The 53,455-nt window shown below is 58.2% G+C and carries 57 protein-coding genes, 1 tRNA gene and 2 pseudogenes (1 of these 60 cut by a window edge); 24 read left to right on the top strand and 36 right to left on the bottom strand.

Going from position 1 to position 53,455, the window contains the following annotated elements:
- The 3 genes and pseudogenes from A7Q00_RS13065 to hemA form a co-directional block, all read right to left on the bottom strand.
- Positions 1 to 203, bottom strand: a pseudogene (locus tag A7Q00_RS13065) (IS1595 family transposase); the annotation flags it as partial.
- 195 nt (positions 204 to 398) lie between these two features.
- Positions 399 to 665, bottom strand: coding sequence for a DUF4926 domain-containing protein (locus tag A7Q00_RS10880; RefSeq protein ID WP_064090562.1), 267 nt, complete (start codon positions 663 to 665; stop codon positions 399 to 401).
- Positions 666 to 855: 190 nt separating this feature from the next.
- A complete protein-coding gene (gene hemA / locus A7Q00_RS10885; RefSeq protein WP_064090563.1) occupies positions 856 to 2,112 on the bottom strand; it encodes a glutamyl-tRNA reductase in 1,257 nt (418 codons plus the stop codon).
- A gap of 126 nt (positions 2,113 to 2,238) precedes the next feature.
- Between hemA and pdxH the strand changes: the two genes are divergently transcribed.
- Entirely contained in the window at positions 2,239 to 2,871 is a 633-nt protein-coding gene (pdxH, locus tag A7Q00_RS10890; RefSeq protein WP_064090564.1) for a pyridoxamine 5'-phosphate oxidase, read from the top strand.
- A 78-nt stretch (positions 2,872 to 2,949) separates the two neighbouring features.
- On the opposite strand, the gene A7Q00_RS10895 is transcribed toward pdxH, so the two are convergent.
- Together A7Q00_RS10895 and A7Q00_RS10900 are read right to left on the bottom strand one after the other, a co-directional pair.
- Positions 2,950 to 3,630, bottom strand: coding sequence for a type 1 glutamine amidotransferase domain-containing protein (locus A7Q00_RS10895; RefSeq protein WP_003778834.1), 681 nt, complete (start codon positions 3,628 to 3,630; stop codon positions 2,950 to 2,952).
- A gap of 192 nt (positions 3,631 to 3,822) precedes the next feature.
- The gene (locus A7Q00_RS10900; RefSeq protein WP_003784226.1) at positions 3,823 to 4,053 is read right to left on the bottom strand and encodes a DUF2798 domain-containing protein; all 231 of its coding nucleotides are present in this window, start codon (positions 4,051 to 4,053) and stop codon (positions 3,823 to 3,825) included.
- A gap of 107 nt (positions 4,054 to 4,160) precedes the next feature.
- Between A7Q00_RS10900 and A7Q00_RS10905 the strand changes: the two genes are divergently transcribed.
- Positions 4,161 to 5,027, top strand: coding sequence for a LysR family transcriptional regulator (locus A7Q00_RS10905; RefSeq protein ID WP_064090565.1), 867 nt, complete (start codon positions 4,161 to 4,163; stop codon positions 5,025 to 5,027).
- A 282-nt stretch (positions 5,028 to 5,309) separates the two neighbouring features.
- Here the strand turns inward: A7Q00_RS10905 and A7Q00_RS10910 are convergent, their stop codons facing one another.
- The 6 genes from A7Q00_RS10910 to A7Q00_RS13745 form a co-directional block, all read right to left on the bottom strand.
- Complete coding sequence (locus tag A7Q00_RS10910) at positions 5,310 to 6,725, bottom strand: OmpP1/FadL family transporter (RefSeq protein ID WP_064090566.1); 1,416 nt, start codon at positions 6,723 to 6,725, stop codon at positions 5,310 to 5,312.
- 366 nt (positions 6,726 to 7,091) lie between these two features.
- A tRNA-Met gene (locus A7Q00_RS10915) sits at positions 7,092 to 7,168 on the bottom strand.
- 227 nt (positions 7,169 to 7,395) lie between these two features.
- Positions 7,396 to 7,980 (bottom strand): ribonuclease HII, encoded by a 585-nt coding sequence (gene rnhB / locus A7Q00_RS10920; protein WP_064090567.1) that lies wholly within the window; start codon positions 7,978 to 7,980, stop codon positions 7,396 to 7,398.
- Positions 7,977 to 9,131: a lipid-A-disaccharide synthase gene (lpxB, locus tag A7Q00_RS10925; RefSeq protein WP_064090568.1), complete on the bottom strand. Its 1,155-nt coding sequence runs from the start codon at positions 9,129 to 9,131 to the stop codon at positions 7,977 to 7,979. The genes rnhB and lpxB overlap by 4 nt, the downstream gene beginning before the upstream one ends.
- A gap of 383 nt (positions 9,132 to 9,514) precedes the next feature.
- Positions 9,515 to 11,095: an inorganic phosphate transporter gene (locus A7Q00_RS10930; RefSeq protein ID WP_064090686.1), complete on the bottom strand. Its 1,581-nt coding sequence runs from the start codon at positions 11,093 to 11,095 to the stop codon at positions 9,515 to 9,517.
- A 105-nt stretch (positions 11,096 to 11,200) separates the two neighbouring features.
- Complete coding sequence (locus tag A7Q00_RS13745; RefSeq protein ID WP_156503814.1) at positions 11,201 to 11,368, bottom strand: hypothetical protein; 168 nt, start codon at positions 11,366 to 11,368, stop codon at positions 11,201 to 11,203.
- A 198-nt stretch (positions 11,369 to 11,566) separates the two neighbouring features.
- Here A7Q00_RS13745 and A7Q00_RS10935 point away from each other — a divergent pair, with 198 nt between their 5' ends.
- On the top strand, positions 11,567 to 13,015 hold the full coding sequence (locus A7Q00_RS10935) for an aminoacyl-histidine dipeptidase (protein WP_064090569.1): 1,449 nt from the start codon (positions 11,567 to 11,569) through the stop codon (positions 13,013 to 13,015).
- A 277-nt stretch (positions 13,016 to 13,292) separates the two neighbouring features.
- Entirely contained in the window at positions 13,293 to 14,696 is a 1,404-nt protein-coding gene (locus A7Q00_RS10940) for an amino acid permease (RefSeq protein ID WP_064090570.1), read from the top strand.
- A gap of 120 nt (positions 14,697 to 14,816) precedes the next feature.
- On the opposite strand, the gene A7Q00_RS13750 is transcribed toward A7Q00_RS10940, so the two are convergent.
- A complete protein-coding gene (locus A7Q00_RS13750; RefSeq protein WP_156503815.1) occupies positions 14,817 to 15,017 on the bottom strand; it encodes a hypothetical protein in 201 nt (66 codons plus the stop codon).
- Positions 15,018 to 15,032: 15 nt separating this feature from the next.
- Positions 15,033 to 15,152: an SEL1-like repeat protein gene (locus tag A7Q00_RS13755; RefSeq protein WP_156503816.1), complete on the bottom strand. Its 120-nt coding sequence runs from the start codon at positions 15,150 to 15,152 to the stop codon at positions 15,033 to 15,035.
- Positions 15,153 to 15,347: 195 nt separating this feature from the next.
- Between A7Q00_RS13755 and A7Q00_RS10945 the strand changes: the two genes are divergently transcribed.
- The 5 genes from A7Q00_RS10945 to A7Q00_RS10960 are packed head-to-tail and all read left to right on the top strand — an operon-like array spanning position 15,348 to position 18,078.
- Positions 15,348 to 15,770 carry a hypothetical protein gene (locus A7Q00_RS10945; protein WP_064090571.1) on the top strand — a complete coding sequence of 141 codons (423 nt, stop codon included), beginning with the start codon at positions 15,348 to 15,350 and terminating at the stop codon, positions 15,768 to 15,770.
- Positions 15,763 to 16,989, top strand: a complete 1,227-nt coding sequence (locus tag A7Q00_RS10950; protein ID WP_064090572.1) for a beta-ketoacyl-ACP synthase — start codon at positions 15,763 to 15,765, stop codon at positions 16,987 to 16,989. Before A7Q00_RS10945 ends, A7Q00_RS10950 begins: the two co-directional genes overlap by 8 nt.
- Complete coding sequence (locus A7Q00_RS10955) at positions 16,970 to 17,473, top strand: hotdog family protein (protein WP_064090573.1); 504 nt, start codon at positions 16,970 to 16,972, stop codon at positions 17,471 to 17,473. Before A7Q00_RS10950 ends, A7Q00_RS10955 begins: the two co-directional genes overlap by 20 nt.
- Positions 17,454 to 17,582, top strand: coding sequence for a hypothetical protein (locus A7Q00_RS14200; RefSeq protein WP_281179014.1), 129 nt, complete (start codon positions 17,454 to 17,456; stop codon positions 17,580 to 17,582). The genes A7Q00_RS10955 and A7Q00_RS14200 overlap by 20 nt, the downstream gene beginning before the upstream one ends.
- A 49-nt stretch (positions 17,583 to 17,631) precedes the next feature.
- Positions 17,632 to 18,078 carry a hypothetical protein gene (locus A7Q00_RS10960; RefSeq protein ID WP_064090574.1) on the top strand — a complete coding sequence of 149 codons (447 nt, stop codon included), beginning with the start codon at positions 17,632 to 17,634 and terminating at the stop codon, positions 18,076 to 18,078.
- 416 nt (positions 18,079 to 18,494) lie between these two features.
- On the opposite strand, the gene A7Q00_RS10965 is transcribed toward A7Q00_RS10960, so the two are convergent.
- The 3 genes from A7Q00_RS10965 to A7Q00_RS14205 form a co-directional block, all read right to left on the bottom strand.
- Positions 18,495 to 19,283, bottom strand: a complete 789-nt coding sequence (locus A7Q00_RS10965) for a DsbC family protein (RefSeq protein ID WP_064090575.1) — start codon at positions 19,281 to 19,283, stop codon at positions 18,495 to 18,497.
- A gap of 177 nt (positions 19,284 to 19,460) precedes the next feature.
- On the bottom strand, positions 19,461 to 20,651 hold the full coding sequence (earP, locus tag A7Q00_RS10970) for an elongation factor P maturation arginine rhamnosyltransferase EarP (RefSeq protein WP_064090687.1): 1,191 nt from the start codon (positions 20,649 to 20,651) through the stop codon (positions 19,461 to 19,463).
- Between the two features lie 413 nt (positions 20,652 to 21,064).
- Positions 21,065 to 21,196 (bottom strand): hypothetical protein, encoded by a 132-nt coding sequence (locus tag A7Q00_RS14205; protein WP_281179015.1) that lies wholly within the window; start codon positions 21,194 to 21,196, stop codon positions 21,065 to 21,067.
- Between the two features lie 109 nt (positions 21,197 to 21,305).
- Between A7Q00_RS14205 and prmC the strand changes: the two genes are divergently transcribed.
- The gene (gene prmC, locus A7Q00_RS10980; RefSeq protein ID WP_064090577.1) at positions 21,306 to 22,118 is read left to right on the top strand and encodes a peptide chain release factor N(5)-glutamine methyltransferase; all 813 of its coding nucleotides are present in this window, start codon (positions 21,306 to 21,308) and stop codon (positions 22,116 to 22,118) included.
- Positions 22,119 to 22,370: 252 nt separating this feature from the next.
- On the opposite strand, the gene A7Q00_RS10985 is transcribed toward prmC, so the two are convergent.
- The 6 genes from A7Q00_RS10985 to rarD form a co-directional block, all read right to left on the bottom strand.
- The gene (locus A7Q00_RS10985) at positions 22,371 to 23,351 is read right to left on the bottom strand and encodes a peptidoglycan DD-metalloendopeptidase family protein (protein ID WP_064090578.1); all 981 of its coding nucleotides are present in this window, start codon (positions 23,349 to 23,351) and stop codon (positions 22,371 to 22,373) included.
- Positions 23,352 to 23,438: 87 nt separating this feature from the next.
- Entirely contained in the window at positions 23,439 to 24,104 is a 666-nt protein-coding gene (locus A7Q00_RS10990) for a protein-L-isoaspartate(D-aspartate) O-methyltransferase (protein WP_064090579.1), read from the bottom strand.
- On the bottom strand, positions 24,101 to 24,856 hold the full coding sequence (gene surE, locus A7Q00_RS10995; RefSeq protein ID WP_064090580.1) for a 5'/3'-nucleotidase SurE: 756 nt from the start codon (positions 24,854 to 24,856) through the stop codon (positions 24,101 to 24,103). Before surE ends, A7Q00_RS10990 begins: the two co-directional genes overlap by 4 nt.
- Positions 24,857 to 25,136: 280 nt before the next feature.
- The gene (gene panD, locus A7Q00_RS11000; protein ID WP_064090581.1) at positions 25,137 to 25,520 is read right to left on the bottom strand and encodes an aspartate 1-decarboxylase; all 384 of its coding nucleotides are present in this window, start codon (positions 25,518 to 25,520) and stop codon (positions 25,137 to 25,139) included.
- Between the two features lie 138 nt (positions 25,521 to 25,658).
- A complete protein-coding gene (locus tag A7Q00_RS11005; protein ID WP_064090582.1) occupies positions 25,659 to 26,156 on the bottom strand; it encodes an acyl-CoA thioesterase in 498 nt (165 codons plus the stop codon).
- Positions 26,157 to 26,217: 61 nt separating this feature from the next.
- The gene (gene rarD, locus A7Q00_RS11010; protein ID WP_179946229.1) at positions 26,218 to 27,117 is read right to left on the bottom strand and encodes an EamA family transporter RarD; all 900 of its coding nucleotides are present in this window, start codon (positions 27,115 to 27,117) and stop codon (positions 26,218 to 26,220) included.
- 292 nt (positions 27,118 to 27,409) lie between these two features.
- Between rarD and A7Q00_RS11015 the strand changes: the two genes are divergently transcribed.
- The 3 genes from A7Q00_RS11015 (at position 27,410) to A7Q00_RS11025 (ending at position 28,562) form a co-directional block, all read left to right on the top strand.
- A complete protein-coding gene (locus A7Q00_RS11015; protein WP_064090583.1) occupies positions 27,410 to 27,721 on the top strand; it encodes an ElaB/YgaM/YqjD family protein in 312 nt (103 codons plus the stop codon).
- 125 nt (positions 27,722 to 27,846) lie between these two features.
- Positions 27,847 to 28,269 (top strand): phage holin family protein, encoded by a 423-nt coding sequence (locus A7Q00_RS11020; RefSeq protein ID WP_064090584.1) that lies wholly within the window; start codon positions 27,847 to 27,849, stop codon positions 28,267 to 28,269.
- On the top strand, positions 28,266 to 28,562 hold the full coding sequence (locus A7Q00_RS11025; protein ID WP_064090585.1) for a hypothetical protein: 297 nt from the start codon (positions 28,266 to 28,268) through the stop codon (positions 28,560 to 28,562). Before A7Q00_RS11020 ends, A7Q00_RS11025 begins: the two co-directional genes overlap by 4 nt.
- A 268-nt stretch (positions 28,563 to 28,830) precedes the next feature.
- Here A7Q00_RS11025 and hslV read toward each other — a convergent pair whose 3' ends face one another.
- The 7 genes from hslV to A7Q00_RS11060 form a co-directional block, all read right to left on the bottom strand.
- Positions 28,831 to 29,364: an ATP-dependent protease subunit HslV gene (gene hslV / locus A7Q00_RS11030; RefSeq protein WP_064090586.1), complete on the bottom strand. Its 534-nt coding sequence runs from the start codon at positions 29,362 to 29,364 to the stop codon at positions 28,831 to 28,833.
- A gap of 128 nt (positions 29,365 to 29,492) precedes the next feature.
- Positions 29,493 to 30,158, bottom strand: a complete 666-nt coding sequence (locus A7Q00_RS11035; protein WP_064090587.1) for a YiiX/YebB-like N1pC/P60 family cysteine hydrolase — start codon at positions 30,156 to 30,158, stop codon at positions 29,493 to 29,495.
- A gap of 2 nt (positions 30,159 to 30,160) precedes the next feature.
- Positions 30,161 to 30,565, bottom strand: a complete 405-nt coding sequence (locus A7Q00_RS11040; protein ID WP_064090588.1) for a DUF4878 domain-containing protein — start codon at positions 30,563 to 30,565, stop codon at positions 30,161 to 30,163.
- 219 nt (positions 30,566 to 30,784) lie between these two features.
- A complete protein-coding gene (locus A7Q00_RS11045) occupies positions 30,785 to 31,558 on the bottom strand; it encodes a ParA family protein (protein WP_064090689.1) in 774 nt (257 codons plus the stop codon).
- A 58-nt stretch (positions 31,559 to 31,616) separates the two neighbouring features.
- Positions 31,617 to 32,246 carry a 16S rRNA (guanine(527)-N(7))-methyltransferase RsmG gene (gene rsmG, locus A7Q00_RS11050; protein WP_003824470.1) on the bottom strand — a complete coding sequence of 210 codons (630 nt, stop codon included), beginning with the start codon at positions 32,244 to 32,246 and terminating at the stop codon, positions 31,617 to 31,619.
- Positions 32,247 to 32,364: 118 nt separating this feature from the next.
- The gene (locus A7Q00_RS11055; RefSeq protein WP_245637575.1) at positions 32,365 to 32,865 is read right to left on the bottom strand and encodes a PACE efflux transporter; all 501 of its coding nucleotides are present in this window, start codon (positions 32,863 to 32,865) and stop codon (positions 32,365 to 32,367) included.
- A gap of 9 nt (positions 32,866 to 32,874) precedes the next feature.
- Positions 32,875 to 33,279, bottom strand: coding sequence for a helix-turn-helix domain-containing protein (locus A7Q00_RS11060; protein ID WP_064090589.1), 405 nt, complete (start codon positions 33,277 to 33,279; stop codon positions 32,875 to 32,877).
- A 328-nt stretch (positions 33,280 to 33,607) separates the two neighbouring features.
- Between A7Q00_RS11060 and A7Q00_RS11065 the strand changes: the two genes are divergently transcribed.
- Positions 33,608 to 34,084 carry a DUF2846 domain-containing protein gene (locus tag A7Q00_RS11065; protein WP_245637576.1) on the top strand — a complete coding sequence of 159 codons (477 nt, stop codon included), beginning with the start codon at positions 33,608 to 33,610 and terminating at the stop codon, positions 34,082 to 34,084.
- Positions 34,085 to 34,118: 34 nt separating this feature from the next.
- On the top strand, positions 34,119 to 34,418 hold the full coding sequence (locus tag A7Q00_RS11070) for a hypothetical protein (protein ID WP_064090590.1): 300 nt from the start codon (positions 34,119 to 34,121) through the stop codon (positions 34,416 to 34,418).
- A gap of 120 nt (positions 34,419 to 34,538) precedes the next feature.
- Here the strand turns inward: A7Q00_RS11070 and A7Q00_RS11075 are convergent, their stop codons facing one another.
- The 5 genes and pseudogenes from A7Q00_RS11075 to A7Q00_RS11090 form a co-directional block, all read right to left on the bottom strand.
- Positions 34,539 to 35,597 (bottom strand): AI-2E family transporter, encoded by a 1,059-nt coding sequence (locus tag A7Q00_RS11075; RefSeq protein WP_064090591.1) that lies wholly within the window; start codon positions 35,595 to 35,597, stop codon positions 34,539 to 34,541.
- Positions 35,598 to 35,869: 272 nt separating this feature from the next.
- Positions 35,870 to 35,982: pseudogene (locus A7Q00_RS13760) on the bottom strand (IS5/IS1182 family transposase); the annotation flags it as partial.
- 65 nt (positions 35,983 to 36,047) lie between these two features.
- A complete protein-coding gene (gene secB, locus A7Q00_RS11080) occupies positions 36,048 to 36,509 on the bottom strand; it encodes a protein-export chaperone SecB (protein WP_064090592.1) in 462 nt (153 codons plus the stop codon).
- Positions 36,510 to 36,662: 153 nt separating this feature from the next.
- Positions 36,663 to 38,090 carry a D-alanyl-D-alanine carboxypeptidase/D-alanyl-D-alanine endopeptidase gene (gene dacB, locus A7Q00_RS11085; RefSeq protein WP_064090593.1) on the bottom strand — a complete coding sequence of 476 codons (1,428 nt, stop codon included), beginning with the start codon at positions 38,088 to 38,090 and terminating at the stop codon, positions 36,663 to 36,665.
- A 187-nt stretch (positions 38,091 to 38,277) separates the two neighbouring features.
- Entirely contained in the window at positions 38,278 to 38,973 is a 696-nt protein-coding gene (locus A7Q00_RS11090) for an OmpA family protein (protein WP_064090594.1), read from the bottom strand.
- Positions 38,974 to 39,416: 443 nt separating this feature from the next.
- Between A7Q00_RS11090 and A7Q00_RS11100 the strand changes: the two genes are divergently transcribed.
- Complete coding sequence (locus A7Q00_RS11100; RefSeq protein WP_064090596.1) at positions 39,417 to 40,361, top strand: LysR substrate-binding domain-containing protein; 945 nt, start codon at positions 39,417 to 39,419, stop codon at positions 40,359 to 40,361.
- A gap of 182 nt (positions 40,362 to 40,543) precedes the next feature.
- Positions 40,544 to 41,314 (top strand): monofunctional biosynthetic peptidoglycan transglycosylase, encoded by a 771-nt coding sequence (gene mtgA / locus A7Q00_RS11105; RefSeq protein WP_218915565.1) that lies wholly within the window; start codon positions 40,544 to 40,546, stop codon positions 41,312 to 41,314.
- Positions 41,315 to 41,420: 106 nt separating this feature from the next.
- On the opposite strand, the gene A7Q00_RS11110 is transcribed toward mtgA, so the two are convergent.
- Together A7Q00_RS11110 and A7Q00_RS11115 are read right to left on the bottom strand one after the other, a co-directional pair.
- Positions 41,421 to 42,878 carry a surface lipoprotein assembly modifier gene (locus A7Q00_RS11110; RefSeq protein WP_064090597.1) on the bottom strand — a complete coding sequence of 486 codons (1,458 nt, stop codon included), beginning with the start codon at positions 42,876 to 42,878 and terminating at the stop codon, positions 41,421 to 41,423.
- Between the two features lie 262 nt (positions 42,879 to 43,140).
- Positions 43,141 to 44,112 carry a factor H binding protein domain-containing protein gene (locus A7Q00_RS11115; protein WP_064090598.1) on the bottom strand — a complete coding sequence of 324 codons (972 nt, stop codon included), beginning with the start codon at positions 44,110 to 44,112 and terminating at the stop codon, positions 43,141 to 43,143.
- Between the two features lie 286 nt (positions 44,113 to 44,398).
- On the opposite strand from A7Q00_RS11115, the gene A7Q00_RS11120 reads away from it, so the two are divergent.
- From A7Q00_RS11120 to A7Q00_RS11150, 7 genes are all read left to right on the top strand, one after another.
- Positions 44,399 to 44,842, top strand: coding sequence for a universal stress protein (locus A7Q00_RS11120; protein WP_064090599.1), 444 nt, complete (start codon positions 44,399 to 44,401; stop codon positions 44,840 to 44,842).
- A gap of 102 nt (positions 44,843 to 44,944) precedes the next feature.
- The gene (locus tag A7Q00_RS11125) at positions 44,945 to 46,114 is read left to right on the top strand and encodes a PilT/PilU family type 4a pilus ATPase (protein ID WP_064090600.1); all 1,170 of its coding nucleotides are present in this window, start codon (positions 44,945 to 44,947) and stop codon (positions 46,112 to 46,114) included.
- 397 nt (positions 46,115 to 46,511) lie between these two features.
- The gene (gene fabG, locus A7Q00_RS11130; protein ID WP_064090601.1) at positions 46,512 to 47,240 is read left to right on the top strand and encodes a 3-oxoacyl-ACP reductase FabG; all 729 of its coding nucleotides are present in this window, start codon (positions 46,512 to 46,514) and stop codon (positions 47,238 to 47,240) included.
- On the top strand, positions 47,240 to 48,463 hold the full coding sequence (locus A7Q00_RS11135; RefSeq protein ID WP_064090602.1) for a beta-ketoacyl-ACP synthase: 1,224 nt from the start codon (positions 47,240 to 47,242) through the stop codon (positions 48,461 to 48,463). The genes fabG and A7Q00_RS11135 overlap by 1 nt, the downstream gene beginning before the upstream one ends.
- A 221-nt stretch (positions 48,464 to 48,684) precedes the next feature.
- Entirely contained in the window at positions 48,685 to 49,848 is a 1,164-nt protein-coding gene (locus tag A7Q00_RS11140; protein WP_064090603.1) for an efflux RND transporter periplasmic adaptor subunit, read from the top strand.
- A gap of 118 nt (positions 49,849 to 49,966) precedes the next feature.
- Positions 49,967 to 51,904, top strand: coding sequence for a MacB family efflux pump subunit (locus tag A7Q00_RS11145; RefSeq protein ID WP_064090604.1), 1,938 nt, complete (start codon positions 49,967 to 49,969; stop codon positions 51,902 to 51,904).
- Positions 51,905 to 52,161: 257 nt separating this feature from the next.
- A protein-coding gene (locus tag A7Q00_RS11150) for a TolC family protein (RefSeq protein WP_082887845.1) crosses the window boundary here: on the top strand, positions 52,162 to 53,455 show its 5' portion. The gene runs 155 nt beyond the window's last position; only the first 1,294 of its 1,449 coding nucleotides appear in the window; it begins with the start codon at positions 52,162 to 52,164; its stop codon lies off the right edge, out of view.

Below are 53,455 nucleotides of genomic sequence, written 5' to 3' on the forward strand. Positions count from 1 at the left end.
TCGACGGGGCCCTCGAAAACCTCATCGGCAGCCAAGGCCAAATGATGGCTGATGACCATGCGGATTTTACGGTAAAACAGAATAGCGGAGTTGGGCTGAATGCCCAAAATATCGGCAGCGGAACGGGCGGTAACTTGGAGTACGAAAAATTCAAGCAGTTTATTTTGAACTCTCTTGCTTAATTTACAATTGGTTATCTGCATTTTCGTAGCCTAGCATAACTACTAATCTACGTCAGCCCCTTTTTTAAATAAACGGAGCGGCCGCAATTCCCACCGTATTGGCGCTTGCTGTAGCCGTACAGTCTGCAGCCTTGCATCAGTGCTATTTGATTGGCAATGGCGGATTGGAGGCAATCATCCGGCCTTGATGCTTATGAAAAAGGCTACCTGAAAATTTCAGGTAGCCTCTTGCCTGGCTGTGCCAACAACCGGTGCGGCCTCGTTTGGGTTTTCGGGCAAGCTCTCTGAAACGGCTGCCCTTTTTAAATCCGATTTCCCGTTTAAGGCGAGCAGGGCTAAAGTTTCGCCGCTCCCGCCCACAAATTCGACTTCGTATTCATCATTCCCATATCTGTCCACAACCGCGCCGCGCATGCCTGCCCGCAGGCGCTGTTCGGGAAGGTCTTTAATCAGTTCGACCACATCCAATAATTGGTACGGCATAGCGCTGCTCCATCAAGGGTAACTCAAAATAAGGCGGCGGGCGGCAAGACGAACAGGGAAGGCGCCAAGGCGAGGCAACGCGGCAGGGTTGCGATTTTAATCAATCATATCAATAAAGCAGCCAGACAGCCTTCACAAAAGGCTACCTGAAACTTTCAGGTAGCCTCTCCTTCTTCCGGCAACAAGCACTTCAAGGGCGCGGTTTGTCCAGCCCGTACACCTGCACCAAGGCCTCGGTGAGGTGGGCGGTTTGGTTGTCTACTTTGGAAAGCGCGCTGGTGGGCGCATGCAGGAGTTTGTTGGTGAGCTGTACGGAAAGCCGCTCGAGCACCTCTTCGGCGGGCACGCCTTTGGCCAGCAGGCGGGTGGCGTTGTCCAGCACTTGCCGGCGGGCGCGTTCGCCTTCGTCGCGCAGGGCGCGGATCAGCGGCACGCTTTGGCGGCGGCGCTGCCAGCTCATGAATTCGGCCACTTTGGCGTTGACCATCTGCTCGGCTTCGGCGGCGGCGCGCTGCCGGGCGGCCTGGCCGCTGCTCACCACCTGCATCATGTCGTCTACCGTATAAAGATAGGCATCGCCCAAATCGGCCACTTCGGCTTCGATATCGCGCGGCACGGCCAAATCGAGCAGGAAAACGGGGCGGTGGCGGCGTTCGCGCAGGGCGCGTTCCACCATGCCTTTGCCGATAATCGGCAGCTGGCTGGCGGTGGAAGACACAATCACGTCGTATTGGTGCAGCCGCTGCGGCAGTTCGCTCAAGGGGCAGGCGGCGGCGGGCGCGGCCAATTTGTTGCACAATTCCTGCGCGCGCTCGGCGGTGCGGTTGGCCACGGTGATGCCGCGCGGCGATTTGGCGGCGAAATGGGTGGCCACCAATTCAATCATCTCGCCCGCGCCCACGAATAAAATATTCAATTCGCCGATGTCGGGGAAAATGCGGGCGGCCATTTTCACGGCGGCGGCGGCCATGCTCACCGAATTTTCGCCCACCGCCGTGCTGGTGCGCACTTCTTTGGCAATGGCGAAGGTTTTTTGGAACAGGGCATGCAGGGTGGAAGCCACCGTTTGCTGCTCCTGCGCCACGCGCACGGCGTTTTTGATTTGACCGAGAATCTGCGGCTCGCCCAGCACCATGCTGTCGAGCCCGCAGGATACGCGGAAAGCATGGCGCACGGCCGCTTCGGTTTGGTAGCGGTAGAGATAGGGTTCCAGCGTGCTGTTGGGAATCTTGCGGTAGTCGGCCAGCCAGCGCACAATATCGTCCGGCTCGCCCACGCAATAGAGTTCGGTGCGGTTGCAGGTGGACAAAATTACGGCTTCTTCAGCCGTGCGGCTGCCCACCAGCTCACGCAATGCTTCAGGCAGCGCGGCGGCAGCAAAAGCCAACCGCTCGCGTATGCTCAACGGAGCGGTTTGGTGATTCAAGCCGATGGCGGTAAGCTGCATGGCGGATTATCCCAAAAACCGAAACTGCGCTATTATAGCCAAACCGCACCGGATGGTGAATAAAATCTTTTAATAACTTCAAGATGATAGTGTTTATCAGTTAGCAATTTGAGAAAGGAGAAACCGATGGATTTGCACGATATCCGCGAAGACTACAGCAAGCAGGAGCTTTCCAAGGCCGATTGTGCCGATACGCCGCTGCCGCAATTTGAAAAATGGCTGAACGAAGCCATCCATTCCGCCGCCAAAGAGCCCACCGCCATGAGCGTGGCCACGGTGGATGAGGCCGGCCGGCCCAACAGCCGCATCCTGCTGTTGAAAGAGGTGAACGACCGGGGTTTTGTGTTTTTCTCCAACTACCAAAGCCGCAAAGGCCGAGCGCTGGCGGCACATCCGTTTGCCGCGCTCACCTTTTTCTGGCCGGAGCTGGAGCGGCAGGTGCGCGCCGAAGGGCGGGTGGAAAAACTGGATGCCAAATCTTCAGACGAATATTTCGCCAGCCGCCCCTACACCAGCCGCCTGGGCGCATGGGCCAGCGAGCAGAGCAGCGTGATTGCCGGCAAAAGCATCATCGTGGCACGCGCCGCAGCCGAAGCCGTGAAACACCCCCTGCACGTACCGCGCCCGCCGCATTGGGGCGGCTACCTGCTGATTCCCGACCGGGTGGAATTCTGGCAAGGCCGCCCCAGCCGCCTGCACGACCGCATCCAATACCGCCTAGAAGGCGATAAGTGGATTAAAGAGCGGCTCGCGCCGTAGTCCGGCTGCGGAAAAGGCTACCTGAAAGCAGCCTGCACTTCCATTTCCAAAGTGCAGGCTGCTTTTTTCAATACTTCATCAACCCAATGCCTTTGCCAACGCCACCCCTACGCCTTTGGCGGATGCCGGGTTTTGACCGGTAATCAGGCGGCCGTCCACCACCACGTTTTCCGCCCAGTTCGGCGCGGCATGGTGTTTTGCGCCGTGTTCAACGAGCGCGGTTTCCAGCAGGAAGGGGACGATTTTAGCTCCGCCCGTTGCTTCTTCTTCGGCGTTGGTGAAAGCGGCAACGTTTTTGCCGCTGACCAGATATTCGCCATTAGAAAGTTTCGCGTCCACCAGCGCGGCAGGGCCGTGGCAGACGGCGGCAACGATACCGCCGTTTTCGTACACTTCGCGGATAAGGCGTTGCGCGTCAAGGCTTTCGCGGAAATCCCACATCGTACCGTAGCCGCCGGTAAACAGAATGGCGGAATAGTCCGCGCCGTTCAGACCGCCCAGCCCGGGCGCAGCTTGCAAACGTTGTTGCAGGTCAGTTTGCTGCCAGTAATGGGCGTTCACGGGGTCATCCATATTCAGGCTGTCGGCATCAACGGGGGCGACTCCGGCTCGGATGGCGGCGATTTCGCTTCGGTGCCCGGCGGCTTCGGTTTCGTGCATGGGGTGCGTGAGTTCGGACAACCAAAAGCCGGTGGGCTGGCCGCTTGCACCTTTAACGGCATTGCTGGTTACAACGTAGAGAATGGGTTTGTCGGACATGTGTGTCTCCTGTCTGCAAGGTTGGTAAATAAAGGCTGGTTTTCAGAGGAGCTTTTGGCTGTATTCAGCCGTCTGAAATTTAAAAACAATATTAGTTTGTCTATGAAAAGCGGAGCTTTTGTGAAACTGAAAGCAGCCTGCACTTTGATGCAATTAGGGTTGTCACTGCTTTATTCATGTTTTCAGGTAGCCTCAATCCGCCACCGAAGCCGCCACCCATTTCACCACCAACGGCCGCACGCCGAGCAGGCTGGCGAATGCCACCGGCCAAGTAATCAAATATGATTTCAACAAGCGCTGCAGGTAGCCCGCGTCGATGCCGGTATTCAGAGCCACCAGCACCGCGCTCACAATCAGCACCATCACCGCCGAAGCGTAAAAAGAAAACAGTACGCCCGCGTATTTTTTCGGCAGTTTTTTCATCTCGTTCCCCTCAAAAAATCCATATCGTGCAGTTTATACCGTTTATAAAAACACGAAAATAAGATAAATTGGCAAACACAGCCAAAAAATGCACAAAGGAAGCAATAATGGATTGGGACTGGAACGGCATCCGCCACTTCACCACCCTTGTGGAAAAACAAACCCTTACCGCCGCTGCCGAACACCTAGACGTGCAGCACAGCACCGTTTCGCGGCAAATCGCCCAGCTGGAAAACGCACTCGGCCTGCGCCTGTTTGACCGCATCGGCAAACGCTACCTGCTCACCCCCGAAGGCGAACGGCTTTACCGCCATGCCTGCGAAATCTGCAAAGATATGAGCATGTTGCAGCGTACCGCGCGCGAACAGGCCGAGCTGCGGCACAGCGTCGTCATTTCCGCACCGCCATTCGTCGCCCGACTCCTGCTGATGCCCCACATTGCCGATTTCTACCGCAAACACAACGATATACGCCTTATTATTCAAAGCGATGCCGCACTCGCCGACCTGCACGACCGCCAAGCCGACATCGCTCTGCGCCTCGTCCGTCCCACCCAAAACGACCTTGCCGTGCGCCGTATCGCCCATTTCTCCTACCGCATCTACGGCCATGAAGGCTACCTGAAAACCATCCGCCGCGAAAACTGGCGTTTTGTACAAATTGCCGTAAACACCCGTTTTTCCCGCTGGTTTGCCGAACAAATCGGCGAAGATGCCGACATTTCCTTCGCCAGCAACGACTTCGCCGCTGTCAAACAAGCCGTGTGCGAACAAATCGGCATCGGTATCCTGCCTGATTTCGCTGTTTTCCCTGCCGACAGGCTGCATCCCGTCTCGCCCAATCCGGACGCACCTCCGCCCGAATTTGCGGCGGAACTCTTTTTGGTGATGCACGAAGACGTGCGCCGCAGCCCCAGCGTAAGAGCAGTGGCGGATTACTTCGGGGCGGTGTTTGGGAAAGAGGGTTCAGGCTGATTGAAAAACGGTTGCCGTGTTGAATCCGGGTTTTCAGGTAGCCTCGGGGATACAGCAGGCTACCTGAAAAACAAACGGCAATGTGATGGCTGGCGCTACAGATTGCCGGATACGAACGCTGGGCTTGCCCGGCTTCAGGCAGCCTCAAACCATACCGGCCGGATAAGGCGCAAACATACGGAAGGCTACCTGAAAATATCGGCTTCGCAGCAATTCGCTTTGCTTGTTTTACTGCGTTGAAGCCCATGTTTTCAGGTAGCCTTTTGGCTGTCATGAATCGAATTAGAATTTGTAAGTGTACTGCAAGCCTAAGATATGGGAGCGGCTTCTGAATTTGGCCGAACCGTGGGTGCGGCTGGACACGCAGGCTTGCGAGCCTGGGCCGGAGGCTGTGCCGCCGCACCAGCCGTTTACGTTGGCGGAGGTGTTTTTCACGTGCACATAGCTGTAGGCGAGGTTGAGGCTGTGCTGCTGATTGATGTCGTATTTGCCGCCGAAGGAGAACCAGAGGCGGTCGGCATCGGGCAGGGTGCTCATGCGGGTGTTGGCGCCGCGTACGGGGGATTGGTCGTAGGCGATACCGAAGCGCAGTTGCAGGGGGTCGGTGATTTGGTAAGACGCACCGAGCGAGAGTTTATAGGTGTTGCGCCACTGGGGGGTGAGGATGGTTTGGTTGCTGCGGGCAAGGCCGCCGGTTTGCGGGTTGGCCACGGCTTTGCTATTGCCGAAATTCAGCTCGGCGCGGTTGAAGCGGGAGTGGCGCGTCCAGGTGGCGTCGCCATAGAGCGACCAGCGCGGCGTGAGTTTGTACATGCCGTGCAGGGAGAGGAATTCGGGGGTAACGATGCGCACGTTGGCGGCTTCGGATTCGGCATAGCCGTTGGCGCGGATGGCATTGGAAAGTGTGCCGCCCATCGGGGTTTGGAAGGCCGCGCCCACCAGTTTCCATTCGGCATCGCCGCGCAGGTTGTGGCTGACTTTGGAGCGGTAGTTTGCGCCCAAACGCAGGGAGTCGTTCACGTCCCACAGCCAGGCGAGGTTGTAGCCGAAGCCCCAATCGCTGCCTTCCACGCTGGCATAGCCGTCGGCAAAGCCGTTGCGGCGCAGCGGGGGGAAGGCGCCGAAGTTGGCATATTGGCGCAAATTGGCGGTGGTGTGCTGCGCCACCAGGCCGAGGGCAACGGAATGCCGGTCGTTGATTTTATAGGCAATGGTGGGCTGGATGGCGATGGTTTTCACGCTCAACTCGTTCAGGTTGTAGCGCAACACGGCATCATGCTGGTATTCGGTGCCGGAGCCGAAGGGAACGTACATGCCCAAGCCGAGGGCAAGGCTGTCGTTTAGGCGGTGCGACACATAAAAATGCGGCGCAACCACCAGGCTTTTCGGGCGGATGTTGCCGGAAGTAGCGCCTTGTACGAGTTGGTTGGTGCCGGGGTAGTAGGCTTCGGCATCGCTGTATTTCACGCTGGGCGCAACAAGGTTGACGTTGATGCTGACCTGCGTGCCTTCGAGTTGGGTGAGGCCGGCCGGGTTGTGGAACAGGGTGGAAGGATCGGCGGCTTCGGCGGAGGAAGAGTTGGCCGTGGATTGGCTGCTCACGGATTGAGTGCCGAAATGGTAGCCGGAAGCCCAGGCCTGGGCGGAGAAAGTGGTGGCCAGCAACAGGGCTAGGCGGGAGAAATGGCGGGTTGTCATGATGTATTCGGTTGAAGGAAAAGCTGTTTATCGATTAACGGGCATATTTTCAGGTAGCCTTGTGAAGGGGCTACCTGAAACATGATGCCGTATGGCCAAACATCTGCTTCCCACGGTTTGCTGCCCGGCAGAATCATGCGGCTGTTTGGCTCTTAACGTTGAATAACTATTCTACAGGAAACTTGATGCAACAATAAAACCCGGCCGCCGAAACAGCAGGGTTTGGTTATGTTAGGATTGGTAAAATTCCAACAGATTGCCGGCGCAAGACCGAATTGTGCCACATTGTTTCACTTTTTGAGAATGTGCGGGCATAAAATTGCCGGAATGAAAAACCTCCCGGCAACTTGCCGAGAGGTTTGAAATTGGTTGCGGGGGCAGGATTTGAACCTACGACCTTCGGGTTATGAGCCCGACGAGCTACCATGCTGCTCCACCCCGCGTCAGGGAAGGCGAACTATACGCGCCTTGGCGGAGCTTGTCAAGTTTGTGCGTCACCTAAAGGCTATTGGCCTGCATGGTTTGATTAATTTTGTTTGCGTAATTTGGCTGTTCTGCCCAGCAGGCTACCTGAAAGCGATGTCTTGGCGAAGCCAAGGCTGAGCTTCTGCGAAGCTAAAGCGATGCTTTGGCAAGGGCAAAGCTCAGTTTCTGCGGACGCCAACCTGATTCACTCAAACAGCCGCCCCTGCGCCAAGATTTCCCGCACCGGAGCAAAACTGCGGCGGTGTTCGGGCAGGGCGCCGTGGCGCTGCAGGGCGGCGAGGTGTTCGGCGGTGCCGTAGCCTTTGTGCCGCTCGAAGCCGTATTGCGGGTAGCGTTCGGCCAGGGCATACATTTCCGCGTCGCGCGCGGTTTTGGCCAGCACGGAGGCGGCGGAAATCTGGATGATTTTGCTGTCGCCTTTGATCACGGCTTCGGCCTCGCAGCCCAAATCGGGCGGCACGCGGTTGCCGTCTATCCACGCTTTTTCAGGTAGCCTTTCCAGCCCGTGTACGGCGCGACGCATGGCCAGCATGGTGGCGTGCAGGATGTTGAGCCGGTCGATTTCTTCCACCGAGGTGGTGGCCACGCACCAGGCCAGCGCCTGCTGTTTAATCAACACCGCCAATTCGTCGCGGCGGCGTTCGCTCAGTTTTTTCGAGTCGGTAAGCCCCGGCAAATCGTATTTGTCCGGCAGCACTACGGCGGCGGCAAACACGTTGCCGACCAAAGGCCCGCGTCCGGCTTCGTCCACGCCGGCCTGCCAAATCATGGGTTTGCCCCCGCGGAGGCCAATACAGCCGCTGCGGCTTCGGCGGCGGTGTCTTTGAGCAATAAATGGTGAAGCTCGGTGAAATCCTGCTGCAGCGCGGCGGTTTTCTCCGGCGAGCGATACCAATCCAGCAGCGCGGCGGCCAGCTTTTCCGGCTCGGCATCGTGCTGCAGCAGCTCCGGCACGGCGGCGCGGCCGAGCAGCACGTTGGGCAGCCCCACATAGGGCACTTTGATTTTGTGCTTCACCAGCGCATAGGTGAGCGGCGAGATTTTGTAGCTGATTACCATCGGCCGTTTGCACAGTGCCACTTCCAGCGTGGCCGTGCCGCTGGTAACCAGCACCGCATCGGCCGCCGTGCAGGCTTGCGCCGTGCCGCCCGGGAGCAGTTGCAAGGGCAGGCGGCAATACGGCTCGGCGGCGAGCAGACTTTGCAGGCGCGTGCGGGAGGCTTCGGTGGCGTAGGGCAGCAGGAACTGCGCCTCGGGAATTTGTTGCCGCACCAGCTGAGCGGCTTGCAGAAACAGCGGTGCCATATAGTCGATTTCGCTCACGCGGCTGCCGGGCAGCAGGGCGAATACGGGCTGTGTTTCAGGTAGCCCCAACTCGCGGCGGGCGGCGGCGCGATCGGCTTCCAGGGGCAGGGTTTGCGCCAACGGGTGCCCCACAAATCGCGCCCGCCCGCCGGCTTGTTGGTATAGCTCCGGCTCCATCGGGAACAGGCACAGCACTTCATCTGCCTGCTGCACGATTTTATGCACCCGCTCGCGCCGCCACGCCCACACCGAAGGGCTCACATAATGCAGCGTGGGGATGCCCACGGCCTTGAGCGTGGCAGCCACGCCCAGATTGAAATCCGGCGCGTCGATGCCCACGAATACGTCTGGCCGCTGCCGTTTCATTTCGGCAATCAAGCCCTTGCGGATGCGCCAAATCGAGGGCAGGTTTTTCAGCACCTCCACATAGCCGCGCACCGCCAGCGTTTCTTGGTTGAACAGGCTTTTTAGCCCCGCCACCTGCATACGCGGGCCGCCGATGCCGGTAAACCGCGCCTGCGGGCAGCGCGCGCGGACGGCCTCAATCAGGTGCGCGCCGAGCAAGTCGCCCGAGGCCTCGCCTGCGCACAGGGCGATAAGGGGGGAAGTGTTCATGGTGGGAGCGGTTGGAAATGAAGATGCGGTATTGTACCGAATAATGCGGTTGCGGACGGCTGGAACGTTGAAGGCTACCTGAAAATTTTAGCTTCGCCGGAATTTCACTTTGGTTGCGCCAGAGCCTCGTTTGAACTGCGTTGAAGCTTGCGTTTTAGCTTCGCAGAAGCTTGGCCTTGTCTTTGCCGAGACATCGCTTTCAGGTAGCCTCAAATCCGTTTCGATGGCTGCAAAAAAGGCTACCTGAAACCGGCGGCAGCTGTTTTCAGGTAGCCTTTATAGCGAATTAACAAAAACCAGTACAGCGTTGCCTCGCCTTGCCGTAACGTGTGTACTGTCTTCGGCTCGCCGCCTTGTCCTGATTTAAATTTAATCCACTATAATCAGAAAATTGCGTTCAGAATGATAAAGCAAATCGAAGCCAGCAGGCCGGCGGCCGGCACGGTGATGACCCAGGCCAAGGCAATCGGCTTCATCAGCCGCCAGTTGGCATTGCGGTTGACCAGCCCAATGCCGAGTACGGCGCCTACGAGGATGTGGGTGCTGGATACGGGCAGCCCCAGCGCGGAGGCCAGCATCACGACGGTGGCGGCGGAGAGCTCGGCCACGAAGCCGGAGGAGGGGTGCATTTTGGCCAGGTTTTCGCCCACGGTGGCAATCACTTCCCGCCCGATAAACCACAGCCCCACCACCAGCGACACGCCGAAGGTGAGCATGGTGATTGTCGGAATGTCGCCGCTGCTGCCGATGGTGCCGCTGCGCAGCACGTCCATGATGGCGGCAAACGGGCCGATGGCGTTGGCGATGTCGTTCGAGCCGTGGCTGAAGGCAAAGCAGCAGGCGGTGAATACTTGCAGCCAGCTGAACATGATGAAGGTGGCGCGGTCGAGGTTGGCGCCGGTTCTCAGGGTGCGGGCGTAGGCAAACGTGCCCATCCACAATACCGCGCCCACCATGCCGACGATTAATAGGTTATCCAGCGTGCTCAGGCCCAAGTTGAGGTGTTTCAGGCCTTTAAACAGCAGCATCGCGGCCATCACCATGCCGCCCACCGCGCCCGCCAGCGGCACCCACAGGCGGAGGGCGCGGAAGGCGTTGATTTCGTCTTTGCGGCAGTCGATTTCGTGCAGGCCGCGATAATAGTCGGACGCCAGCTCTTCAGGCCGGTAGTTGCCTTCGTTGTAAAGCTGGGCGTCGCGAACGATGGTGGCGGTGTAGGCCATCTGCTGCAATTCGCTCATCTGCTCGAAGCGCGTTTTGTGCTCTTTTTTGTAGGCCAATTTCTGCTTGCGCAGGCGCTGCACATGGCGGTTGGAGGCCACGTTGTAGCCCAGGATATAGGTTTTGATGTTTTTAAACACCAAATAGGAAGTGACCCCGCCCAAGAGCGGCGAGAGCACCCAGGAAATGGCAATTTCGCCGATTTTTTCCCAGCGCACCATGTTCAAACCGGCCAGGCCGCTGTTGTAAAAGCCCAAAACCAGCGCCGCGCCCACGATGCCGCCGATGATGGAATGTGTGGTGGATACCGGCAGGCCTTTTTGCGAGGCAAACAGCAGCCACAGCGAGGCGGCGGCCAGCGCGGCCATCATGATGTAAACAAACTGCACCGGCTCCAGCGCCATGCCGCCCAAATCCACAATGCCGTTGCGGATGGTGTCGGTTACGCCGCCGCCGGCCAGCATTGCGCCGCTCACTTCAAACACTGCTGCCACGGCCAGCGCTTGCGGGATGCTCAGCGTGCCGGCGCCCACCGAAGTGCCGAAGGAGTTGGCCACATCGTTGCCGCCGATGTTGAACGCCATAAAGATGCCGAACAGTGCGGCGAGCACGAACAGCGCGGAATGGTGGTGTTGGATATAGCCCAGCCCCCAATAGATGAAATAGCAGGACACGCCGAACAGCACGGCCATACCGATGAAATTGACGCTTTTCAAACGCAGCTGGGCAGAAGAACCGGGCATGGTGAAGGCTTCGCAAACAAAATGTTGAATAGGGCGGCTGCACATATAGTGGGTTGAAGTCGGAATGGGCAAGACGAGCCGACGCAGTAGCATTCTTATGCTCGTTCACTCTATATTCGGCGCAGCCGGGAAAACGGGGCGATTATACCAAAAGCCCATAGCGGCACGATAAAAATAGGCTACCTGAAACACTGCTTGAACATTCAAACCATCCGCCCGCTCGGAGCATTGAAATTCGCTGTCGCCTGCGGCGATGAAGTTTCCATGTTTCATGCCGGAATCGTAAGCCTTTGGGAAACTTTGGCAAGAAGGCCGATAAGTAGGTTGCTCAAGGCATTTCCCCGGCTTGCCTACTGTGCGATGCGGGTTTAAACTCAGGCCGTTTATTCGCGCCGATGCGTTTGCCAAACGGTATCGGCTTTTGCTTTAGCTACATTTTCAGGTAGCCCTATCATTCCCAAAGGAGACCTCATGAATCCGCTTCATTCTTTGCAGCCGCAAGCCGTTTGGCAGTGGTTTGCCGATATTTGCGCCATTCCGCACCCCACTTATCAAGAAGCCGCGCTGGCCGAAATGATTGTTGCCCGCGCCAAGGAAAAAGGCCTGGCGGTGCAGCAAGACGAAAAAGGCAATATTTATATCCGCAAGCCGGCGCAGGGTGCGGGCATGGCCGATAAGCCCGGCGTGATTTTGCAGGGGCACATCGATATGGTGGCGCAAAAAACTCCCGATTCGCCGCACAATTTCGCCACCGACCCCATCCGGCCGCAAATCATCGACGGCTGGGTGTACGCCACGCAAACCACGCTGGGCGCGGATAACGGCCTCGGTTCGGCCATGGGCTTGGCCGTGGCTTTTGCCGACGATATCGAACACCCGCCCTTGGAAGTGCTGCTCACGGTGGAAGAAGAAATCGGCATGGACGGCGCGCGCCAAATGCGTGGCGACTTACTGCAAGGCCGCTATTTGATCAACTTGGATACCGAAGAAGCCGGTTGCGTGTATGTGGGCTGCGCGGGCGGGCGTGATGCCGATTTGAGCCTGCCTTTCGCCGCCGAAGCCGCCGACGGGCAGCATGTGCGCATTACCGTGTCCGGCTTGTTGGGCGGGCATTCCGGTATCGATATTCACCGCGGCCACGGCAACGCCATCAAGGTGTTGGCCGACCTGTTGGCACGCCTGCCGGAAGAAAGCGGCTGGCGGCTGGCCGCCTTCCACAGCGGTGCGTTGCGCAACGTGATTCCTTCCGAGGCAGAAGCCGAAATCGTGCTGCCCCAGGCATTTATCGGCGCGCTGACCGAACTGGCCGACACCGTGCGTGCCGAAACGCAAAACGAATTGGGCAAGTTTGCCGACAAACTGGCGATTCAGGTAGCCCCGATCGGCCAGGGCGCACAGGCCGCCGGCCATGCCGAGAGCCGCCGCATGATTGATTTGCTCGTGGCCGTTCCCAGCGGCGTGCTCAAATGGAGTGAAGAGTTCGACGGCGTGGTGGACACTTCCAACTGCCTAAGCGTGGTGCACACGAAAGACGGCAAATTTACCGCCTCCATGCTGCTGCGTTCGCTGCGCGAACGGCCGAAAGACGACTTCTGCCGCCTGCTCGGCTCAATCGCCCGCCTCTCCGGCGCTGCGCTGCACACCGATCAGGACTACACCGGCTGGGAGCCGCATATGTCGTCTGCCTTGCTGCAGAAAACCATCGAATCCTTCGTCGCCGTGCGCGGGCAGCAGCCGCAAATCGAAGTGGTACACGCCGGCCTGGAATGCGGCCTGATGCAGAAACACCTGCCGCACACCGAAATGATTTCCTTCGGCCCCACCATCAAAGGCGCGCACTCGCCCAAAGAGCGGGTGCAGATTGATACCGTGGAAGAGTGCTGGCGCATTTTGCTGGATTTACTCAAACGGATTGCTTAACGAATTGATCCAAGCATTGAAAATTCCTGCCGACCAGCGGTTTTGGTCGGCATTTTTCATGCAAAATTATATTTTTTAGGGGAAATACATGCCGAAAAACGGCTTGGAAAGGGTTTTTAAACGGCAATAACCTAATATTATTCATAGAAATCAGTTGCCTGCGCGCCATTTGCTGGGTTATATTCCGTTCCGGGCTGCCGAAATGTTTCGGCGGCCGATTAAATTAGAGCAGATGAAGTTCACATTTCATCTGCAATAGGAAGTACAAAGGAATACCATGAGCACCAACCAAGAAACCCCGCATAGCCTGCAACGCAACCTGAAAAACCGCCACCTGCAACTCATCGCCATCGGCGGCGCCATCGGCACCGGCCTGTTTATGGGTTCGGGCAAAACCATCCATCTGGCCGGCCCCTCCGTTATCCTCACCTACATCATCATCGGCGCTTTCCTGTTTTTCATCATGCGCGCCATGGGCGAGCTGCTGCTTTCGAACTTGGAATATAAATCCTTCACCGATTTCACCCACGATTTGCTCGGCCCGGCCGCCGGTTTCTTTGTGGGCTGGACATACTGGTTCTGCTGGGTCGTTATCGGCATGGCCGACATCATCGCCATTACGGGCTATACGCAGTTTTGGTGGCCGGATGTGCCGCTGTGGCTGCCCGGGCTTTTCTGTATCGTGGTGATGGCGGGCATGAACCTGCTCACGGTGAAACTGTTCGGCGAAATGGAATTTTGGTTTGCATTGATTAAAATCATCGCCATTTTGCTGCTGGTGGTGGTTGGTCTGTTCTTGGTGTTCACCGGATTTATCGACCCCTCTTCCGGCGAAAAGGCTTCGTTTGCGCACTTGTGGAACAAAGGCGGCTTCTTCCCGAACGGCATCGGCGGCTTCTTCTCCGCCTTCCAAATCGCCGTATTTGCCTTTGTCGGCATTGAATTGGTCGGCACGGCGGCAGCGGAAACCAAAGACCCGGAAACCAACCTGCCCAAAGCCATCAACCGCATCCCCGTCCGCATTATCGTGTTTTATGTGCTGGCGCTGGGCGTGATCATGACGGTAACGCCGTGGAGCGAAATCGACCCTGCCAAAAGCCCATTCGTGAACATGTTCACCCTTATCGGCATCCCGATTGCCGCAGGTTTGGTGAACTTGGTGGTGCTCACTTCCGCCCTCTCTTCCGCCAACGGCGGCATGTTCTCCACCGGCCGTATGCTCTACGGCCTCTCCGAAGCCGGCGTGGCGCCGCGCATGTTTGCCCGCCTCAACCGTAACGGCGTGCCCGCCACCGGCCTGCTCTATTCCTGCCTCTACCTCATCGTGGCCGTATTCCTGCTGTATCAGGAGGGCGACATCATGGCCATGTTCACCGTGGTCACCACCCTCTCCAGCATCGGCTTCATTTTCGTGTGGGCGATTATCCTGCTGGCCTACCTCAAATATCGCAAAACCCGCCCGCATCTGCACGAAAAATCCATCTATAAGCTGCCCGGCGGCACTGCTATGGTGTGGCTGTGCCTCGCCTTCCTCGTCTTCGTGCTGGTGCTCTTCTCGCGCGATGCCGATACCCGGCTGGGGCTGATGTGCATGCCCATCTGGTTTGCCGCCTGCGCCGTGCTGTATTGGTTGCTGTACCACCGCAAACACAGCGGCAATCAAACCTTGCCGCCGCAATAAGGACTTACCCAAAGAAAGGCTACCTGAAAATTTTCAGGTAGCCTTTTTGAATTGAATGGCTGAAATATAGCGAATGAACAGAAGCGTTATCGTGGCTCACCGCCTTTTCCTATTTTGATCTTATCCGCTCATTGCACGGGAGACGACTGCCCCGATTGCGCAATTTTGGCCGGGCTGGAGGAACGTTAGGCGGCGGTGGCAGAATGGGAAAAGGCTACCTGAAAACTTGAGCTTCAACGAAGCGGAAAGTTTCAGGTAGCCTTCAGCGTTGAGGCTACCTGAAAAATATAACGCACGTTTTTCAGGTAGCCTTTCGGGCATGGGGCAGCCTGCCCGTTATTTAATCAGCTGCCGCAGTTTGGTTTTCGCCCCTACATGGTCGAGGCTGGCGGCTTGCTGATACAAAGCCAAGGCTTTCACGAGATCGCGCGGTATGCCCCGGCCTTGTTCATACAATTAAGCCTAGCTTGATTTGGGCAAAATCATCACTTTAGGCAGCGGCTTTTTCATACCAGGCGCGGGTTTGGGTGTAGCCCTACCTCATGCAGCAGTTTTTTCGTACCAGACAGCCCAATCTTTGCTTTCCAAGCAGCCGCGCCCGGCTTCGTCTATAATCCCGCCTTTCTTCCCGCCCCGAAAGGCTACCTGAACATGACTTTGCCGAAATTCCTCACCCCCCTTTTGGCCGCGCTGCTGCTTGCCGCCTGCGGTGCCACTTTCGCGCCGCAGGATTTGCCGCATTTGGCGGCGGGCGAGAGCCGCCGTTTCAAGCTGGAGCGGCTGGATGAAACCGGCACGGCGGATCAGGTGTCGCTGTTGGTGGTGCAGGGCGAGGCGGGTGAGCAGTCGCGTTGGATTCAAACCGATGCGTTCGGTGCGCCGCTGGCGCGTTTGCTGGCCACGCCGGGCGGCTGGCGGCGCGACGGCTTTGTGCCGCCGAACCATGCCGCGCAGGCGGTGTTCACGGCGATGTTCCCGCTGTTGGAAAACGGTTTTTCAGACGGCCGGCCGCGCGAGTTGGAAGGCGGCGGGGCGAAATGGCGGCTGACGCCTTTGGGAGAGAATGATGAATAAGGCACGGGCATACCTCGGCCGGCCGGGTTTGGTGTCGGCTTTGGGCAGCGGTTTGGCGGAGCATTTGGATGGTCTGTTGAGGCCGTCTGAAAACAGCCCGCTCACGTTTTCCAGCGAATGGGTGAAGGGCAAAAACCGTGCCTTCGGCGCGGTAAACCGGCCGTTGCGGGCATTTCCCGACAATCTGCCCGCCGAACACCGCAGCCGCAACAATCAATTGCTGTGGGACGCTTTGGCGCAAATCGAGCCGCAGATTCAGGCAGCCCTCAGCCGCTACGGCGCGGACAGAATCGGCGTGGTCATCGGCACGTCGGTAGGCGGCGCGGATGAAAATATCCCGCTGTTCCAACATGTTGCCGACGGCGGCGGCTGGGCGGACATTCCGTTCAAACAGCAGGCGCAACTGCTTTCCTCGCCCGCCGATTTTGCCGCGGCGACGTACGGCCTGCGGGGCGCGTGTTACGGCGTGTCCACCGCCTGTACCTCCGGCGCGCGGGCGCTCATCAGTGCGGCACGGCTGCTGCGGCTGGGCGTGTGCGATGCTGTGTTGTGCGGCGGCGTGGACACGCTCTCGCCGCTCACTATCAACGGTTTCGCCTCGCTGGAAGTACTTTCAGACGGCATTGCCAACCCGTTTTCGCGCAACCGCAACGGCATCAACATCGGCGAAGCCGCCGCCGTGTTCGTGATGACCCGCGAAGACGACGGCGAGAGCCTGCCGCTCTTGGGCTACGGCGCCAGCAGCGACGCCCATCATATGTCGTCCCCGCGCCCCGACGGACTCGGCGCGACGCAGGCTTTTCAGGCTGCCTTAAAACACGCCGCCCTTGCGCCCGCACAAATCGGCTGGATCAACCTGCACGGCACCGGCACGCTGCTCAACGACGGCATGGAAAGCCGCGCCGTGGCCGAAGTGTTCGGCAGCCACACCGCCGCCACTTCCACCAAACCGCTTACCGGCCACACCCTCGGCGCAGCCGGCGCGCTCGAAGCCGCCTTCGTATGGGGCATCGCCAGCCGCCGCGACAACCCCGAAGGCAGCCTGCCGCCCCAACTGTGGGACGGTCAAGCCGACCCCGAACTGCCCTCAATCGCGCTCACCGTTTCAGGCAACCGGTGGCCGCAAGGGCGGCGCATCGGCGCGAGTTCGTCGTTTGCCTTCGGCGGCAACAACAGCGTCCTCATCATCGGAGAAGAACATGCCCCAATGCCCGATTAAACAACCCGCCGCCCTCTTGCCACACAGCGGCCGCATGGTGCTGCTGGACGAAGTTTTATCCTACGACGACAACAACCTGTACGCCGTCTGCACCATCCGGCCCGACTGCATCCTGCTCCCCGACGGCACAAACGCCCTGCCCGGCTGGCTCGGCCTCGAAATCATGGCGCAAGGCGTGGGCGCATGGGCAGGCGCGCACGCGCTGGATGCCGGCCGCCCCGTGCAGCTCGGCTTTCTGCTCGGCACCCGCAAGCTCACCTTCGGGCTACCTGAAATCCCTGTCGGCATCGTGCTCGACGTACAAATCAACCTATCCTGGCAAGACAACGCCACCAACATGGGCGTGTTCGACTGCACCCTCGCCTGCCGCACCCCGCCCCCCGGCCGCGACGACCCCGCCCCCGGCACGCTGCTCCTCTCCGGCGCGCTCAACGTATTCAGCCCCACCAGCCGCGAGGCTTTGGATGCGATTTTGGGGCGGTAACGGTTTCCGCCCCGCCAAACCCGCCGCATGGCGTTTTCAGGTAGCCTTCCTCCGGCCAGTTTTCAGGCTACCTGAAATTAAGCGCGGCAAGCATAGCAATGCGGGATGAGGGTTTGCCTGCACATTCTGCGCCAAACTGAAGCCGAATCAAAAACAAAATGAAGCTCAACTCCGAAAACGGCAGCATTACCCTGCCGGACGGCAACATCATCACCGCGCATACCGCCTTGTCTGACTTGGCCGCCCGGTATCCCCAAGCCCGCCCGTTCGTCCCATACGCCGGAACCACCCATTTCGGGCTGTCGTTTGCCGACACGTTTCGGCAATACACCGTTGCCGCACGCTTCGGGCAGGAGCGGCTGGACAGCGTGTCGGTATTTTTCTGCCCGATAGGCGAAGACAACAGCTGGGAAGTATGGACGGAAGCGCGCGAACTGCAACGCAGGCAGGAATTCGACCGCTGGCTGGACAAACAGATCGGCAGCGCGCCCTGCACCGTTCAAATATCGGCCGCAGGCAAATGCCGCCGCTTCGCATGGGGCAGCGCAGGCGCGTATTACCACAAACAAGACGGCAGCACGGCGATTATTGTCAGCTACCGCTGAATACGCGTGTAGACGGCTGGGCGGCAGATTAAAAGTAGAATGCTAAGCCGTTGGCCGACTGCTTTTCCCCCTTGCTCAGGCCACCTGAAAAAAGCACAGGCTGTTTTTCAAGCCGAAAAACAGCCGCAGGGCGGGCAATCCGTTGCCGGTTCGGATACCGGGGCAGGTTCGTTTTCAGGCAGGTATAGTGAATTAAAATAAGAATGCTACAGCGTTGGCTCGCCTTGCCGTATTGCTCATACTGTCTGCGGCTCGCCGCCTTGTCCCATTCTTATTTTAATCCACTATAAATCCGCTTCTGCAAGGCTTGTGCTAATCTGCGCCCCCAACTGCATTCCAAAGCAACAGGCTGCCCGAAAACCGGAAAATGGTTTTCGGGCAGCCTGTTGTTGCTTTGCAAGCTATCGGTATCAGCCTTATTTCTGGTTGGCTTCCAATACTTTTTGCAATTCTTCTTTCGGCATATAGCCTGCCATCACCTTACCGTTGGGGAACACTACGGTGGGGGTGCCGTTGAAGCCGTAGCGGTTGCCCAGCGCCATGGTTTCTTTCACCGGGTTTTCGCAGCCGGCGGATTCGGGCGGCACGGTGCCTTTGCGCATCCATTCGGTCCAGGCGGCGGTGCGGTTGGGGCTGCACCAAATGCGCACGGCTTTGGCTTCGGCGGAGGGGTGTAGGCTGGGGATGGGCATCATGAAGTTGTAGATGGTGAGGTCGGTCATCTGCTCGAATTCTTTTTCCAAACGGCGGCAGAAGGGGCAGTCGGGGTCGGAGAACACGGCCACTTTCAGCTTGCCGTTGCCGCGCACTTCTTTAATGGCGGAATCGAGCGGCAGGGTGGAGAAATCGATGCGGTTGAGCTCTTCGCGGCGGGTTTCGGAAAGGTTGCTGCGTTTGTTCACATCAATCAAATCGCCGGTAAACATATAGTTGCCGTCGGCAGTCATGTACACCAGCTGGTTGCCGGAAAGGAACACTTCATACAGGCCGCTGACGGGGGCGGGGGTAACGCTCAACACTTCCAGGTCTTGGTCGCCGTAGGTTTGGATGAGCTTGTTGCGGATAACGGCTTCTGGGCTGCCGGCAGGCGCGGAGGCGGCCGAAGCGGCAGCCCCGGAAGCGTTTTGCTGCACGGCGGGCTGGGCGTTGCAGGCGGCCAGAGGCAGCAATGCGGCCAGCAAAATGGCGGAGAGGGTGTGCTTCATGGGTTTGTTCTCATTAGGTGGTTGTTAAAACAGGGGCGCATTATACCGAAATCTGCGCGGGCGGGCTTTTGCGGCGTGTAAATCATTTTGTTGCCCGGATTGGTTTTCAGGTAGCCTTTTAAAGGCTACCTGAAAGTTGTTTTGTTTGAGCAGCGTTTGGGCGGCAGCAATGTACTTTCAACCCACCAGCTCCGGCCAACGCGCCAGCACGCGCTCTACGGCATCGGGCTGGCGCAGTAGTTTGCCCTGCCATTGCTCGGCAGCCTGCCGCCATTGCGGCAGCTGTTGCAGCAGCTGCCGCCAGCTTTCGGTGCGGGCGGCGGGCGTGAGCGCGGCGGCGTGGTTCAAGTCGTCGGAAAGGGCTTGGTGGGCGGCAGGCAGCGGGGCAAACGCGGCGGCTTTATGCCAAAAGGCGTGCAGCTTGGGCAGGTGTGCCTGCTCGGCTTGCGGATAGATGTGCCACAGCAGGGGCTTGCCGGCGAGCTGGGCGCGCACGAAGCTGTCTTCGCCGCGCACGATGGCCATATCGGCCAGCCACAGCACGGCGTCAAATTCGGCCTGCGGCACAAAGCCGATGCGGATCAGCCGCACCGCGCCATCCTGCCACACGCTGCCGGGCTCGCGCAGGGCATGCTCGGGAATCGCGCCGGCTTGGTGCAGGCTGTGGATAATTTGCCGGTCGGCCAGCCATACGTCTAAGGCTTCGCCCGCTGCCTGCCAGGCGGCGAGCCAATCGGCCCATTGTGCGCCGGCATAGCCGAAGCAGAAACATTGCACGGCGCGGCGCGGGGTTTCAGGTAGCCCCAAGCGGCGGCGCAAGGCGGCTTGGGCGGCGGGGTTGGCGAGAAAGGCCTGCTGTTTTTTCAGGTAGCCTGCTTCGCGCAGGAGGCCGCCGCTGGTTTCGCTAAAACCCATCAGCCAGAAATATTTCTCCGTGCCGTCGGCTTGCAGCGAAGGCTTGCCGTGCATGGCTTCCGCCCAAGGTTCGGCGCTGAGGTACTCCCAATTGAGCCACAGCTGGCGGTGTGTGCGGACGGCGGCCAGCGCGGCGGGGGGCAAATCGCAGCCGAAGGTTTCGATGACTAAGGCGGGCGCAACTGCAGCCAATTCGGCCGCGATGCTTTCGGCCGCATCGCCCTGCCAATGGTGCGCCCGAATTGCGGCAGGCAGCGGGGCTTCGCCGAGCAGTTTGGCCAGCGCGGCGGGACGGTCGTGCCAGAGGGCTACCTGAAAACCGGCTTCGTTCAACCGGCGTGCCAGCCGCAGGGAAACGCCGATGTCGCCGTAGTTGTCGATTACGCGGCAAAACAACCAGGCGGCGGGCGGGGTGTCGGTATGTTTGGGTGGAAAAAACGGGGTTGATGGCACGATAAATCTTTCGCTGGGCAAATTCTCAGACAGGACGGCAATTTACGTTAGCTACGCGCCCTGTCAAGCGTTTTGGCGGAAATTTTTTTGGTTTTCCCACAAGAGGCTAAGGAAGCCGCTTTCGGATTGGCATAAAGGCTCAAATCTGCCGCTTGACAAGTTTCGCTTTCATTTAAGATATTGATATCTATATATTTTATAAAAATTGGCCATTTTTTACGCAACCTAAGCCAAGGCCTGATTTATCAGGAAATCTTACGCTTCCCACAGGGTTTTCCACAAAGTTTTCCACAGCTTTTGTGGGTAAGGAATAAAGCTGCGATAGCCGCGTTTTTTTGGCAGATTATTGCCTGCGGCAGATGGGTGGACGGCTCGGAGACGATGCTGTTCCCGCACGAGCAGTCGACCAAGTTTCAGGTAGCCTTGCGCATTGCTGCACCACTCAATGACGACGGCAAAAATGGCCTGTTGGGCAGGGAAAAGCGTTTCCAAGCTTGCGGGAGCTGGAGGCTACCTGAAAATGCCGCTTCAATGGCGATCATCATTTTTAGCTTGGCTAGAAACTGCAGCCGAGTCGACGCTTTCAGGTAGCCTTTTGCCGCGCCGCCGTTTCGGCTACCATAGCCGCCGTTTTATTGATTTAAAGAAGCAATCATGACTTTCCAACAATGGCTCGATGCCTGCCGACTGCCCCGCCTGGAAGCGCGGCTGCTGGTGGAAGCCGTGTGCCGCATCACTCATGTGCGGCTCATTAGCCGCAGCGGCGATGAATTGCCGCAGCCGCAACGCGCCGTGCTCGACATGCTGGCCGCGCGCCGCCGCCGTGGCGAGCCGATGGCCTATCTGCTCGGCAGCCGCGAGTTCTACGGCAGAAGTTTCCGCGTGTCGCCCGCCGTGCTGATTCCGCGCCCCGAAACCGAGCTTTTGGTGGAAGCCGCGCTTGCCCGCCTGCCCCCGGGCGGGCGGCTGTGGGATTTGGGCTGCGGCAGCGGCATCATCGGCCTTACCGTGGCGCTGGAGCGCCCCGATGCCGCCGTGCGCGCTTCCGACATCAGCCCGGATGCGCTGGCCGTGGCGCAAGCCAATGCCGCCGCGCTGGGCGCAAGCATCGAATGGGCGCAAGGCTCATGGTTTGCGGCTCTGCCCGCGACAGAAGGCTTGTTCGACGTCATCGCCAGCAATCCGCCCTACATCGAAGCCGGAGACGAGCATTTGCAGCAAGGCGACCTGCGCTTCGAGCCCGCCGCCGCGCTCACCGATTTTGCCGACGGCCTCAGCCACATCCGCACCCTCGCCGCCCAAGCCCAAGGCTACCTGAAACCCGGCGGCTGGCTATTGCTGGAACACGGCTGGAACCAAGGCGAAGCCGTGCGCGGCATATTGGCCGAACACGGCTGGCAGCAGGTGGAAACCCTGCGCGACTTGGCCGGGCTGGATAGGGTGAGTATTGGGCGGAAGGCGGTATAGCCAACCCGCTTTGACGGCCTTGGCTTGCCCTTGGTATGGGCAGTATTCCGCCATACACGGAAATATAGTGAATTAACAAAAACCAGTACGGCGTTGCCTCGCCTTGCCGTACTACCTGTACTGTCTGCGGCTCGCCGCCTTGTCCTGATTTTTGTTAATCCACTATAACAGGCTTTATTTTGTCGGCGCATTCAAAAGGCTACCTGAAAACCGGTTTGCAGTTTTCAGGTAGCCTTTGTTTCGCCCGAGGGATTAGTTCGGAATGTATTGCAGCGGGTCTACCGGCTGGCCGTTTTTGCGCAGCTCGAAGTGCAGCTGCACGCGCTGGCTGTCGCTGTTGCCCATGGTGGCAATGCTTTGGCCGCGCCGCACGGTTTGGCCTTCTCGCACGAGCAGGCGCTGGTTGTGGCCGTAGGCGGTGAGGTAGGTTTGGTTGTGCTGCACAATGATGAGGTTGCCGTAGCCGCGCAGGCCGGAACCGCTGTACACCACTTTGCCGTCGGCAGCGGCCACAACGGGCTGGCCGGCGGTGCCGCCGATGTTGATGCCTTTTTCACTGCCGCCGAAACGGGTGAGGATGTTGCCGGCGGTGGGGCGCTGCCAAGTGATGCCGGCGGCGCTGCGGGTGCTGCCGGATACGGAAGGCGTGGCGGCGGGGGTGGCCGCAGTGTTAGCCGACGGGGCGGGAGTGGGCGTCGGCGCAGGGGTGGTACGCGGCGGAGTAGCGGGCGGCGGGGTTTGCGCGGTGGCGGGCGGGGTGTAGCCGGCGGGCTTCACGCGCAATACTTGGCCGATGTTGATGTTGTTGTCGGACAGATTGTTCCAAGCGCGCAGATTGTCTTGGCTGATGCGGTAGCGCAGGGCGATGTTATACACGGTGTCGCCGCGCACCACGGTGTGCTGGACGGCGTTCACGTCCACCGGAGCGTAAGACGGAGTGTAGCCGCTGCCGCCGGCAGGAGCGGCACTGGCTGCGGGCGGGGTATAGGGAGCGGGCGCAGCAGCGGGCGGAGAGTAGGGGGTAGTGTTGGCGGCTTGGGTGGCGGCAGGCGGGCTGTAGGGTTGCGCGCCGTAGGGATTGTTGTCGGCCGCGGCGGTATTGCCGCCGTAGTTGTTGCCGTAGTCGGCACCGTTGCCTGACACCACTGGGGCGGGGGGCTGGGTGAGGGCGCAAGCGCCAAGGAAAACGGTGAGGGCGAGGGGAAGGGTGCGGAAGGTAAACAATTGATTCATGGGGATGCGGGCTTTCTGTGCACGGAAACAGCACAATCATAAGCAATCCGTGCGCTTTCATGCAAGGTTGGGCGGCGTTTATCGCGGTTAAGTTCCGTTAATCAGCGGTACAAAGCGGGCTTCATGCACGCAAGTTTCCTGAAAGCCGTGGGCGGTTTTTTCGATGAGCCACAGGTATTGCTGCCCGCCTTCGTCCAGCGGGATCACCATGCGGCCGCCCACGGCGAGCTGTTGCAGCAGGGGGAGCGGCACTTCGGCGGGCGCGGCGGTGACAAGGATACCGTTGAACGGGGCGACTTCGGGCAGGCCGAGGTAGCCGTCGCCGCACACCAGCCGCGTGCCGCCGAGCAAACGGGCGGTGCGCAGGTTGTGTTTGGCTTTTTCGTGCAGCGCCTGCAGCCGTTCCACCGAATAAATCTGCTTGAGCCCCACGGCTTGCAGCACGGCGGTTTGGTAGCCGCAGCCGGTGCCGATTTCCAGCACCGGGCCGAAGTTTTCCGCTGCCGCATCGCCGAGCATGAGCTGGGTCATCACGGCCACGGTGTAGGGCTGGGAAATGGTTTGCCCCAGCCCCAATGGCAGCGACATATCGTCATAGGCGCGCGAGCGCAGGGCTTCTTCCACAAACACATGGCGTGGTACGTTGCCCATGGCGGCGAGCACGTCGGCGCGGCCGATGCCCATTTTGGCCAGCCGTTGCACCATATTGCGCCGCCGCCAATCAAAGCTGCCGCCGGTGTGTGCTGCGTTCATCGTGCGGTGTCCTGCCAGAATTGTGCCGCGCCGCCTAGGCCTGCGTGGTCGGTTAAATCCACGGAGAGCGGGGTAACCGTAATCATGCCGGCTTCGTTTTGCGCGAAATCGGTGTCTTCTTCGCGGCCGAGCACTTCGCCGGCTGCGCCGATCCAATACACATTCTCGCCGCGCGGGCTGCGGGCGGCCACCACGCTTTGCTGATGATGCCGCCGCCCCAGGCGCACGGTGGCGATGCCTTGGATTTGGTTTTCCAGCACGGCGGGGATGTTGACGTTCCACAGCACGGGCGCGGCGGGCTTGGGTGCGGCGAACAGATGGGTGAGCAGCCGCCACACGGCCTGTTCGGCGGTACGCCAATAGCGGCCGCTTTTGTCGTTGAGCGAAAAGGCGATGGCGGGAATGCCGAGCAGATAGGCTTCGGTGGCGGCGGCCACGGTGCCGGAGTAGAGGGTGTCGTCGCCCATATTGGCGCCGTGGTTGATGCCGGAAAATACCCAGTCGGGCTGGAAATCGGGCAGGCTGTGCAGGGCGAGGTGGATGCAGTCGGTGGGCGTGCCGTCGACAAAATAGAAGCCGTTGGCGGCTTCCTGAATGCGCAGCGGGCGGTCGAGTGTGAGCGAATTGCTGGCGCCGCTGCGGTTGCGCTCGGGGGCGACCACGCGCACGTTGGCAAATTCGGCGGCCACCCGGGTGAGGATGGCGAGGCCTTCGGCTTGGTAGCCGTCGTCGTTGCTGATGAGGATATTCATGGTTGGCTTGGGGCTACCTGAAAACAGGTGGTTTGGGGGTTTCAGGTAGCCCGTAAATAGAGCAGCGGGCTACCTGAAACTCGGTTGGGGATTCGGGCCTTGTTGAAGCGGCCGCTTTGGCTACACAAAATCCAAGCCCGGCATTGCCGAGGCATTGCTTTCAGGTAGCCTTTGGGGTTTATATAGTGAATTAACAAAAATCAGGACAAGGCGACGAGCCGCAGGCAGTACAAATAGTACGGCAAGGCGAGGCAACGCTGTACTGGTTTTTGTTAATCCACTATAAAACGGTATTGGCCGGTTCGTAGTCGATAACGTCGCGGATTTTGTTTTGCGCGTCCACCAGCACCACTTTCGGCCGGTGCGCGGCGATTTCCGGCTCGGAGAGCAAAACGTACGACATGATGATCACCACGTCGCCCGGCTGCACCAGCCGCGCCGCCGCGCCGTTGAGGCAGATTTCGCCGCTGCCGCGTCCGCCGGCGATGGTGTAGGTTTCCAGCCGCTCGCCGTTGTTGTTGTTCACAATCTGCACTTTCTCGTTCACGCAGATGCCCGCCGCATCGAGCAGATCCAAATCCACGGTGATGCTGCCTACATAGTTTAAATCGGCGCGGGTAACGGTGGCGCGGTGGATTTTGCCGCCCAGCAAAGTTCGGAACATATCGGGAATCCTGGAAAAAAGCGGTATTTTATCGCAAGCGGTGCGCGGGCTGAAGGCTGCCGGTTATTTTCAGGTAGCCTTTTGCGCCCGTGCCGGTTTGCCGGGCATTTCTGCCCGGCCTGTAAGTTTCAGGTAGCCTTATTCCGCTTCGCAGCCGCAGGAAAGGGAGGCGGAGGCTTGCAGGCTGAGCTGTTTGCGCTGCAGCGCTTTTTCGTGGCGGCAGCGCTGGCGTTCGCTGGTGATTTGCAGCGGCGGCACGGGCACGGGCTTGCCGTTTTCCACGGCCACCATGGTGAAGTAGCAGCTGTTGGTGTGGCGCACCTGGCCGGTGCGGATGTTTTGCGCTTCCACGCGGATGCCGACTTCCATCGAAGTGCGGCCGGTGTAGTTGACGCTGGCATAGAACGTTACCAGCTCGCCAACATGAATCGGCTCTTTAAACAATACTTTGTCCACAGACAGGGTAACGCAGTAGTGCCCGCTGTAGCGGCTGGCGCAGGAATAGGCCACCTGGTCGAGCAGGAGCAACAGCTCGCCGCCGTGCACATTGCCGCTGAAATTGGCGGTGTTGGGCATCATCAGTTCGGACATCACCAGTTCGTGCGCGGGCAGCTGGCGGGTTTGGGATTCGGTCATGGTGTTCCTCGGTGTATGGGAGTGGAAAATTATTCTATGCTATTAATACAGCATGGTTTGATTAAACTTGTTTATGACGCGATTGCTGCATGCTGCGCCAGCCGTTGGCCACCAGAAGCAGCAGCCCCGCCCAAATCAGGCCGTAGGTGATGTAGGCCGAGGGCTGCACCGGCGTTTTCAACACCAACACCGCCAGCAAAAACAGCAAGGCCGGCTCGACATAGCTGAGCATACCGAACAAATTAACCGGCAGCAGCAGCCCCGATTTCAGGTTGAGCGACATTGACACCGCGCTGGCCATGCCCAGCAGCGGCAGCAGCAGCCAATAGCGCGGCTCGCCCAGCACCCATGCCGTCATATCCGCGTGCCACAGCAGATAGGCCAGCGCGAAGGGCAGGATCAGGGTTAAATCCAGCGTGAGCCCTTGCAGGGCGGGGATTTTCATCTCGCGGCGGTAGAGGTAGTACACCGGATACGCCAGGCACACCCACAGCGTGGTCCACGAAAAAGCCTGTTGCGTCCATATTTCGTGCGCCACGCCCAAGCCCGCCAGCACCAGCGCCGCCGTTTGCAGGCCGTTGAGCCGCTCCTTGAGCCAAAACCGCCCCGCCAGCACCATCACCACCGGAAACAGGAAATAGCCCATCGCCACGTTCACGCCCTCGTTATTGACCGGCGCCCACATAAACAGCCAAAACTGGCTGGCCACATCCAGCGTGCCCAACAAAAACAGCAGCCAACGGCGGCGGCTGTTCAAATGCGTGCGCACAAAGCGCAGCATGGCCGGCAGGCCGATGAGGCGCAGCGTGATCAGCCACAGCCCCGCCGCCATCACCACCATGCGCAGTGCGAACACATCCGTGCCGCTAATCGGCTGCATCCAATGGCTAAACAAATACAGCACACTAAACAGCAGCTGCGACAGCAGGCACAACACCACGCCTTTGCTCAAATCCGACACAAACACTCCGGGGGATGAATACAGAAAATCTTGATTATATAATGGATTAACACTATTCGATACTAATCGGCCGAAGGCTGGCCCACGGTGTGGCAAAAGTGAAATCAAACCGCCCTATCGGCTTACCGCATACGATGCAGGGTTTCAGGCAGCCTCAGGCAGGGCGGGAAAGGCTACCTGAAAAGATGGCGGTATATTTTTCAGGTAGCCTTGATAAACCATTCCGTTGCTCCATATAAACCCAAGCGGCAGCCAGAACGCTGCTCCCCCAACCTAATCAGGAGACGAAAACATGAGTAAAGATTTTGACCAGCAGAAAGAAGAACTCTTGCAAGAAGTGCGCGCCGTGCTCGACGACGTGGAAGAGCTGTACCACAGCAGCGTTGAAGAAGGCAGCAAAGAAGCCGAGCAGCTGCGCGGCAAGCTGCAGCGCAAATTGCAGGCCGCCCAGCGCAAATTGGGCGATTTTGAAGAAGTGGCTGCCGAGCGCGTGAAACAGACCGCCCGCCAGGCCGACCAACTGGTGCAAGACAAACCCTACTACGCCATGGGCTTCGCCGCCCTCGCCGGTTTGGTCGTGGGAGTGCTGCTTAACCGCCGTTAATGCTTGCCACCCGGCCGCCCGCCCCGCCATGTGCAGGCGGGCGTTTTATCGTTGCACCAAATTAGGCATAAAATAGCGTTGCCCGCCTATTTGGCACCCCTATCCCATCCGAACGGGAGCGCCGCATGAGCCTCAAACACAACATCAACCACATCCGCTTCCTCATCAACCAAGGTGCGGATCTCTTGCTGCTGCGCCTGCAAATCCTCGGCATCGACCTGTCCGGCCAAGCCGCCAGCTTCATCAAAATCACCGCCGCCCTGCTCGCGGGCAGCGTGTTATTGCTCGCCGCCCTGGTCAGCCTCTTTTTCGGCCTCGATGCCGTCTTGCCCGTACACATCAAAATCTGGGTGTTTTTCAGCCTGCCCGTGCTGCTCCTGCTTATCGCTTGGCTTCTGCTCGCCCGCGCCCTGTCCGGCTGGCGGCAGGCCGGTGTTCAGGTAGCCTCCACCCTTGCCGACATGCGCCGCGACCTCGATACCCTGCGCGGCCATACCGCCAGTGTAAACACCCAGCCTGCCGACACCGCGCCGGAGCAGACCGAATGAATCCTCAGCCCCAGCAGCCGCTCAGCAAGGCACAGCAGCGCGAACTGCTCGCCCTGCAGGCCGAACTCGCCCGCCTGAAAATCCACAGCGAACAGCTGCGCCAACAAAGCCGAAACCGCGCCAACAAGCCCATCGACTGGCTCAAACTGGCCGATAGCCTGCCCTTGGCCATGCTGCTGTGGCAGGCCGCCGTCTTGCCCGCCGCCAAACAACGCCAACTGCTGCCCAAATTCGGCCGCCTGCTGTGGCGCTGGTGGAGTAGTGAGCCGGAGAAAGGGAAAAAAGGAAAATAAATAGCTGGTTTGGTGGTAAAGGCTACCTGAAAACGATGAGCCGATTATTTTCAGGTAGCCTTATTTCGATGCCGATATTCAATTCAAACTGATGACTGCGCTTGGGCGTTTGCTATTTGAGCCAGCCTGCGCATTTGCCGCAGGCTACCTGAAACCTAGCCCTTCCAACCATAGACAAGCTGCAAGCATGTTGGCGCCAAACGGCAAAGGCTACCTGAAAACGGTTCAAACCGGTTTTCAGGTAGCTTTTCTTATATTCGGCCGGTGCTTAGAGCGTTTCCACCGTGTGCTGGTCGTTGGTGTAGATGCAGATACTGCCGGCGATTTCCAGCGCTTTTTTCACCACGGTTTCGGGCGGCAGCTCGGTGTTTTCCACCAGTGCACGGGCGGCGGCTTGGGCGTAGGAGCCGCCGCTGCCGATGGCGGCGATGCCGCCTTCCGGTTCGAGCACGTCGCCGTTGCCGGTGATGATGAGGGTGTTGTCTTTATCGGCCACAATCAGCATGGCTTCGAGGTGGCGCAGGGCGCGGTCGGTGCGCCATTCTTTGGCCAGCTCGATGGCGGATACGGTGAGCCGGCCTTGGTGTTTCTGCAATTTGGCTTCAAAAAGCTCAATCAGCGTAAACGCATCGGCCGTGCCGCCGGCAAACCCGGCCAAAACGGTGTTGTTATACAGTTTGCGCACTTTGCGCGCGGTGGCTTTGATGATGGTGTTGCCCAGGCTGACTTGGCCGTCGCCGCCGATGGCGACTTGGCCGCCCCGGCGCACGGAAACGATGGTGGTGCCGTCGAATTGCTGCATGGTGCTTCCTTTTTGAAACGGTTGGGAATAGGCGGCAGATTAGGGCGGCGGCGCGGATTTCAATTTTTCAGGTAGCCTCAAGGCGGGATGAGGCTACCTGAAAACAGTTGGTAGCTAGGCTTGTTGCTTTAGCGGGCATCGGCAGGGGCTTGGGCGGGGATGACGGCGAGCCATTCGATGTCGCTTTGGGCGAAGGCTTCGGGGAAGAGGTATTCGCCGCGAAATACGGCCAGGTCGATATTTTGCCAGGGCGGATTGAAGGCGGGCGCTTGGGTGCGCACGGCGTCGAGCAGGAGGATGGTGCAGTAGTAGGGCTGTTCGGCGCGGGCGGTGAGACGGAAGGGGCGGCCGGCCTGGGCGGCGGCGTGGTGGGCGCTGGCGCGGCGTTGTTCGGGGCTGAGGAAGCGGGGGCGGGCGTAGGCGGTTTGCAAGGAGAGGCGGGGCGCGGCAAATTCGGCCAGCGGGGTGAGCAGGACTTGGTTGGGATGGGTGGGGTCGTCGTCGGTGGTGGCGTGGGCAATCCATACTTCGGGCTGGGTTTGCACCACGATGCCGATGTGGGAGAAGCGGCTGCGGCTGAGCTCGCGGATGAGGCGGCTGTCGGTGGCGGTGCCGTGGCGGAATACCCAGTCGCCTTCCTGCAGGAGGCCGTTTGAGGGCAGGACGGCGGTGCGGGCAGGCAGCGGCGCATCGGCGGTGAGGCTACCTGAAAAGGCCGGGCGGCCGGCAAAAAAGATTGCCGCACATGCTGCAATCAGCAGGCAGGCGGCAATCTGGATGAGGCGGCGGCGCATGGTTAGAAAACTTGTACTTTCCAGTTGCCGTCTATTTTAATCAGCCGCACGCGGTCGGAGGTGGATTCGCCGTTGCCGAATTCGATGGCGAGCTTCACGCGGGCGCGGTTTGGGTCTTGCTGGTCGATTTCGGCGGGTTCGGCGGTGATGTTTTTCACGCCGCCGCGCGCTTCGGCTTTGGCTTTCACTTCGGCGGCAGAGGAGCGCATTTTGCCTTCTACCATTTCTTTTTCGCCGGGTTTGGCATCGGCGGGGATATAGAGCATGGCCACCACGGCGTCGCCGTTGCCGTTGTAGGCGTCGCGGATAAATTGTTCGGCGGTTTTCTCGGGCGTGCCGCCGCCGGAACAGGCGGCAATAAACAGGGTGAGGGCAAAGACGGCAAGGGCTTTAAACAGGGTGCGCATGGGCATCTCCGTGTGGGTGGTTGGGAAAACGGGACTTTACAAAGCGGGGCAGGGCTTGTCAAACGGGGTTTCAGGTAGCCTGTGGCCAGGCAGCTTAACTTTCGCGCCGGCATTGCTGTGTTTGAGCGGATGCGGATAGGGTTTTTGCACGGGCAACGGTTTGCCCGCCCTACGGGAAAAAGGCTACCTGAAATTTTCAGGTAGCCTTTCTTTCTGATTTTAAGCCGCTTTGCAGCGGGCGATGACTTCGTCGGCCAGTTCCAAATAGGCGATGCTGCCTTTGGCTTTGGGGTCGTAGGCCAGGGCGGGCATGCCGTGGCTGGGGGCTTCGGCCAGGCGCACGTTGCGCGGGATGATGGTGTTGAACACGAGGCGGGAGAAGTGTTTTTCCAGCTGCTCGCCTACTTCCAGCGACAGGCGGCTTTGCGGGTTGTACATGGTGCGCACGATGCCGAGGATGTCGAGTTTGGGATTGATGGCTTTGCGGATTTTGCGCACGGTGGCGATGAGGTCGGAAATGCCTTCGAGGGCGTAGTATTCGCACACCATGGGCACGATGAGGCGGTCGGCGGCCACGAGGCCGTTGAGGGTAAGCAGGGTGAGGGTGGGCGGGCAGTCGATGAGGATGTAGTCGTATTCGGGCAAAAGCGGCTTGATGGCGGTTTTGAGGCGCATCTCGCGGGCAATTTCCTGAATCAGCTCCACTTCGGCACCGGCCAGGGAGCGGTTGGCGCCGAGGATGTGGTAGCGGCCGTGCGGGCTTTTGAGGCGGGAATCGGCGGCTGCGGCCTGCTCGAGCAGCACTTGATAGGTGCCGTTGCTCAGGCTGCTTTTGTCGATGCCGCTGCCGGTGGTGGCGTTGCCCTGCGGATCAAGATCCACCACCAGCACACGCTGTTTGCGTTCGGCCAGGGAGGCGGCCAGATTGACGGCGGTGGTGGTTTTGCCCACGCCGCCTTTTTGGTTGGCTATGGCGATAACGGTAGCGCTCATCATCCGGCCTTTCTACGGGAAGGGTTGGGAAAACTGGAAATTCGGGCTAATTTCGGCTTCATGCACGCTTGGGGCGCATGATCACCATATGCCGCTCGGCTTCCAGCATGGGCACGTCGAGCTTATCGGCAGACACCACTTCGATATTCGCGGGCAGCTGCTCGATTTCTTCGTAGGGATACACGCCTTTCATGGCGGCCCAGTAGCCGTTTTCGTTGAGCAGGTGTTTGGTGAGCGCGGCAAAATCGGCCAGCTCGGCAAAGGCGCGGCTGGTGACCACGTCCACTTTTTTATCGTAGATGGTTTCCACACGGCCGGCGGCCACGGTAACGTTGCTCAAGCCTAGCTCGATCACGGTTTGCTGCAGGAAGGCGGTTTTTTTGGTGTTGGCATCGAGCAGGGTGATTTGCAGGTCGGGGCGGCAGATGGCGGTGGGAATGCCGGGCATGCCGCCGCCGGAGCCTACGTCCATCAGGGTTTTCGCCTCTTTCACATAGGGCAGCAGGGTGAGGCTGTCGAGAATGTGGCGGCTGATGATTTGGTCGTTGCGGCGCAGGGCGGTGAGGTTGTAAGTGCGGTTCCACTTTTGCAGCAGCGAGGCGTGTTCGAGTAGCAAAAGCTGCTGGGCGGTGGAAAGGTTGAGGCCGAGGGCGGCAAGGCCTTCTTGCAGTTGTTGTTTGTTGTCCATAAATTGCGGTTTCGGATAAAGATTAGGGCTACCTGAAAAGGGATTCGGCTGTTTCAGGTAGCCTGTTGGAATGTTAGGCGGATTTTACTCCATCTATACCAAGAATAAAATCTGGCGGCTAGGAAACCTTGTGCCGATTGGCCAGCCAATAGGCGCGGATGTGGTCGAACGCCCAGTTGTAGGCCAGGGAATAGAGCACAATCAAGAGGGTGAGGCTGATGTCGGTGAGCAGCGCCTGCCACAGCGTAATGTGCAGAAACCAGGCAATCAGCGGCGTGGTGAAAAACAGCAGCCCGCCTTCAAACGCGCCGGTTTGCAGCATCCGCACGCCCCAGCCGCGCCGCTCGCGCCGGCCGGTGAAGATTTTGTCGAAACCCCAGTTGAACAGGAAATTCCACACCATCGCCGTTACCGACACCGCCACGCTCATGCCGAACGCCGTGCCGGCATGGGAAAGCCCGAACAGCAGCACGGCCGCAGCAGAAATCAGCACCGCGCCGGTTTCAAACATCAGGGCATGGATAAAACGCTCGAAGAAGCTCACGATTCGGCTCGCGTGGGGGAGGGGCAATATTATAACGCAGGGGCTACCTGAAAGTTTCAGGTAGCCTCTTTGCATGCTGATAAACTATTTTTGCATGGCATCCAGCAGCCGCTGCAATGCGTCGATTTCATTATCTTTTTGCCGGATGATTTGGTCTTTATAGGAAAGCAGCTCCTGCGCATGCCCAATGCTGAGCTTGAGTTTCTCAATTTCGGCGGTCAGGCTTTCCGGCTGGCCGTAGTAGTTGGCGTTGCTGCCGCTGTTTTCTCCAATCAGGCAAACTAAACCTTTGCCGTCGGTGGTAATCAATTCGGCAATATCTATTTTAAAGATGGCAGCCAGTTTTTCCAGTTTGGCTAAATCCAATTTACTCTCGTCCCTCTCCAGCCGCGAATAGCTGCTTTTTGAAATATTCAAACGTTCGGCCATGTCTTCCTGAGACCAATTGTTCAGTTCGCGCAAGGCGCGGATTTTATCACTTACCGCCATGATGATGCCGTTCTATGTAGTTGGGATTTAAAGCCGAAAATCGGTTGGAAAAACCGATTTTCCCGATTGAGTCCGCCAAGGGCGTAAGGATATTATCTCGATTGTTGGTGGTTGGCAAATCTGTGTAAAGAAATACAAGGCTGCACAGGCTGCCGCTTTCATAATGAAGATACCTTTATTCTTTTACCTTGCCTGAGAATTATGAAGAACACGAAGAAATTGATGAATATTGTGGTGCTGTGCTTGATGACACTGATGATGACGGGCTGTATCTCGTTTAAGCTGATTTAAGAGGTAATTTGTTATTAACTGATTTTCAAGGAATATCATGACTATGAGTTTCAAAAAGTTTGCCCCGGCCATTATGGCTGTTTTACTTGCTTCCGGCTGTACTTCGGTCAGTATGAGCGATATAGCCAGCGCCAACCATGCCAAGGAATTTAACCCTCCCCGCGAAGGAATGTCAGGCCTGTATGTGTATCGGGAAGGCTTCTTAGGAGGGGCTTTGCGCAAAGACATTTGGGTGGATAAAGTATGCTTGGGCGAATCTGCACCCAATGTGTTTTTCTTTACCGAGGTGAAGGGTAACGAAACCCATACAATTGCAACCGAATCCGAATTTTCTCCTAATGAACTGACGCTGGCTACCGAAGCAGGCAAAAACTACTTTGTGCGCCAATACATGAAAATGGGTGTGTTTGTGGGTGGAGCCGGATTGGAGGCTGTAGATGAAGCACAAGGCAAAGCGGCAGTACAGCGCTTGGGCATGGCTTTGCCCGGAAATTGCAGCAGGGAGTTGAAATAAGAAACAGGCTACCTGAAAATTTTCAGGTAGCCTGTTGCAGGCATTAAAACCAACTTTTGCATTTCTTCAAATTTTGTACCTGTGCAAGGAACTGAAAATAAAAAAATCAACACTCTGCATCTTGGCTGCTTTGGCTCTTCAAGCCTGCGTTGTCCGTACCCCTTCCCCTGCCATTTCTTCCAGCGTTATTGAAGCTGACGGGAAAAATGGGAATTTGATAAGTATCGACGGCTCTTTCTGTGGCGTACTCTGTGAAAAACTGGCGTTGGAGAAGGCTCAGGAAGTATGCCCGGCCGGCTTATGCAATCAAGAGCTCTTCCAGACAGGACATTAACCATATCAATATGGTCATCCGTTGCCAAAAACCAAATTAACTCAACCATCTGAAAATATAATTAAAGGCTACCTGAAAAAATTTCAGGTAGCCTTTGATATTTTATGTAGCCTTTGCCCTTCAAATCAGCCCCGCCTGCTTCAACTCGTTTTTCAAATAAGCATAATACACGGGCGAGATGATGATGCCGCCGATGCCGAAAATGCGTTCGAACACCACCATCACCAGCAATAATTCCCATGCGCTCGATTCGATTTGCGAGCCGATGATTTTGGCGTTGAGGAAATATTCCAGCTTGTGCACCACCACCAAAAACACCAGCGAAGCCGCGGCCACATAGAGCGACGCGCCCAGGCTGAGGATGATGATAACCGTGTTGGACACCAAATTACCGGCCACCGGCACCAGCCCCACTACAAAGGCAATCACCAGCACGGTGAGGCGGAAAGGCAGTTCCACGCCGAAGGCGGGCAGAATCAGATACAGATAAACAGCGGTAACGGCGGTGTCGATTAGAGAGATTTTCACTTGGGCGATAAACACGCGCTCGAAGCTGGTTTGGAAGTTGGTAATGCGCCGCACCAGCTGGGCTTTGAATGGCGGCATCTGATGGCGGCTGCGGCGGGTGTTGAGGCGGTGGAAGCTGAGCAGCGCGCCGATAATCACGCCGATGAGCACGTACACGAAGGAGGTGAAGCTGTTTTTGCTGATGCGGGTGAGCGTGGCGCCGTATTCGGTGAGCAGTTCGGCGGCGGCGGCTTTGATTTCGGCCAGATTTTCGGGCAGCATATTCAAAATGGTGGGCGGCAGCTCGCCGCTGTTTTTGGTGTCGGCCAGGATGGCGGCGAGCTTGGCCAGCATCACGGTGATGTGCCCGCTGTGAATCAGGCGGTACACGCCCAGTGCCATTAGGGTGATGGCTAAGAGCACTAGGCTGATGGTGAGCGTGGCGGACATGAAGTTGATGTTGCGCACATTGAGCGAGCGGTGCAGGAAGGTGTTGTGCGGCAGCAGGCGGTGGCGCATCCACAGAATCAGGCCGTTGGTGCGGTTGATGAAAATGTAGGTGAGGATGATGGAGAGCAGCAGCGGCAGGAAGCGGAAATACAGGATAACCAGCAGGGCGGCGGCCATCAGGATGTAGGAGGCGGTGCGGAATTTGGCGGGTTCGGTGTGCATGATGTGACGGTGTGTGATGAGGATGGGCTACCTGAAAAACGGGAGTTGGGTTTCAGGTAGCCTTTAAACGGCGGATTATAGCGCGATGGGCGGAGAGCTAGGTTTGGCCGTTCTGCTAAAACCAGAATTTCTTGGTTGGGCTACCTGAATAAGGAAGCTGGATACGGGGTTTTCAATTTGCATTTTATACATAGCGGATTAAATTTAAGGATGAGGCAAGGCGGCCAGCCACAGGCAGCACACGTAAGGCAGGCCAATGCGGCAGCGTTTTATAGTGAATTAAATTTAAACCAGTACAGCGTTGGCTCGCCTTGCCGTACTATCTGTACTGTCTGCGGCTCGCCGCCTTGTCCTGATTTAAATTTAATCCACTATATTTTATCCGCTATAAAACAAAAAACAGGCTATGGTTTTCCCTGCCATAGCCTGTTTGCCTTGTCCGGCCTCGAATTAAGCGTTGCCGGCAGCCGGAGCGTTGGCGGCGGCTTGTTGCTGTTCGTACATGGCTTCGAAGTTGATCGGCATCAATACCACGGGCGGGAAGCCGGCGCGGGTGATGCAGGAAGACACGGCTTCGCGGGCATAGGGGTAGAGGATGTTCGGGCAGGCAATACCGAGCAATACTTTCACGTCCTGCTCGGGAATGTGTGCCAAACGGAAAATGCCGCTCTGCGCCACTTCGTTCAGGAACAATACTTTGCCATCGGGCAGCTTGGCGGTAACGGTTACGGTAACGGTTACTTCGTGGTGTTCTTCTTCCAGTTGCTTAGAATCGGTGTGTACTTGGATTTCCACGTTCGGCGCATCTTGGCTGAGGAATACTTCCGGTGCGTGCGGCACTTCCAAAGACAAATCTTTTACATACAGTCTTTCTACGTTGAAAATCGGTTGCTGTTGTTCTTGTTCGCTCATGGTTTACTCCTGAGAAAAGGGGTGGAAAAATCAAAATGGTGATATGGCGGATTGATCCGCTATAAACTGCGTTAGGCTACCTGAAAATGCCCCGCTTTGCCAGCTTTTCCTTGTGGGATAAGGTATGCGGCAGCTTTCCCGCTGCATGGCCAATTATTGGGCGGGTATGGTTTGCATGTTATCCAATACATCGGCATCGTGCACAATCCGGCGCACCATGGCATCCATATCGGGCAGGTAGCCGCCGGAACGGTGGCTGTTAATAATCACCACCACAGCCAGCTTGCGCCCATTGGGCGGCAGCCAGTAGCCGGCCAGCGCGCGCACGTCGCGAAGGGTGCCGGTTTTCATGCGCAGCGAGCGGCCGAGCTGGCGGAAGCGGCCGCGTAGGGTGCCGTCAGTGCCGGCAATCGGCAGGGTGTGGATGAAAGTATCACGGAAGGGAGAGCGGTAGGCTTGAAACAGCATGCTGCCGAGAAAACGGGCGGTAAGCCGCTCGCGGCGGGAAAGGCCGGAACCGTTTTCCAGCACCAGCGCTTCGTCGTCCAACCCGGCCGAAACCAGCTGCCGCCGCACGGCGGCTTCGGCGTTCTGCACGCTGTGCGGGCCGTTTTCCTGATGACCGAGTGTGAGGAAAACCGTTCGTGCAATCAGGTTGTTGGAGTGTTTGTTCATGTCGGTCAGCACCTCGCTCAGCGGCTTGGAAAAGTGCGTGGCCAAAATGCGGCTGTTGCCGGGGGCAGCTCCCCGGCCAAAGCCATAGAGGCCGCCCAAGCCCTGCGCAAGCCAATGGCCGCGAAAACTTTCTTCGGCAAATCGCGCGGCATCGAACAAATTGATAAACATTTTCTCGCCCATACAAGCAGCCGGCAGGCGGCCACGAAATACCAGCATGCCGTTTTCAAATTTGGCGGAAACATGATTGGAAAGCTTGCCGCAGCGGCCGTTGGTTTCAGTGAGTTGGCTGAGATCGGTTTGAATACCGTAGAGTGGCGGATTGAGTAGGAAAACAGGCTGCCCGGATTCATTGCGGGCGGCAGTAATCCAAAGGGATTTGTAGGCAATCATGTGGGGGTCGGGCGGCACCACGAAGCTTTCGTCTGCATCGTTTTCAAAACCTTCCGCACCGGCAAGGCTGCCCCAAACGCGCCGATCCAGTACCACTTTGCCGTTTAACGACATAATGCCCTGCCGCACCAGCTGCTGCTGCATATCCAACAAATCGGGCTGGTCGAAAGAGGGGTCGCCGCTGCCTATCCAATATAAATCGCCCTGCAGAGAGCCATTGGCCACCGTGCCGCTGCTGCGCCACTGGGTTTGCCAGCGGTAATCACCACCCAATCCGCGCAAGGCGGCGAAGGTGGTGACCAATTTCATGGTGGATGCAGGATTCATGGAAGCATCGGCCCGATGCGCAAGCAGGATTTGCCCGCTATCGAGGTCTTGCACATAAACGGCTACTTCATCCGGCTGGATATGGCCGAAGTCGATGGCAAAGGCTACCTGAAAATAGAAGAAGAGCACGAATGCTAATAGCAGGCGAGAACAGTATTGGCAGAGAAGTAGGAGTTTTTCCAGCATAAGATTATTTTTAATAAAATATTTTCCAGCAGGCGAATTTTGCGCCATCGCACCTATATAGGCAATGGGAGATGTAGTGCAAGCAGCTATTTCTTTAAGTTATCTCTAGCTACAAGTAGTATGCACGAAAAAACCGGACTTTGTATAAAGTCCGGTTTTTCAGTATTAAACGCTAATTAGTTAGCGATTACTGAGCAGGCTGTTCAACCAGAGTACGGATACGAACGTCTACGCGGCGATCCGGCTCAATACATGCAATCAGAGCGCTACGTTTACGGGCGGCAGAAACGCGACGACCCAAGTTGCGAACTTCCTGCTGACACTGTTCGGTCATCTTAGCTTGAGACTCGCCCAAGCCAACAGCAGAGATTTTCTCAGCTGGTACACCGCGACCAACCAAGTACTCGCTAACAGTGTTAGCACGACGCTCAGACAAGCGTTGGTTGTAGGCATCGCTACCCATAAAGTCAGTGTTACCTTCAACACGTACAGATTGCACATTGCTGCCGGTCAGGCGCTGAGCCAGTTCATCCAGAGTAGTGCGAGCTTCAGGACGCAGATTGAATTTGTCAAAACCAAACAGGAATTTGGATGACAGAGATACCAGCTCTTCGCGTACTTGCGGTTCGGCAGGAGCAGGAGGAGCTTCCGGTTGACGGTCGCCGCACTCTACCAAGCCCAAGCGATCCACTTCGCCGTTCAAGAAGCTGTTTTCCCAACATTCGTGAGCACCGTTGGGCTCATAGTTGGAGCGAACCACTTCGCGAGACTGCTGGCTGATGGTGTAGCCGTATTTTTCATTGTTGAAGCTGCTGTCCGCCATGGCGGCACCGGAAGCAACCAAGGCCAAGAACAAAGCGCCTAATTTAAGCTGTTTGGTCATGTTATTCCCTCATCAAAAAGTTTGTTATGCGCAGACTTGGCAAGCTTTGCAGCATGCCGGCCTTCACAAAAATCACCATATACGGACCGCCCAAATACTGCGGTAATCCAAATATATTCGGGGTGTCACTATAAAAAACCGTGCCCGAACTGTCAATAAGGAATTGGCTACCCGCTGCACGGGCGCCTCCGTTTCCTATGTGCTCAATCATGCCCAAAATTACCCTAGCTGTCAGCAGGATAATGGCAAAAGGAAGGGATATTTCCTCATAAGTTGCTAAAAAGCAACAAATCCCGCCGAAAATTACCGGCATGCGGCAAAATAACGATGGCGGGCTATGATACTATCCAGCCCTTACCGGTTTCGGGTGGAACCGGTGATTTCGGCGGCACTTTGGCGGTTGGCCTGTCGCATAAATCCGACAAATATCACTTGGATGCACCATGAAACTGCAACAGCTGCGCTATTTTTTGGAGGTTTACCGCTGCAATCTGAATATTTCGGAGGCGGCGGAAATTTTGTTCACTTCCCAGCCGGGCATTTCCAAGCAAATAAAACTGCTGGAAGACGAGCTGGGCGTGCAATTGTTTGTGCGGCACGGCAAACGCATTGTGGCGGTTACGCCGCCGGGGCAGGCCGTGCTGGAAATTGCCGAGCGCATCTTCCGCGACGTGCAGAGCATCCGCAACATCGGCACGGAGTTTGCCGAACAGGACAGCGGCCGCCTCACGATCGCCACCACCTACACCCAAGCGCGGCATGTGCTGCCGCCGGTGGTGGCCGAGTTTTTCCGGCGGTATCCGAAAGTGGGCTTGTCGCTGCTGCCTGCCGAGCCTTCGGCGGTAGACAGGATGGTGGCCGAGGGTTTGGCCGATTTCGCCATCAATTCGGAAGCGGACGCACGCCATTCCGAGCTGCGCCACATCAGCGCGCGGGCTTGGAACCGCTGTGTGCTGGTGCCGCAGGGGCACGCGCTGGCGGGCAAAGGGCGCATCGGTTTGGCGGATTTGTCGTCTGTGCCGCTTATCGGCTACACCGATGCCGAACAGGATACGGCTTTGCAGCAGGCCTTTGCCGGCAGCGGGCTCGCCCTGCCTCAGGTGGCGCTTTCCAGCATGGACGCGGGCGTGATTAAAACCTATGTGCGTGCCGGTTTGGGCGTGGGACTGGTGGCCGACACGGCCTACGACCCGCAGCGCGATGCCGATTTGGTTTGCCTGCCTGCCGATCATCTGTTTAAGCCAGCTTTCACCTATATCGTGGTGCGGCAGGATGCCTATCTGCGCAATTATGCCTATGATTTCATGCAGCTCTATCTGCCCAGTCTCACCCGCAAACGCATCGAGCAGGCGCTATACGAACCCATCCGCGAAGACTTCTCGATTTAACGGTTGGCTGTTTCGCCCCAGCCTTGTGCCAGCCAGGTTGGATCCGATGTTTTCAGGTAGCCTGCCGGCCATACTGAAAGGCTACCTGAAACGGTGTCTTGGCAAAGCCAAAACGCAAGCTTCACCAAACTTAAAACCGGATTCCTTTATAATCGCCCCGTCTTGCCACGATTGATTTGCCGATGGATACCCAGCCCACCGAACTCGTTTCCAGCCCCGTCCCCCAGCCCGCCCCCGCTGCCCCGCCCGCTAAAAAACGCCCCGGCCTGCTGCGCCGCTGGTTTAAACGCTTGATGTGGGGCATCGTCCTCTTCCTGCTGGGCTTCCACCTGCTGGTTTTCCTGCTCTTGGCCTATTGGAAAGGCCAGCCCGTGCACACCAGCGCCTTTATGTTGCGCCACAATCTCTCCACCTTCTCCCGCGTGCAGCAAACCTGGGTGGACGACAGCCAAATCGCCCGCGTGGTGAAACAGGCGGCCATCGCCAGCGAAGACGCCCAATTCAGCAACCACGACGGCTTCGACTGGAACGGCATCGAACACGCCATGCGCCGCAACCAGCGCAGCGGCACCATCCGCGCCGGCGGCTCCACCATCAGCCAGCAGCTGGCCAAAAACCTGTTTTTATTTGCCGAGCGCTCCTATATTCGCAAAGCCGAAGAAGCCGTGATTACCGTGATGATGGAAAAAATGTGGAGCAAAGAGCGCATCCTCACCGTGTATCTGAACGTGGCCGAATTCGGCGAAGGCATCTACGGCATCGAAGCCGCCGCCCAGCATTATTACCACAAGCCGGCATCCGGCCTGCGCGCCGGCGAGGCCGCCTCCCTCATCGCCATGTTGCCCAACCCCAAATACTTCCAACAACACCGCAACGACCGCCGCCTGCGCAACAAAACCCGCATCATCCTGCGCCGCATGGGCAGCGCCGATTTGCCGCCGGACGAAGAATAGTTTGGTATTTATTAATCACAAAGGCTACCTGAAAACCCCCTTCCGTTTTTCAGGTAGCCTTTATCATGCAGTGCATGGATGCAGTATTTCAATATGTCTCCTATGTTCAAAACCGACGTTCCACTTCGATGAACCATTGGCGGCTGCGGCGTTGGTAGAGTTCCGGAATATTGCTGTTGATGTTCAGATGGCGGTAGGTTAGGCGGGGCATCAGGCCATGCCATTGCAGTTTGGGATGCCACAACGACAAGTTGAGCTGGGTTTCACGGTCGGAGCGCACCACGGGGAAAAAGAAGTGCGTTTGGCGGAACTGCCGCCTGCCCAAGCGGATGTCTGCACGCAGGCCGAATTGCGGCCATTCCCGCATCAGCCCGAAGCGGATGCCGCGTCGGACGGAGGCTTCCGACGGGTCGCGGGTTTGGTGTTCCAGCCAGTCTAAACCGATATAAAGCAGGCTGTTTGCGATGGGCATCCAGGCGGCGGTAGCGGTTAATTGGGTTTGCGGGCCGTTGTAGCTTTGTGCAACGTTTTTGCTGCGGTAATGCCGCCAACTGCGGGCGGCCATCACGCTGATTTGCCATTTTGAGCCGATTTGGCGGCTGTATTGCCCCTGTATGCCGTATTGGCGGCTGTATGGGCTGCCGGAAAACCAGCCGTACTCCATATAAGGCTGTATCTGCCAGCTGCTGCGGATATTGCGGAAGCGGTAACCAGCCTGCATACGTAGGTTTTCTTCGTTGTACTCGCGCCGATCCCAGTAAAACACACCGTCCAAACCAACACCGCCGGTGAGGAAGTGGTTGCCGCCAATGTTCACGGATCGGTCGAGCGCGGTACTGTAACGCAGGCCGGTGGCTTTCTGGGGCAATGAGGCTTCATCGCGCACCCACACGCGTGAGCCCAAGCGCAGTTCGTGGGCAGAGGAGGCGTTATTGACGTTGTCGTTCCGTTCGTATTGCAGCGAGGCATCGGCCTGCCACGCCTGCCGTTTTTGCATGGCTTGGCGGTATTGCGCCACCAGTTGTTTTGCTTCCGGCAGCAGGTCGGACTGTTCCAATTGTTCGGCCTGTTGATCGGCCTGGCGGTATTGGTGGTTTTCAAACAGCATCGCCATGTAGTCGAACCGGACATAAGACAGTTCCGGTCGCCGCTGCACAATGGCGGCATAATGCCCGATTGCCTGCTCAAGCTTGCCTTGCCCGCGCAACAACGCCCCTTTGCCGTAATCGTACAAAACGGTATCGTGGTTCGGCATGGTGCGGTACAAATCCAGCAGGTCGGCCAGCAAATCCCATTGGTGGCTGAGGATGGCCTGATTGATCAGGTGTTCGGTCAGGGCGGGATTGGCGCGCAGGTCGGTTTCGGTCAGGTGCTTGGAGGGTTGAGTGCCGCTTTGGGGTGTTTTCGGGGTGATGCTGCCATCCGTTTGCATGGGCTGGGGCGGCTGCGGCCATGGCGGATTGTCATCGTGCGGCACGAGGGTGGTCGGCGCGGCAATCGTGCCGAGCGGAAGGCTGAGCAGGCACAGTGCCAGAATGGTGGGATGGCGGAAGATGGGTATCATGGCGGCTGAAACAAAAAATGTGGCGGGCAGGCGTTGGATTTAATGGCGGCTACAGGCTACCTGAAAACGCTATCGGGGCTGTTTTCAGGTAGCCTGTAGCCGGTTTTATAGCAGGTTAAAATCGCAATGCTACGGCTTTGACCCGCCTTGACGTACTTTTCTGTACGACTTCCGACCCGCTGCTTTGTATCATTTATTTTCATCCGCTATATCTCGCTGCTTTATCGTGTTTCTTTACTATGCAGCACGACGGCAGAGGTGGTTACTGTTTGGTTCCGCTGACGCCGATATTCCATTGGCCGCCAGGATTGCTGCGGCTGCCTTCCACAAAACCGGCTACTTCTTCAGCATTGGGGCCGAAAATAGAAAGGTAATATCGGTAGGCATTCATGCGTTCGGAATGGGCTTCGCCGTTGATGCCTTTGGTGCGTTCGGCAGCCGACAGCATCGGATTGTAGGGCAGTGCGCCGCCGATACGGGCTTGGCGCAGTTCGATATCGCCGGTGGAAGCCATGCCGGTAATGCGGCCGCTACCGGTTTTATCGGTAAAGTTGATGCTGTAGTTAAATGCGCCTTTTTCCAAACCAGAACCGAAATTGGCAAAAGATTCGCCACTGTAGTTGAACGTGTTGCCGCTGAGACGGGTGATGGTGGCATCGTTCACGGGCAGGCCGCTCACCAGCTGCACCTTCATGGTGTCAGCGCGACCGAGTCGGTTGTTCGGGTCGTTAGCACCATCGTAACGGTAGGCGGTGGGCAGGGTGGCCAACACCATGGAGTAGGGGCGTTGGTAGATATACATTTTCCCTTGTTCTTCCACTTTTACATCTTGGCTGTCGGGGTAGGCAACTTTCAAAGACGTCCATTCGGCTTTGTAGGGCAGTTCGAGCAGGCCGTCCGGCAGCGCGGTAATGTTGATGCGGTCGGCCAGTCCGTAACTGCGGCCGTTAAGGGTAAGGGTGAGGTTTTTCTCCCCGCGCGTGTTGCTGCCGGCCTGCGGTCCCAACAGGGTTTGTGCGGCAATCACACTTTTGCTGCTGACCACGCCGGCGTAATTGCGGCGGTAGTCCAAGCTGGAGCGGTTTTTAACGGCGGAAGACTCGGCATCGGGCGATGCGGTATTTGGCGTTGGTGTCTGTGCGGGCTGTACTTCCGGCGAACCGCCGCCGCTGCTGCCGCAGGCGGCCAGGCTGAGGGCGATAATGGTGGCACAGAGGGTATGTTTCATCGTCATAAATAACTCCTGCGTTGTTTGAATTTTAAGATTTGTTAGGATGTGAAGCGCGGCAGTCTAACAGGCAGGGTGTAGGGGCTCATTCAGCCGTTAGTAGTAGTCCAACCAGCTAACTCTGGCTGAATACAGTGGAATTTCTGCCACCACTCGTTGCATGGCGAATCGGTTTTTCTGTAAAAAACGGTAATTTGTTTTACAATCCCATTACAGGTAAAGTGATTCGGACTGTAACGGATTGGCGGCTGCGCTTTCCGACCGGCCGCCAGCAAACAAAAGGAGTGGCAAAATGTATCAACGGATTTTCGTTCCGATAGACGACAGCAAAATCTCTCTCTACGCCCTGGAGCAAACCTGCCGGTTGGCCAAGGCAACCGATGCCGTATTGGTGGCCGTGCATGTGGTGGATTTAACCGACCTCAAGCGCGAAGCCAGCCGCCTGCCTAATTCCGAAGAGCTGTATGCGGCCGAAATGCAGGTGGCCGACCATGCCGAAGCCGTGATGAAACAGGCCGGTGTGAAATATGAAGTCTCCACCCTGGAAAACGACGGCATGCGCATTTCCGATGTGCTGATTAAAGAAGCCGTGCGCCAAGAGTGCGACCTCATCGCCATGGGCACCCACGGCTTCTCCGGCCTGCTGCATCTGTTGATGGGCTCCGTGGCCGAAGGCGTGCTGCGCCAAGCCCCCATGCCCGTGCTGCTGTTCCGCCGCCCGGAAAGCGAAGTCTAGCTTCAGTATGTTTTCAGGTAGCCTCCTGCCCGCGCAAAGAGGCTACCTGAAAAATTTGGCTTTAAATATGTCTAACCAACCAACCCAAATGGAAAACGATCTATGGCAATCCCCGTTTACAACGAAGAGATGAAAAAATTCATCCACGGCCTGCTCAACCACCTGGTGCAGAGCAAAGGTTCCGACCTGTTCATCACCGCCGGCTTCCCCCCGGCCATGAAGCTCGATGGCAAGCTCACCCCGATTACCGACAAACCGCTCACCGCCGACCATACCGCCCTCATCGCCCGCGCCCTGATGGACGACAAACAGGCCGAAGAATTCGACAACACCAAAGAATGCAACTTTGCCATCAGCCTGGCCGGCGTGTCTCGCTTCCGCATCAACGCCATGGTGCAACGCGGTGCCGCCGCCCTCGTGTGCCGCGTGATCACCAGCCAGATTCCCAAGTTCGACAACATGAACCTGCCGCCGATTTTGAAACAAGTGGTGATGGAAAAACGCGGCCTCGTGATTTTCGTGGGCGGCACCGGCTCCGGCAAATCCACCTCCCTGGCCGCCATGATCGACTACCGCAACGAAAACAGCCACGGCCACATCATCACCATCGAAGACCCGATCGAATTCGTGCACCCGCACAAAAACTGCATCATCACCCAGCGCGAAGTGGGCGTGGACACTGAAAACTGGTTTGCCGCCCTCAAAAACACCCTGCGCCAAGCCCCCGACGTCATCCTCATCGGCGAAATCCGCGACCGCGAAACCATGGACTACGCCCTGGCCTTCGCCGAAACCGGCCACCTCTGCATGGCCACCCTGCACGCCAACAACTCCAACCAGGCGCTCGACCGCATCATCAACTTCTTCCCCGAAGAGCGCCGCACCCAGCTGTTGAACGACCTCTCGCTCAACCTCAAAGGCTTCATTTCCCAGCGCCTCGTGCCCAAGCCCGACGGCAAAGGCCGCGTGGCCGCCGTGGAAGTGCTGCTTAACTCCCCGCTGATTGCCGAGCTGATTTTGAACGGCGACATTCACGGCGTGAAAGAAATCATGGCCCGCTCCCGCGATTTGGGCATGCAAACCTTCGACCAATCCCTGTTTGACCTCTACGAAGAAGGCCTGATTTCCTACGATGACGCCCTGAAAAACGCCGATTCGGTAAACGACCTGCGCCTTAATATCCAGCTCAACAGCAAGCGCGGCAATGCCGGCCAGGCATCCGGTATCGACAGCCTGGCGATTGTGGGCATGGACGAGGAAGAAGAAGCCTAAAGGCGGCAAAGGCTACCTGAATATTCAGGTAGCCTCTTTACAGCCGACGCAAAAAGGCAGGTAACGGATACCTGCCTTTCTTAAATATAGTGGATTAACAAAAATCAGGACAAGGCGGCGAGCCGTAGACAGTACACACGTTACGGCAAGGCGAGGCAACGCTGTATTGGTTTTTGTTAATCCACTATACAATCAGGAAGGGAGATTTGATGGCAGACTCCGAAGAGCCTGAGGCTAGCCGAAACCGTTCCGGACACACTTCCCTGTTCCCGAACCGGGATAAGCGTGGCAAAATCCCGCCTCGGCTTCGTTAGGACATCAATCCGTTTCGTTGAAGTTTGCGTTTTCAGGTAGCCTTCCTCCCAACAGGCTGCCTTTATATATAAGGACAACCATCATGACCCAAACCATCCTCATCACCGGCTCCACCCGCGGCATCGGCCGTGCGGCGGCTTTGGCCTTGGCGCAAGACGGCTTCGACATTGTGGTGCACGGCCGCAGCCGCATGGCGGACGCCGAAGCGGTGGCGGAACAAATCCGCGCGCTGGGGCGGCAGGTACGGGTATTGCAGTTTGACGTGGCCGACCGCGCCGAATGCCGCCGCGTACTGGAAGCGGATATTGAAGCGCATGGCGCGTATTACGGCGTGGTGCTGAATGCGGGGCTGACGCGCGACAATGCCTTCCCTGCACTGGAAGACGAGGATTGGGACCGCGTATTGCGCACCAATCTGGACGGCTTCTACAACGTGCTGCACCCGCTCATCATGCCGATGATCCGCCGCCGCGCGCCGGGGCGGATTGTGTGCATGGCCTCCGTGTCCGGCCTGGTCGGCAACCGCGGGCAGGTGAACTACAGCGCATCGAAAGCGGGGCTGATTGGCGCGGCCAAGGCTTTGGCGGTGGAACTGGCCAAACGCAAGATTACGGTCAACTGCGTTGCCCCCGGCCTGATTGATACGGAAATTTTGGACGAAAACGTGCCGGTGGAGGAAATTTTGAAAGCCATTCCGGCGCAGCGCATGGGGCTACCTGAAGAAGTGGCGCATGCCGTGCGCTTCTTAATGAGCGAACACGCCGCCTACATCACGCGGCAGGTAATTGCGGTAAACGGAGGATTGTGTTGATGAAAACAAAACGGGTGGTGATTACCGGCGTGGGCGCGGTGTGCGCCTTCGGCCGCGAGTGGCACGAAATCGAAGCCGCTTTCCGCGCAGGCAAAAACGCCGTGCGCCGCATGGAAGCGTGGGATGCCTTCCCCGAAATGGAAACCTGCCTCGGCGCGCCGCTGCCAGCCTACGCGCCGCCCGCACATTGGACGCGCAAACAGTTGCGCAGCATGGGCCCGCTGGCGCAATACTGCACCGATGCCGCCGAACAAGCGCTGAAACAGGCAGGCTTGCTCGGCGATCCCGTTATTCGCAACGGCAGCATGGGTGTGGCCGCCGGCTCTTCCAGCGGCAGCACTGCCGACGTGCTCGACATCGGCCTGCTGCTCGCCCGCCAGCCCAACAATTTCAACGCCAACACCTATGTGCGCATGATGCCGCACACCACCGCCGCCAATGTGGCCATCTTCTTCGGCCTCACCGGCCGCCTGATTCCCACCTCCAGCGCCTGCACCTCCGGCAGCCAAGGCATAGGCTACGCCTACGAAGCCATCAAATACGGCAAAATCCCTACGATGCTGGCCGGCGGTGCCGACCAGCTCTGCCCATCCGAAGCATACGTGTTCGACAGCCTCTACGCCGCCAGCCGACGCAACGGCGAACCCGAACTCACCCCCCGGCCCTACGATGCCGCACGCGACGGCCTCGTGCTCGGCGAAGGCGGCTGCATGATGGTACTGGAAGAGTTGGAACACGCCCAAGCACGCGGCGCGCACATCATCGCCGAGATTGTCGGCTACGGTGCCAACTGCGACGGCAGCCACATCACCCGCCCCGAAATGCGCACCATGCAACGCTGCATCGAACTCGCCCTCGAAGATGCCGCCCTGCCGCCCTCCGCCGTCGGCTACGTCAGCGGCCACGGCACCGCCACCGAACAAGGCGACATCGCCGAAACTCAAGCCACCGCCGCCGTGTTCGGCCACATCCCGATCAGCTCGCAAAAAAGCTACCTCGGCCACACCCTCGGCGCTTGCGGCGCGCTCGAATCCTGGTTTGCCATCGAAATGATGCGCAGCGGCTGGTTCGCCCCCACGCTGAACCTGAACGACATCGACCCCCGCTGCGGCGGAACCGACTACCTCACCGGCTCCGGCCGACACATTGACACCGAATACGTGATGAACAACAACTTCGCCTTCGGCGGCGTGAATACCTCGCTGATATTCAAGCGTTGGTAAGGCTCGTTTGCAATTGAGAGGCTACCTGAAATAATTGTGCCCCGGCGGCTATTTTCAGGTAGCCTTTTCCGCCCGCTGCCTGCCCGCCCCTAATTTCCGTAAAGCCCTGCCAATAAAGCCTCGGCGGGGTAAGGATAGGTTAATCAGATGGCGCAAGTGGCGGCAGTTTCCTAGAATAGCCATATTTCTTAACAGCTGCCGGAAAGGGCAGGCGGAACAAGATGAAAAAACCGTTGAAATGGACATTGTGGGCGGTGGCGGCGCTGGCCGTGGGTGCAGCGGGCTATGCCTTTTTGAAGCCGAGCAAGCCGCAAACCACTTATCTCACCGAAGAAGTGAAACGCGCCGACGTGCGCCAAACCGTATCCGCCACCGGCGAGATTTCCGCCGCGCAGCTGGTGGACGTGGGCGCACAGGCTTCCGGCCAAATCAAACATTTGTATGTGAAGCTCGGGCAGCATGTGGAAAAGGGCGACCTCATTGCCGAAATCGATTCCACCACCCAGCTCAACGCGCTGAACACGAATAAGGCCAAGCTGGAAACTTATCAGGCGCAGCTCGTGTCTGCCCGCGTGGCGCTGCAAAACGCCGAACGTAAATACCGCCGCGAACAGGCCTTGTGGTCGGAAAACGCCACCTCCAAAGAAGAGCTGGAAAGCGCGCAGGGTTCGTATGCCGCCGCCAAAGCGCAGGTGGGCGAGCTGCAATCTTCCATCCGCCAAACCCGCATCGCCATCAACACGGCCGAAGCCGATTTGGGCTACACCCGCATCACCGCGCCGATTTCCGGCACGATGGTTTCGGTGAAAGTGGAAGAAGGGCAAACCGTGAACGCGGTGCAAACCACGCCCGCCATCGGCCAAGTGGCCGATTTGAGCCGCATGCTGAATAAGATGCAGATTGCCGAGGGCGACGTAACCCGCGTGAAAGCCGGTCAAACCCTGTTGTTCACCACCCTGGCCGACCCCGACAAAGAACGGGAAGCCAAGCTCGACAGCATCGACCCGGGCTTAACCACTCTGTCGCAAGGCAGCTACACCACCAGCACCGACACCACCAGCACCGCCATCTACTACTACGCCCGCGCACTCGTGCCGAACGAAGACGGCAAGCTCGCCATCGGCATGACCACGCAAAACAACATCGTGATCGGCGAGGCCAAAAACGTGCTCACCGTACCTTCCACCGCAGTGAAGCAGCGCAGCCGCGAACGCTATGTGCGCGTGCTGAAAGCCGACAACCAAGTGGAAGAGCGCACGATTACCGTGGGCATCAGCGACGGTACGCGCACCGAAGTGAAATCGGGCGTGAAAGAGGGCGAGAAAGTGATTGTGTCGGAGAGCGACGGCACGGTGAAAGAGTGGCAGGGCGGCCCGCCGGTGTAAGCTGGCTCTCGCTTTGCCATATCAGGCTATCTGAAAACCTAAGGCTACCTGAAACCATGCTGTAAAGCCTGTTACAGGTTTCAGGTAGCCTCCCCGCCGCAACGAAAGCCGTATGCATATGAACCTAATTGAATGCCGCAACATCAACCGATATTTTGGTGAAGACGCCAACCGCGTCCACGTTTTAAAAGACATCAGCCTCACCATTCAAAAAGGCGATTTCATTGCCATCATCGGCCAATCCGGCTCCGGCAAATCCACGCTGATGAACATCATCGGCTGTCTCGATAGCGCCACTTCCGGCTCGTATCAAATCGACGGTGTGGAAACTTCGCAGATGAGCGGCGACGAGCTGGCCGCGCTGCGCCGGCGCAAGTTCGGCTTTATTTTCCAGCGCTACAACCTGTTGGGCGCATTGAGCGCGCGCGAAAACGTGGCGCTGCCCGCCGTGTATGCCGGCATGGATCAGAAAGAGCGGTATGAACGCGCTACTCAGCTTCTGACCGATTTGGGCTTGGAAGGCAAAGAAGACAACAAGCCCAACCAGCTCTCCGGCGGCCAGCAGCAGCGCGTGTCCATTGCCCGCGCCCTGATGAACGGCGGCGAAATCATCCTGGCCGACGAGCCCACCGGCGCGCTCGATTCCGGCAGCGGCGAGATGGTGATGGAAATTATTCGCGGGCTGCACGCCAAAGGGCATACCATTATTTTGGTAACCCACGACCCGAAAGTCGCCGCCTTTGCCAACCGCGTCATCGAAATCAAAGACGGCGAAATCATCGCCGACACCAGCAAAAACGAAAGCATCCCGCCCAGCAGCGTGGAAAGCCGCACCGAAAAGCCATCTTGGCTGTTTTTCAAAGACCAGTTTGTGGAAGCCTTCAAAATGTCGGTGCAGGCCATCATGGCGCACAAAATGCGCTCCCTGCTCACCATGCTCGGCATCATTATCGGCATTGCCTCGGTGGTGTCCGTGGTGGCGCTGGGGCGCGGCACGCAGGAGAAAATCCTCTCCGACATCAGCGCCATCGGCACCAACACCATCGGCGTGTATCCCGGCAAAAGCTTCGGCGACCGCCACCGGGGCCGCATCCGCACGCTCACCATCGCCGATGCCGAAGCCATCAGCAAACAAAGCTATGTGGACAGCATCACCCCGATGGTGTCCTCAGGCGGCACGGTTACCTACCGCAACACCAACCTCACCGCCCAGCTCTACGGCGCGGGCGAGCAGTATTTCAATGTGCGCGGCATCAAGCTCGACCAAGGCCGGTTGTTTAACCAAGACGACGTAGACACTGCCGCGCAAGTGGTGGTTATCGATCCGAACACCCGCAAGCAGTTGTTTCCGGAAGGCACCAACCCCATCGGCCAAACCATTCTGTTTGGTAAACGCCCGCTGCGCGTAATCGGCATCAGCGCGGAAGACCAAAACGGTTGGGGCGGCGGCGACAGCCTGCAAATGTGGGCGCCCTACACCACGGTGATGAACCGCATTTCCGGCGAGCGCTACATCAGCGCGGTAACCGTGAAAATCCGTGATGATGTGAGCACCTCCGTGGCGGAGCAGGGCATTAAAGAGCTACTGCTGGCGCGGCACGGCAAGGAAGATTTCTTCACCAGCAACAGCGACAGCATCAAACAGACCGTCGAAAAAACCACCGGTGCGATGACCCTGCTGATTTCCTGTATTGCCCTGATTTCATTGGTGGTGGGCGGCATCGGCGTGATGAACATCATGCTGGTGTCGGTAACCGAGCGCACCAAGGAAATCGGCGTGCGCATGGCCATCGGCGCGCGGCAGGGCAATATTTTGCAGCAGTTTCTGATTGAAGCCGTGCTCATCTGCCTCATCGGCGGCGCAGCCGGCATCCTGCTTTCCTATTTAATCGGTCTGGGCTTCAACGCGCTGGCCAGCGAGTTTGCCATGTCGTTCTCCACTTGGTCGATCGTGAGCGCGGTGTGCTGCTCCACCTTCATCGGCGTGCTGTTCGGCTTCATGCCCGCCAAAAACGCCTCCAAGCTCAACCCGATTGCCGCCCTGTCGCGCGATTAGCGGCTGCCGAAAGCGGGGAAACCGCAAAGCTAAACCGCCCGATGTTTTCAGGTAGCCCGTAAGGAGCAGGTAAGGGCTACCTGAAAACGGCATCGGCCTTGCCATCGGGCTTCGGCCGGCCACCCGCCTCCCTGCGGGAGAGAGGACGCAAAACGCAAGTTTGCCTCCGTTGAGCCGCCGCCATCATTTTCAGGTAGCCTCCAACCCACCCGGGCTGCCCGCACCCACCCAAACGCCCAACCAAGAAACGAGGGTTTATGAAACCGATCACCCCATCCATCCCACCCGTGCGCGCCGCCGCGCTGGCCCTGCTGCTGGCCGGCTGCGCCATCGACCAAACCCCCAACACCCAAATCGGCCTCGCCCAGGCTCAGCGCGAAGGCAGCGTGCAAACCGCCGCCGGCGAAAGCGGCCACTGCCCCGATCCCGCCGGCTGCGCCTACCAAACCGAAGGCAACTGGTGGCAAAGCTTTGGCGACAGCGGGCTCAACGCCCTGGTGGAGCAGGCCTTGGCCAATAATGTGGATTTAAAACAGGCCGCCGTCAGCGTGAACAAAGCCCTGTATCAGGCCAACATCCTCGGCGCCAACCTCGTGCCTGAATTCAACGCTTCGCTCGGTGCCAATGCCAACCGCAACCTCGATACCCGCCAAAACAGCCACAGCTACAGCAGCCAGCTCGGCTTAAGCTACGAGCTCGATTTATGGCGCAAACTCAACGCCACCGCCTCTGCCCAAGCGTGGGAGCAGCGCGCCACCGAGCAAGATTTGGCCGCCACCCGCCTCACCGTAATCAATAATGTGGCCGATGCCTATTTTCAGGTAGCCTATCTCAACGAAGCCATCAAGCTCACCGAAAAGACCATTGAGCAATACAAACAAATCCTGCAAATCGCCCGCAGCAAATACCGCCACGGCCGCGTGGCCTCGATTGAGGTTACCCAGGCCGAGCAATCCCTGCTCGCCGCCGAAAACAGCCTGCTGTCGCTGCAACAGAGCCGCAGCAACACCGAAGCCACCCTGCGCAACCTGCTCAACCTGCGCCCTGGCCAGGCAATGGCCGTGCCGCCCGAATCCTTCCGCCTGCCCGAAGGCGGCAAGCTCGATTTGGATGTGCCTATCTCCACCCTCGCCGCCCGCCCCGATCTCATCACCGCCGACTACCGCTTGCAGTCCGCCCTCAAAAGTCAGCAGGCGCAATACCGCAGCTGGTATCCCAGCATCACGCTGAACGCCGCACTGAGTACCTCGTCCGAACACAGCAAAAACCTGTTCAACGTGCCGATATTGGGCGGCAGCGTCAGCCTCAACTTGCCTTTCCTCAACTGGCGCACCATGCACTGGAAAGACCGCAGCGCCGAAGCCGACTTTGAAAACGCCAAACTCGCCTTCGAAAAAGCCCTCACCACCGCGCTCAACGAAGTCGACACCAACTACCGCCAATACCGCGCCAGCCGCCAAACCCTGGAAAACCAGCGCCGCCGCCACCGGCTCGACGTTGAAAACAGCCGCTACTACCGCGTGCGCTACCAGCACGGCCGTAACGAACTCA

Origin of the sequence: Eikenella halliae, assembly GCF_001648475.1 — a bacterium.
Lineage (GTDB): Bacteria > Pseudomonadota > Gammaproteobacteria > Burkholderiales > Neisseriaceae > Eikenella > Eikenella halliae.

Bases quoted from the DNA above. Each gene is read 5' to 3' on its own strand.
- A7Q00_RS10880 (WP_064090562.1), bottom strand. From the start codon at position 665: ATGCCGTACCAATTATTGGATGTGGTCGAACTGATTAAAGACCTTCCC.
- hemA (WP_064090563.1), bottom strand. From the start codon at position 2,112: ATGCAGCTTACCGCCATCGGCTTGAATCACCAAACCGCTCCGTTGAGC.
- pdxH (WP_064090564.1), top strand. From the start codon at position 2,239: ATGGATTTGCACGATATCCGCGAAGACTACAGCAAGCAGGAGCTTTCC.
- A7Q00_RS10895 (WP_003778834.1), bottom strand. From the start codon at position 3,630: ATGTCCGACAAACCCATTCTCTACGTTGTAACCAGCAATGCCGTTAAA.
- A7Q00_RS10900 (WP_003784226.1), bottom strand. From the start codon at position 4,053: ATGAAAAAACTGCCGAAAAAATACGCGGGCGTACTGTTTTCTTTTTAC.
- A7Q00_RS10905 (WP_064090565.1), top strand. From the start codon at position 4,161: ATGGATTGGGACTGGAACGGCATCCGCCACTTCACCACCCTTGTGGAA.
- A7Q00_RS10910 (WP_064090566.1), bottom strand. From the start codon at position 6,725: ATGACAACCCGCCATTTCTCCCGCCTAGCCCTGTTGCTGGCCACCACT.
- rnhB (WP_064090567.1), bottom strand. From the start codon at position 7,980: ATGATTTGGCAGGCCGGCGTGGACGAAGCCGGACGCGGGCCTTTGGTC.
- lpxB (WP_064090568.1), bottom strand. From the start codon at position 9,131: ATGAACACTTCCCCCCTTATCGCCCTGTGCGCAGGCGAGGCCTCGGGC.
- A7Q00_RS10930 (WP_064090686.1), bottom strand. From the start codon at position 11,095: ATGCCCGGTTCTTCTGCCCAGCTGCGTTTGAAAAGCGTCAATTTCATC.
- A7Q00_RS13745 (WP_156503814.1), bottom strand. From the start codon at position 11,368: ATGAAACATGGAAACTTCATCGCCGCAGGCGACAGCGAATTTCAATGC.
- A7Q00_RS10935 (WP_064090569.1), top strand. From the start codon at position 11,567: ATGAATCCGCTTCATTCTTTGCAGCCGCAAGCCGTTTGGCAGTGGTTT.
- A7Q00_RS10940 (WP_064090570.1), top strand. From the start codon at position 13,293: ATGAGCACCAACCAAGAAACCCCGCATAGCCTGCAACGCAACCTGAAA.
- A7Q00_RS13750 (WP_156503815.1), bottom strand. From the start codon at position 15,017: ATGCCCGAAAGGCTACCTGAAAAACGTGCGTTATATTTTTCAGGTAGC.
- A7Q00_RS10945 (WP_064090571.1), top strand. From the start codon at position 15,348: ATGACTTTGCCGAAATTCCTCACCCCCCTTTTGGCCGCGCTGCTGCTT.
- A7Q00_RS10950 (WP_064090572.1), top strand. From the start codon at position 15,763: ATGAATAAGGCACGGGCATACCTCGGCCGGCCGGGTTTGGTGTCGGCT.
- A7Q00_RS10955 (WP_064090573.1), top strand. From the start codon at position 16,970: ATGCCCCAATGCCCGATTAAACAACCCGCCGCCCTCTTGCCACACAGC.
- A7Q00_RS14200 (WP_281179014.1), top strand. From the start codon at position 17,454: ATGCGATTTTGGGGCGGTAACGGTTTCCGCCCCGCCAAACCCGCCGCA.
- A7Q00_RS10960 (WP_064090574.1), top strand. From the start codon at position 17,632: ATGAAGCTCAACTCCGAAAACGGCAGCATTACCCTGCCGGACGGCAAC.
- A7Q00_RS10965 (WP_064090575.1), bottom strand. From the start codon at position 19,283: ATGAAGCACACCCTCTCCGCCATTTTGCTGGCCGCATTGCTGCCTCTG.
- A7Q00_RS14205 (WP_281179015.1), bottom strand. From the start codon at position 21,196: ATGATGATCGCCATTGAAGCGGCATTTTCAGGTAGCCTCCAGCTCCCG.
- prmC (WP_064090577.1), top strand. From the start codon at position 21,306: ATGACTTTCCAACAATGGCTCGATGCCTGCCGACTGCCCCGCCTGGAA.
- A7Q00_RS10985 (WP_064090578.1), bottom strand. From the start codon at position 23,351: ATGAATCAATTGTTTACCTTCCGCACCCTTCCCCTCGCCCTCACCGTT.
- A7Q00_RS10990 (WP_064090579.1), bottom strand. From the start codon at position 24,104: ATGAACGCAGCACACACCGGCGGCAGCTTTGATTGGCGGCGGCGCAAT.
- surE (WP_064090580.1), bottom strand. From the start codon at position 24,856: ATGAATATCCTCATCAGCAACGACGACGGCTACCAAGCCGAAGGCCTC.
- panD (WP_064090581.1), bottom strand. From the start codon at position 25,520: ATGTTCCGAACTTTGCTGGGCGGCAAAATCCACCGCGCCACCGTTACC.
- A7Q00_RS11005 (WP_064090582.1), bottom strand. From the start codon at position 26,156: ATGACCGAATCCCAAACCCGCCAGCTGCCCGCGCACGAACTGGTGATG.
- A7Q00_RS11015 (WP_064090583.1), top strand. From the start codon at position 27,410: ATGAGTAAAGATTTTGACCAGCAGAAAGAAGAACTCTTGCAAGAAGTG.
- A7Q00_RS11020 (WP_064090584.1), top strand. From the start codon at position 27,847: ATGAGCCTCAAACACAACATCAACCACATCCGCTTCCTCATCAACCAA.
- A7Q00_RS11025 (WP_064090585.1), top strand. From the start codon at position 28,266: ATGAATCCTCAGCCCCAGCAGCCGCTCAGCAAGGCACAGCAGCGCGAA.
- hslV (WP_064090586.1), bottom strand. From the start codon at position 29,364: ATGCAGCAATTCGACGGCACCACCATCGTTTCCGTGCGCCGGGGCGGC.
- A7Q00_RS11035 (WP_064090587.1), bottom strand. From the start codon at position 30,158: ATGCGCCGCCGCCTCATCCAGATTGCCGCCTGCCTGCTGATTGCAGCA.
- A7Q00_RS11040 (WP_064090588.1), bottom strand. From the start codon at position 30,565: ATGCGCACCCTGTTTAAAGCCCTTGCCGTCTTTGCCCTCACCCTGTTT.
- A7Q00_RS11045 (WP_064090689.1), bottom strand. From the start codon at position 31,558: ATGAGCGCTACCGTTATCGCCATAGCCAACCAAAAAGGCGGCGTGGGC.
- rsmG (WP_003824470.1), bottom strand. From the start codon at position 32,246: ATGGACAACAAACAACAACTGCAAGAAGGCCTTGCCGCCCTCGGCCTC.
- A7Q00_RS11055 (WP_245637575.1), bottom strand. From the start codon at position 32,865: ATGCAAAGAGGCTACCTGAAACTTTCAGGTAGCCCCTGCGTTATAATA.
- A7Q00_RS11060 (WP_064090589.1), bottom strand. From the start codon at position 33,279: ATGGCGGTAAGTGATAAAATCCGCGCCTTGCGCGAACTGAACAATTGG.
- A7Q00_RS11065 (WP_245637576.1), top strand. From the start codon at position 33,608: ATGACTATGAGTTTCAAAAAGTTTGCCCCGGCCATTATGGCTGTTTTA.
- A7Q00_RS11075 (WP_064090591.1), bottom strand. From the start codon at position 35,597: ATGCACACCGAACCCGCCAAATTCCGCACCGCCTCCTACATCCTGATG.
- secB (WP_064090592.1), bottom strand. From the start codon at position 36,509: ATGAGCGAACAAGAACAACAGCAACCGATTTTCAACGTAGAAAGACTG.
- dacB (WP_064090593.1), bottom strand. From the start codon at position 38,090: ATGCTGGAAAAACTCCTACTTCTCTGCCAATACTGTTCTCGCCTGCTA.
- A7Q00_RS11090 (WP_064090594.1), bottom strand. From the start codon at position 38,973: ATGACCAAACAGCTTAAATTAGGCGCTTTGTTCTTGGCCTTGGTTGCT.
- A7Q00_RS11100 (WP_064090596.1), top strand. From the start codon at position 39,417: ATGAAACTGCAACAGCTGCGCTATTTTTTGGAGGTTTACCGCTGCAAT.
- mtgA (WP_218915565.1), top strand. From the start codon at position 40,544: ATGGATACCCAGCCCACCGAACTCGTTTCCAGCCCCGTCCCCCAGCCC.
- A7Q00_RS11110 (WP_064090597.1), bottom strand. From the start codon at position 42,878: ATGATACCCATCTTCCGCCATCCCACCATTCTGGCACTGTGCCTGCTC.
- A7Q00_RS11115 (WP_064090598.1), bottom strand. From the start codon at position 44,112: ATGACGATGAAACATACCCTCTGTGCCACCATTATCGCCCTCAGCCTG.
- A7Q00_RS11120 (WP_064090599.1), top strand. From the start codon at position 44,399: ATGTATCAACGGATTTTCGTTCCGATAGACGACAGCAAAATCTCTCTC.
- A7Q00_RS11125 (WP_064090600.1), top strand. From the start codon at position 44,945: ATGGCAATCCCCGTTTACAACGAAGAGATGAAAAAATTCATCCACGGC.
- fabG (WP_064090601.1), top strand. From the start codon at position 46,512: ATGACCCAAACCATCCTCATCACCGGCTCCACCCGCGGCATCGGCCGT.
- A7Q00_RS11135 (WP_064090602.1), top strand. From the start codon at position 47,240: ATGAAAACAAAACGGGTGGTGATTACCGGCGTGGGCGCGGTGTGCGCC.
- A7Q00_RS11140 (WP_064090603.1), top strand. From the start codon at position 48,685: ATGAAAAAACCGTTGAAATGGACATTGTGGGCGGTGGCGGCGCTGGCC.
- A7Q00_RS11145 (WP_064090604.1), top strand. From the start codon at position 49,967: ATGAACCTAATTGAATGCCGCAACATCAACCGATATTTTGGTGAAGAC.